Consider the following 57,671-nt stretch of genomic DNA (forward strand, 5'->3'; position numbering starts at 1 on the left):
AGTTACATGACCGGCCGCGAGGAAGCGTATTCGGCCCTGCGAACCAGGAAGTGAGCGAGTGAACACAGGAGTGGGCCGTACGAGGCGGGTGTGGAGGGTCTGGGTTGTAGCGGCCGTCCTGGTCCTGGTGGTGGCGGGGCTGCATGTCTATCGCAACACCAATGTGCTGACGGCCGATCGGCTGTGTGGGGGGCTGGTGTCCGCGGCGAAGGCGGACGCGGTTCTTCCGGGGTCCGGTCGTCTTGATGCCGAGGGGGACGGTGTCGCCGACGACCTGGGGGATACGGTGTGCAAGGTGGAGAGGTCGTCGGTCCTGCCCGGTTCCGGGAAGGGGATGTTGTCCGTCCGGGTTTGGGAGGTAGACGGTGACCTCCCCTTCGACGGAGTGTGGCCGGATCCGTCGGAGGCAACATTCTTCTCCGGACCGGTGACCGGCGCGGTCTACCAGTCCGAGGGGTGGGTCCTTCTGCCCGAGAGGTGCTGGACGACAAAGCCGGTGTTCGTCAGGGTCAGCCCCGGTGAATCGGCGTCAGGCACCAGGGGATTCGCCAGTTTGATCACCGACGTGGCACGTGCCATGGCGGCCCAGGCGGCGTGCGGCGACCTGCCCGAGGAGCCAGGGACGCTGGTGCCGCCTCGCGCTGATGCGGCACGCCCGGTTTCCGAAGGACGGGTGTGCGGCCTTGACGGTTTGTCCGTCGGCGGCCAGGTGCCGGCTGGCGCCGAGGTGCTCGAATCGGGCCAGAAGGCTCCGGCCGATCTGTGGTCGTGCACGTTGTTCCTGGACGACGACTCACGTGACGTCGTCCGCAAGGACGGCTTCATGACGTACACGGCGTCCCGGGACCCGCTGCTGGTAGCCGCGGTGAAGAAGGCACCGGGCACAAGCAAGGGTGAGGCGCCCGACGGCCGGGCAGCCGATGTCATCGGGAGCACAGGGATCGTCCTGCCCTGCGCCCAAGGCCCTCTCTATCTGGCGACTGTGCCGAAGGGGCAGTACTTCGAGGCACGGAAGCGTCACTCGGATCTTCCGGCGCAGGAAACGTACTTCGAGTCCTTCGTGAAGTCCGCGACCGCGACCTTCGACTGCGGCACAGCCGCGAGGTCCTGACGATCTGGACTGAGCCGACCCGGGTCCAGTACACACGGCACCCGGGCCGGGCAGGAGTGCTCGACGGCAGCGGTCGGCACCGACTCACCCCGCGCGCGCCTGCCCCTGCTCGGGCGCCGGTGCCCACCGCGCGCGGCGACTCGCCGGCGCACGCGGGCGGTCAGCTCTTCTGCGTCTCCGGCGTCTCGCGCGTCTCCTGCGTTTCCGGCGCCGCCTCGTGCGTCTCCTGCGCCTCCAGTGTCTCCTTCTCGCGCAGTGCCTGTTCCACGGCCGCCCGTACCCGGGCGTCCTCGCGCTGCTTGCGCCGGGCGCGGCTGCGGCGCGAGCGGACGACCGCCGCGGCGGTGACCGCGATCAGGAGGACGAGGATCAGCAGCAGCGTCCACGGGACGGCCCAGCCGTGCACGGTGGCCTGGACCGGCTCGAGCGAGGTGGTGGAGCCCGACGCGTCGGTGAGCAGCGGGGTGAGGGTGGCGGTCGCGGTCAGGCCGACTCCGGGCGTCACGCCGTGCACGGGCACCCTCACCTTCCAGCTCTCACCAGGCAGCAGCTCCGGCGGCGCGGCGATCTCGCCCGCTTCGGTCCGCAGCCACCCGAACGGGCCCGAGACCGCCACCGTCTGCCCGGCCGACAGCATGGCGTTGCCGGTGTTGTGGATCGTGTACGTGACGGTGGCGTCGCCCTTGGCGAACGGGTTGGCCGAGCCGGTGTAGTCCACGTGGAGGTCCTCGATCGCGAGGCTCGGCTCGAGCTCGCCGCTGACCCGCAGCTTGACCCGGATGCCCAGGCGCCGGTCCACGTTGATGCCCTCGGCGTCGTCGGACTGCTTCAGGGAGGTGAGGATGCCGCCCACGTAGTCGCCGGGAGTGGCGTTGTCCGGGACGGTGACCGTGAAGGGGACCGTGACGGACTTGCCGGGCCGGAGCACGACGCTCTCGCGGTCGGCGTGGATCCAGGCGCCGATCCCGACGGACTTCTTGTCCTTGGTGAGCAGGTCGAGTTGGCCCGTGTCGGTGGTGAAGCCGTCGGCGGCGTAGACGGCGAGGGTGAGGGGGGACTTGCCGCGGTTGGCGACGACCATGGCGTCCTTGGCCTGTCCACCGGGGTTCACGCTGTAGCTGAAGCTGGACCGGTCGGCGCCGTAGCCGTTCGGGGCCGTCCTGACCGTCCAGGTGACGTCGCCGCCGTCCGCCACGGCGGTACCGGCCCGCAGCCCGGTGAGCGCGAAAGCCATGAGCAGGACCAGGGCGGCGGTTCGCAGGAGAGCGGTGACGGGAAACTTCCGACGGGTTGCGGGCACGTGCATCTCGGGATCCTCGGGCGTTCAAAGGGCACTCGCGGGGGAGAAACCGCGGTGGACGGGATAGCAGGATGTGGGTGCACCACCCACCACCACTCGGAGGACGATCGCCTTGCGCCCCCCGTTTCGGGCCGTCGCCACGCTGGCCACGGTCGCCGCGCTGGCCACGGTCGCCGCGCTGGCCACGGTCGCCGCGCTGGTCACCGGTTGCAGCTCCGGCGACGACTGGTCACGGCCGCGCGCCGAGCCCACCGCCGTCGGCGCGCTCGACGCGGGGTTCGTCGACCCCTCCGCTCCGCCCACCCCGGAGGCGACCATCACGCCGCGGCCCGGCTCCTGGAACGGGGTGCGCCCGCCGAAGGGCTACCGCGTGGTGCTGCTCACCGCGGGTGACGACCACCCGACCAAGGCCCTGGTGAGAGCTGTGGAGGAGTGGGCCGCGAGCGAACACGTCGACCTCAGGACAGTGGTCGCCGACGGCCCGCCCGATCTCGTCCCCAGCATCACCAGAGCCCTCGACATGGGCCCGGACCTCATCGTCAGCGCGGGCAACGACCTCGTCGACCCCCTCGCGGTGGTCACGGCGAGCCACCTGTCGCAGCGGTTCCTCGTCGTCGGCGCCGAGCTGGCCGAACCCACCCACAACGTGACGGCGGTCGACTGGTCCGGCGCCTCGTTCCGTGGCGAAGGGCTCGGTATGTCCTCCACGTACGACCCCGCCTCGTTCACCACCGGGCGTTGCGCGGCCGCCATCAGGGCGGGCGCCGCGGCCGTGCTCCACGACCTGACGGGAATCGTGATCTGGCTCGACGATCTCTAGACCCGACGATCTTCGGCCGGCGGAGTGCCCCACAACGCAACAGGCGGCGGTCCACACGGGTGGACCGCCGCCTGCCTGACAGGGCTTGGTGCGTAAGAAGAATCCGAGACCGGGGTGCGGGCTATCTCGTCGGCTTCCTGCCGGTGATGCCCAGGTACACCAACAGCGCCAGGTTCGGCCTGAGTTCGGGCTGCTTCACGCCCCAGGAGGAGAAGCCCTTCTGGTGCGAGGCGACCGCCGCGAGCATGGTGACCAGCGAACCGGCGATCGCGGCCGGGTTCACGTCCTTGTCGACCCTGCCTTTGGACTGGAGTTCGGCTACGGAGTCCGCCAGGGAGTTGTTCACGGAGTTCAGGATCTTCATACGGATCTTGTAAAAACGTTTGTCCCCCTCGGCGGCCCCGAGATCGACCACGCGCAGAATCGCGTCGTGCTTGCGCCAGAACTCCAGAAATCCGTCGACGAGTTCCTGCGCCGTCTGCCAGCCGGCCTTGCCCACCCAGGAGCGGCCCTCGAGCAGTCCGGCCAATCCGGCGCCTTCGGCCGCCATTTCTTCGGCGATTTCCAGGACGGCGCCCTCGACGTCCGGAAAATACTGATAGAAAGTCGCGGGAGAGGTCCCCGCCTTCCGGGCGACATCGATGACTTTGACGTCCCGGTACGGTGACGAGTTGAGCATCTCGCTGAGGCAGTCGAGCAGCTTCTGCCGGGTCTCCTGCCCACGTCGACCGGCCACGCGGCCGTCGACGGTACGCACTTGTCCTGTCATGTCGTCAGCTTACCGACGGGTGATCGGAGCGCGATTTGGCCGACTGCAAATGGGGTGCAGGGGGCCGGAGCGGCTGGTGTGCCTGGTGGGCGGGGTGCACGCGGCCCGGAGTAATTTGGCGGCATGGCCGAAAACAGGGCATCCGCGTATACAGAGGGCGTCCCCTGCTGGGTGGACGCGCAACTTCCCGATCTTGAGGCGGGCAAGCGTTTCTACGGCGAGCTCTTCGGTTGGAGTTTCGACGAGGGGGCGCACGACAGGTTCGTACCGGCCCGGCTGGAGGGGGAGCCCGTCGCCGCGCTCGCGCCGAAGACGGACGGCCGTATGCCCACCGTGTGGACCGTGTATTTCGCCACCCCCGACGCCCCGGCGCTGGCCGCGCGGATCAGGTCCGGGGGCGGGCAGATCGTCACGCCTCCCGCCCGGGTCGACGACCTGGGCACGGCCGCCCTCGCCGCCGATCCCGAGGGTGCCGTCTTCGGGCTGTGGCAGCCGGGCAGCCACCCCGGCTTCGGCCGGCGCCACGAGGCGGGCACCTTCGTCTGGGCCCAGTTGTACGCCCGCGACACCGAGGTCGCCAACGCCTTCTACGGCGGACTCTTCCACGACGCCCTCTTCGGCCCGGACGCCGAGCCCGACTTCGGCCGCGCCGCCGTCTCCGAGGTCTTCCCGGCCGAGATGCCGCCGCACTTCCTCGTCCACTTCCGTGTGGAGGACGTCGGGGCCGCCCTCGGCGCGGTCGGCCGGCTCGGCGGACGGGTGCAGGTGCCGCCCTTCGGGACGTCGTACGGAAACGTGGCCGTCGTCGTCGACAATCAGGGGGCGTCCTTCGCCGTACTGCAGAGGTGAAATCCACCTCCTGATAGGAAAGAGGAGGGTTTTCGCCGAGGCATCCCGTTTCGTCGCCGGGTTCGCAACCTGTGCGCCGGGCAGGAAGAATCGGGGTGTGTGCCGCCGCGGCGGTGCGGTGGTGAGACGCTGCACTTCGGTCGCGTACATATGTGGGTGGCGCGGCTCGTACGGGGAGGTGGCAGGCAAGTGGTGGATCAGCTGACGCAGCACGATCCGCGGCGGATCGGGCCGTTCGAGGTGCTGGGACGGCTGGGCGCCGGCGGCATGGGGCTGGTCTATCTCGCGCGCTCGGCGTCCGGCCGGCGCGTGGCGATCAAGACGGTCCGGACCGAGCTGGCCGAGGACCAGCTGTTCCGGGTCCGTTTCACGCGCGAGGTGGAGGCGGCCCGGGCGGTCTCCGGCTTCTACACGGCCGCGGTCGTCGACGCCGATCCGCGCGCCGCCGTGCCGTGGCTGGCCACCGCCTACGTTCCCGCGCCCTCCCTCGAGGAGATAGTGACCGAGTGCGGTCCGCTCCCGGCCCAGGCGGTGCGCTGGCTCGCGGCGGGCGTCGCCGAGGCGCTGCAGTCCATCCACGGCGCCGGGCTGGTCCACCGCGATCTGAAGCCGTCCAACGTGCTCGTCGTCGAGGACGGGCCGCGGGTGATCGACTTCGGTATCGCCTCCGGTGTTTCGAACACCCGTCTGACCATGACGAACGTCGCCGTCGGCACCCCCGCCTACATGTCCCCGGAGCAGGCCAAGGACTCCCGCAGCGTGACCGGCGCCAGCGACGTGTTCTCGCTGGGCTCCATGCTGGTCTTCGCCGCCACCGGGCACCCGCCCTTCCACGGCGCCAACCCCGTCGAGACCGTCTTCATGCTGCTGCGCGAGGGCCCCGACCTGGAAGGACTCCCGGACGAGCTGCGTCCGCTGATCGAGTCCTGCATGCAGATGGACGCCACCGCCCGGCCCAACCCCGCCGACCTGCAGGCCCAGCTCGCCCCTCATCTGTTCGGCTCCGGCTCCGACGACAGCGGTACGGCCTCCGCCTGGCTGCCCGAGCCGGCCGTCGGCCTCATCGAGTCCCGCCGCGGCGGCCGCCCGGCCGCCCAGCCCGTCGCGCCCGGCCCCCGCAGCGGCGGCCTGGCCCCTGCACTGCCCCCGCCCCCGCCCCTGCCCTCGCACGATCCCGCGTTCCCGGCGCCGCCCCTGCCCGCCCCGGTCGGCGCCCCCGACTCCGGTCCCGTGCGCCTGGCCGGCGCCCAGGTGCCGATCGGCCCCGGGCCGCTCGTCGCCGACGCCCGCGCCGCCGCCGTCAAGGCACCCCCGCCGGAGGCGGGCCTGGCCGCCGCCTGGTCCAGGCCGCGCCCCGGCGTCAACGGCGCCGACCCCGCCGTACCGGCCGCGCCGCCCGCGCACCCGGAGACCGCGAACGGCTGGCGCCCCTGGCGCTTCCGCATGTCCAACGACGTCTGGGGGACCCCGTCCGTCGCCGACGACCTCGTCTACGTCACCTCCTTCGAGGTGCACGCCCTCGACGTGGCCACCGGCCGGCGCCGTTTCAAGACCCGGGACGTGGCCTGGTCGATGGCGGTCGCCGACGGCCGTGTCCACGCCTCCGACGGGCCCACCCTGTTCGCCCTGGACGCCCGTGAGGGCGCCGACCTGTGGCGGCTGCAGACCGACGCCTGGGTGTACTCCCTCAAGGCCGACCGCGGCACGGTCGTCACCGGCACCCGCGGCGGCGGCGTCCAGGCCTGGGAGGCCGCCGGCGGCCAGAAGTTGTGGGAGATCACCGGCTGCCAGACCGACTTCGAGTCCCCCGAGTCCGGCCCCGCCGTCCACGACGGCACGGTGTACGTCTGGCAGGACGCCCGCCTGCGCGCCCTGGAGGCCCGCACCGGCGAGGAGCGCTGGTCCTACCCCATCGGCGACGCGGCCTCCTGCGGCGGCGTGCCGCTCCGTATCACCCCGGCGCCCGACGGTTGCGTCTACGTCTCGGCCGGCACCCGCGTCATCGCCGTCGACGTCGCCGGCGGCCATGTCCGCTGGCACTTCGAGGCCCCGGCGGTCTTCCTCTCCCCGCCGGCCTTCGCACCGGGTCCCGCGGTGACCGGCGGCGGGGTGTACCTGGCCGACTACCTCGGCACCGTCTACGCCCTGGACGCCACCGACGGCCGCGACCGCTGGCGCATCGCCACCGAGTCCCGCTCCGGGATCGACCCCGTGCTGGTCGCCGCCGGGCACGTCCACGTCGGCAGCGGCAACGGCCTCTACACCCTGGACGCGGTCACCGGCACGCCCAAGTGGCGCTTCCAGGCGGGCGGCGAGATCGTCGGCTCCCCGGCGGTCGCCGAGGGCCGTATCCACTTCGGCTCCACCGACCACCTCCTCTACACCCTCAAGGCCGACGACGGCCGGCTCCGCTGGAAGCTCGCCACCGGCGGCGAGATCACCGGCTCGCCGGTGGTCAGGGACGGGGTCGTGTACGCGTGCAGCAAGGACCGGTGCGTGTACGCGCTGGACGCGGAGAAGGGGACGGGGACGGCGCGGACCGCCTGACCGGCGGCAGGGCGCTCTCGGGGCAGTCTGGTGACGGCCGTCGTACCGGATACACGGAAGGGGCCTCGGACGGCGGCCGTCGGTCCAGGTGAGCGGCACCCTTGTCACCGCTCGCACGCAAGACGCTACGACGTGTACGTGATGGCCGCCATTCAGTGGCATGACCGTGGCAGGCGAGTCACCGGGGTCACGGCATGCAATCACGGGGACGCACACTCAGGTTCGCGACGGTGTCGGCGGCGGTGGTCCTCTGCCTGACGGGGTTCACCACCGGGCGGGGTCACGGGCACGGCCACCACGGTGGCGGCGGAGGCTGCGGCAGCTCCGGTCAGGACCACGACAGTTCGTCGTCCTCGTCCGGGGGCGGTGCGTACAAGGACGACGACCAGGACGACTCGTACGGCGGCTCCGGTTCGTACCGGAACCGGTACGACGACACCGACGACGGCCACGGCAGCGACGGCAGCGGCAGCGGTTCCGGCACGAGTGAGCCGGACCTGGAGAACGCGACGGTGGGACTGCTGAGCTGCGCGACCGGGAAGACGCCGTACGCGACGGTCGGGATCACGAACCCGAACAACCGCGAAGCCGGGTTTCAGGCCCGGGTCACCTCCTACGACGACTCGGGGACCCTCCTCCCGAAGGACTCCGCCGCGGAGACCTCCGTGCCCGCGAACGGCAAGGCGGCCGCCCGAGTGTCCCTCGGCAGGCGCTGCTTGTTCACGGTCGACCACTGCCGGGCGGACCGGCAGGCCGGCGCCGGGCCCTGACGGAGGCGGTGTCCGCCGACGCGGTCCGCGCCGAGCATGAGCCGGCCGCGGCGGCTCCCCCTCGGTGCCGCCGCGGCCGATCCCCCGCGGGAGACGGCTCTAGCTGGGCTCGGACGTCACGTGGGTGTTGTCCGGGGTGGTCTCGCCGCCCTCGTCGACGTCGGTGACGTGCGTGTTCAGCGGCTTGATCGGGCTGCTGGTCACGTGCGTGTTCAGCGGCTTGACGTCGTCGCCCGCCGGCGCGTCGGTGACGTGGGTGTTGTCCGGCTTGACGATCGGGTCCTTCTCGGTGTTGCTCATGGCGCTTCCTCCCCTTGGCGGATCCGTGGAACTGCGAGAGCCCACCCGGTCACTCCCCCGTGGGTGGCCGGGTGGGCCACTCGGGCCGCCCACCCTAAACCGTGGGTGTGACGGCTCTCACCGGCGGTCCGTCTGCCCCCCGACGCGACGGATCGACAACAAGAAGGATGCCGTGACGCGATAAACGAACGATGAACGCCCCGGCCGCCCTTCAGGCTGCCGCGATCGGGGTGAGGAGCCGGCTCACTTCGGTGGCCTCCGGCGAGCCCAGCTTCTCGTAGATCTCCAGGGCTTCCCGCCAGCAGACCTGCGCCCTGCCGGAATGACCGATGCCGTTGAGAGCCTTGCCCAGCACGGTGAGCACGTGACCGCGGCGCCATTCGCCCCCGATACCGCGCAGCACCGTGAGTGCCATCTCGGCGTTGCTCGCCGCCCGTGCGGGCTTGCGCGCCTCAAGATCCACCTCGGCGAGGCGGCAGAGCGTCATCCCCTCCCACAGCCGCTGACGGCTGTCGCGGAAGACCCGCAGCGCCTCCTCGAGCTGTGCGGTGGCGTCGTCGTGCTGCCCGGTCTTGCCGAGCGCCATGCCGAGGGCGTAGCGCCCGTTCGCTCCCCGCAGGGTGTGTCCCAACCTCTGATAGATGTCCGTGCCCTGACGGGCGAGGACGACGGCGGTGTCCGCTCGCCCTGTGGCGAGGTGCAGGCGCGACAGGTTGCACAGTGGGCTCGCCGATCCCGCGAGGTCACCGCAACCACGGAACTTCTCGATGGCCTGGCTGAAGTTGTCCTCGGCGTCCGCGTGGCGGTTCTGGTAGAACGCGATGCTTCCGAGAATGTTCGCTGCCCAGCAGGAGGGCAGCGGGTCGTCGGCCGCAGCGGCGAGTCGGCAGGCATTGCGGGCCTCGCGGTACGCCCGGTCGAACACTCCCGAGAACAGGCGCGCGTTGCTCAGCACCACGAAGGCCCGTCCTTCGGCGCGCACGTCACCGGCGGCCTGGGCCGCGTCTCGCAGCGCTGTGGCGACCGCCTCGTACTCCTTGGAGTTGGCGCCGGACTCCGCCAAGTCCACGGACGCCCACAGGAGGTCGATCGCGCGCCGCAGTGTTCCTTCCCCGGTCGACTGCCGTGCGCAGGCCAGGAGCGGTACGGCCTCGGAGTAGAGCCAGTCCCACGCATCCTGCCGGTTCGCGAACGTCAGGCCAGGCGTTCTCGTCGGCTCGAGATGATCCACCAGCCGATCCCCCGGCCGCTCGATCGCGTAAACCCCCGCCGCCGTCGCCAGATAGAAGTCCAGCAACCGCGACATCGCCGCCTTCCGCTCTGTCGGCGGGTGTTCGTCCCTCTCCGCGCACGCACGCGCGTAGAGACGGACCAGGTCGTGGAAGCGGTAGCGGCCGGGGGCCGCGGATTCCAGGAGGGAGGTGTCGACCAGGGACTCCAGCAGGTCCTCCGTGTCGTCCACCGGGAGGTCCAGTACGGCCGCTGCCGCCGCCAGGGAGATGTCCGGGCCGTCGGCCAGGCCCAGCAGGCGGAAGGCGCGGGCCTGGGCCGGCTCCAGTTGGCCGTAGCCCAGTTCGAAGGTGGCCTTGACCGCCAGGTCGCCCGCCTGGAGTTCGTCCAACCGCCTTCGCTCGTCCGCGAGTTTCGCCGCCAGGACCGAGACCGTCCACGTGCGGCGGGCGGCCAGCCGGGACGCCGCGATGCGGATGGCCAGGGGGAGGAAGCCGCAGGCCGCCACCACGTCGAGCGCCGCCTCGCGCTCGCTCGCCACCCGCTCCTCGCCCACGATCCTCGTGAAGAGCTGCAGGGCCTCCTCCGGGCTCATCACGTCCAGGTCCACCAGGTGCGCACCGGCCAGGTCCACCATCCGCACCCGGGACGTCACCAGCGCCGCGCAGCCTTCCGTGCCCGGCAGCAACGGCCTCACCTGGGCCGCGTCCCGCGCGTTGTCCAGCAGGACCAGGACCCGGCGGCCGTCCAGGACCGAGCGGTACAGCGCCGCCCGCTCCTCCAGCGAGTCGGGGACGGACGCGTCCGCCGTGCCCAGGGCGCGGAGGAAGGAACCGAGGACCGTCTCGGGCTCGGCCGCCCTCGGTCCGGTGCCCTGCAGGTCGACGTACAGCTGGCCGTCCGGGAAGGCGGCCCGCGCCCGGTGGGCCACGTGGACGGCCAGCGTCGTCTTGCCCACGCCGCCGATTCCGGCCACCGCCGATACGGCCATCACCCGGCCCTCGGCGGAGGACAGCACCTCGCCCAGCTCGGTCACGAAGGACGCCCGTCCCGTGAAGTCGGGTACGGTCGCCGGGAGTTGGGCAGGACGGACGGGCGTCGCCGCCGGTTCGGCCACCGGGGAGGACGGTTCGGCGAGGGCCGGGTCGGCCTGGAGGATGCGCTGTTGCAGTTCACGCAGCTCGGGGCGGGGATCCACACCCAGTTCGTCCGCCAGCAGGCGCCTGGTGTCGGCGTACACCGCCAGCGCCTCGGCCTGCCGGCCGCTGCGGTACAGCGCCAGCATCAGCAGTTCGCGCAGACGCTCCCGCAGCGGGTGCGCCGCCGTCAGCGCCGTCAGTTCCGAGACCGCCTCCGCGTGGCAGCCCTGTTCGAGGTCCATGTCCAGCCGGGACTCGAGGAGTTGGAGCCGCCACTCCTCCAGGCGGACGCGCTGCGCCTCCGCGTACGGGCCCGGCACCCCGGCCAGTGCCTCCCCGTCCCACAGGGCGAGCGCCCGCCCCAGCACCTCACGAGCCTGGCACAGGTCCCCGGCCGACCGGGCCTTTTCGGCCCGAGCCGCCGACTCCTGTGCCACCGCCAGGTCCAGCGCGCCCTCGCCCAGCCCCCGTACGGCGTACCCGCCCGACTCGCTGACCAGCACCCCGGTGCCCAGGACCTTCCGCAGCCGGGAGGCGTACGTCCGTACCGCCGCCAGCGCCCGCGACGGCGGCTCCTCGCCCCACAGGGCGTCGATCAGCTCGGCCGCGGTCGCGGTACGGCCCTCGCGCAGCAACAGCGCGGCCAGCAGGGCACGTTGCTGCGGGGAGCCGGTGGCCAGCGACTCCTCCCCGCGCCAGGCGCGCACCGGTCCGAGTACGCCGAAGCGCAGCGTCGCCGATTGCTCGGGACCCCGCTGCTCCGGTACTCGCGGTACACCGTCCATCGCTGCCCCCTGGCCCCTGCCGAACCGTTCACAACCGAGAGGCCAGTTTGCCTTGTTCATGGCAGATGCGTCAGCTCCCGGAGGCGGCGATCACAGGCCCGCGCATCCCGCGTCACAAGGTCCACACATCCTCTCCGCACGCTCTCTGCGGGCACGGTAGGGCACCCGAGGCGATCGCCGGGTCCCTGCGCGCCACCGGGTGGGCCTGCCTCAGCGTTGCTTCAGGGCCACCCGTACCGTCAGCAGATCCGTCCCCAACGCCCGTACCGCGGCACTGTTCAGCCGGGGCAGGTCACGCAGGCGGGCGACGGGGTCGTCGTCGGGGAGGAGATGCGCGGTCCCCTCGTACCAACGGCCACGGATGCGCACCCGGACCTCGGGGTCGGCACGGATGTTGCGGACGTACTGGGAACGTTCGCCGAACTCCGAGACCAGCCAGAAGGAGTCGCCGACGCGGCGGCCGCCCACCGGGGTACGGCGGGGCAGGCCGGAGGTGCGGCCCGTGGTCTCCAGGACCGTCTGGAGCGGCAGTCGGCGCAGGACGGGGTTGGCGACGCGCCGCTGGAACGTCGTGACGGCCCGGTGCTTGAGGTCGGCACAGCGGGACATACCGGCAAGTATGTCACTCGTGTCCCAGGAAGATCGGGTTGGTGAACGCCGCCATCACCCCCGGCAGGGGGCCCACCGCCGTCTCGTGGCGCACCTCGGCCCGTACGTAGGACGCGTGGGCCGGTGTCGTACGCCACTCGACGACTCCCGAGCCGGCGACCGGCAGGGGATCGCCGGCCAGCAGTACGCCCTGGTCGGTCACGAAGCGGACCGTGCAGCGGGGGACGCCGGAGGCCTCCAGGCGGACGGTCACGGGGGTGTCCCGGTCCACGTGCAGCCGCTCGCCGATGCCCGCCCGCACGCCCCGGCCGCCGGTGGCGGTGAAGGTGAGCGAGACGTGGCCGGCCTCGGCCACGTAGGAGCGGCCCGCGCGGATGCCCGCCAGGACGGCCTCGCGGGTCAGGTCGTCGGCCAGGACGACCGTCTGGGGCGTGCCCACCGCGTCCGGCGGCCGGTGGGCGTCGCTGTTGCCCATCGCCGGCAGCCACCTGCCGTGGCCTTCCCGCACCGATGTCACCAGCGTGTTGTCCCACTCGGCCAGCGCCACCTCGTCGTCCGGCGTGAAGGGGCCGTTCCAGACCTCCACGGCGTCCGCCTCGCCGAAGCCGAACTTCCATCCGCAGCCGACGCAGGTGGCGTGCGGATGGGCCGGTACGACAAGTCCGCCGGCCCGGCGGATGTCCCGGGCGAACCCGGCCCAGCGGTCGTCGCGCGCCCGGTAGCGCCAGTCGACGAAGGTGCCGGGCTCGGTCCCCAGGGCCAGGACATGGCCGTTCCTGGTCGTGACCTCCTCGCCCAGCATGATCAGCAGGTCGTCGCCGGCCAGGTCCGCCCAGTGCGGGTGCGAGGCGTGGGTGTTGTGCTCGGAGCTGTTGATGAAGTCCAGCCCGGCCGCCCTGGCCTGCGCCGCGATCCCGGCGGGGGTGCGGCGGCCGTCGGAGTGCCAGGAGTGGATGTGGCAGTCCCCCCGGTACCAGTCCCGCCCGCGCCCCTTCGCCCGCCGCGGCGGGTACACCGGCGGTACGACCGTCCCCGGCGCCCCGTACGTCAGCGTGACCGTGAGCTCGTACGACAGACCCTGCGGGGCCACCGTGTACGGGCCGAGCGCGATGTGCCAGACACCGGGGCCGACCGGCCCCGGAACGTACCCCGGCGTGGCGTCGTCCGCACGGACGAAGAACTCCGACCGCGCCCCACCCGACCAGCCCCTGAAACCCCGCCCGCCCAACTCGGTGCCGCGCTCGTCGAAGACGCCGATGTCCAGCGCGTTGCCGGGGACGCCGACCGGGACGGACGGCCTGTCGTAGGCGTACGCGACCCTGATCTCCCGTACGCCGGAGGGGACTTCGACGGGGACGTACACGTAGTCCGGCGAGCCGACGGGCAGGGTGCCGCGGATCGTCCGGGTCTCCCGGTCGCCGTCCGCGGCCCCGGCGCCGCTCGCGAAGGTCACGCCTGCCAACGTAAGCGCCATGTCGGCGCCCGTCATGGCGAGAGCGCGCCTCGGCCGCCGCACCATGCTCCTGTTTGCCCAGATCACCGCGCCCGTATCCTCGGAGGATGACGACTTCCGCGGCCTCCGGAACCGGCCCCACCGAGAACTCCCTGCGTCGTGCCCTGAAGCGTGCCCGGGACGGCGTCGCCCTGGATGTGGCCGAGGCGGCGGTGCTGCTGCAGGCCCGGGGCGAGCACCTCGACGACCTCGCCGCGTCCGCGGCCCGGGTGCGGGACGCGGGGCTTCAGGCGGCCGGGCGGCCCGGTGTCATCACCTACTCCAAGAGCGTGTTCATTCCGCTGACCCGGCTGTGCCGGGACCGGTGCCACTACTGCACGTTCGCCACCGTGCCCGGCAGGCTGCGCCGCGCCGGGCACGGGATGTTCCTGTCGCCCGACGAGGTCCTCGACATCGCCCGCAAGGGCGCCGCGCTGGGCTGCAAGGAAGCGCTGATCACCCTGGGCGACAAGCCGGAGGAGCGCTGGCCGCAGGCGCGCGAGTGGCTGGACGCGCACGGCTACGACGACACCATCGCCTACGTCCGCGCCATCTCCATCCGGATCCTGGAGGAGACCGGCCTGCTGCCGCACCTCAACCCGGGCGTGTTGACCTGGACCGACTTCCAGCGCCTGAAGCCGGTGGCGCCGTCCATGGGCATGATGCTGGAGACCACCGCCGAGCGGCTGTGGTCGGAGCCGGGCGGTCCGCACCACGGCTCCCCGGACAAGGAGCCGGCCGTGCGGCTGCGGGTGCTGCAGGACGCCGGCCGCTCCTCGGTGCCCTTCACCTCCGGCATCCTGATCGGCATCGGCGAGACGTACGAGGAGCGCGCCCAGTCGCTGTTCGCGCTGCGGAAGATCTCCCGCGCCTACCACGGCGTCCAGGAGCTGATCATCCAGAACTTCCGCGCCAAGCCGGACACGGCCATGCGCTCCATGCCGGACGCCGAGCTGGACGAGCTGGTGGCCACGGTGGCCGTGGCCCGGCACGTCATGGGCCCGTCCGCCTGCCTGCAGGCCCCGCCGAACCTGGTCGAGGACGAGTACGCACGGCTCATCGGCGCCGGCATCGACGACTGGGGCGGCGTCTCCCCGCTGACCATCGACCACGTCAACCCCGAGCGGCCCTGGCCGCAGCTGGAGGAACTGGCCGAGAAGTCGGCGGCGGCCGGCTTCGAGCTGCGCGAACGGCTCTGCGTCTACCCGGAGTTCGTGCGCCGCGGCGAGCCCTGGCTGGACCCCCGGCTGCTGCCGCACGTGAGCGCCCTGGCCGACCCGGCCACCGGCCTGGCCCGCGCGGACGCCACCGTTCAGGGCCGGCCCTGGCAGGAGCCGGACGAGGCGTTCGCCGCCACCGGCCGCACCGACCTGCACGCCACCATCGACACCGCCGGCCGCACCGCCGACCGCCGCGACGACTTCGACGCCGTCTACGGCGACTGGGAAGCGCTGCGCGAGGCGGCCGCCCCCGGCATGGCACCCGAGCGCCTCGACACCGACGTCCGCGCCGCCCTCGCCACGGCCGCCGACGACCCCACGCGCCTGACCGACGCCGAGGCCCTGGCGCTGCTGCACGCCGACGGCCCCGCGCTGGACGCGCTGTGCCGCGTCGCGGACGACGTGCGCACCTCGGCCGTCGGCGACGACGTCACCTACATCGTGACGAGGAACATCAACTTCACCAACGTCTGCTACACCGGCTGCCGCTTCTGCGCCTTCGCCCAGCGCCGCACCGACGCCGACGCCTACACCCTGTCCCTGCAGCAGGTGGCCGACCGCGCGGCGCAGGCCTGGCAGGTGGGCGCGGTGGAGGTGTGCATGCAGGGCGGCATCCACCCGGACCTGCCCGGCACCGCCTACTTCGACATCGCCCGGGCGGTGAAGGAGCGCGTCCCGGGCCTGCACGTGCACGCCTTCTCCCCGATGGAGGTGGTCAACGGCGCCACCCGCACCGGCCTGTCCATCCGCGACTGGCTGACGGCCGCGAAGGAGGCCGGCCTGGACACCATCCCCGGCACCGCCGCCGAGATCCTCGACGACGAGGTCCGCTGGATCCTGACCAAGGGCAAGCTGCCCGCGGCCACCTGGATCGAGGTGGTCACCACCGCGCACGAGCTGGGCATCCGCTCCTCCTCGACGATGATGTACGGCCACGTCGACCAGCCCCGCCACTGGCTCGGCCACCTGCGCACCCTGGCCCGCATCCAGCAGCAGACCGGCGGCTTCACCGAGTTCGTCACCCTGCCCTTCATCCACACCAACGCCCCGGTCTACCTGGCCGGCATCGCCCGCCCCGGCCCCACCCCGCGCGACAACCGGGCGGTCACCGCGATGGCCCGCCTGCTGCTGCACCCGCACATCCCCAACATCCAGACCAGCTGGGTCAAGCTGGGCACCGAGGGCGCCGCCGAGATGCTCCGCTCCGGCGCCAACGACGTCGGCGGCACCCTCATGGAGGAGACCATCTCCCGCATGGCCGGCTCCTCCTACGGCTCGTACAGGTCGGTCAAGGAGCTGATCGCGGTGGCGGAGGCGGCCGGCCGCCCGGCCAGGCCCCGCACCACCGTCTACGGCGAGGTCCCGGAGGAACGGCAGCGGGCGGCGGCGGCCTCGGACGGCCACCTGCCCGAACTGCTGCCAGTACTGGACTGAACCGTACGGGCGGTCACCCACACCGCCCGCAGTACGATGATCCAACCCCCGCCCGAGGGGCCGAGTAGCAGCCGAGGAGATGCGTGCCCATGCCTGCCCGAATACCCTCGTGGGCCTGGGTCAGCGGACTGACCGCCGGAGCGGTCGCGGCGGTCGTCGTGCTCGCCGTACAGGCCGACCAGGGCCCGCACCCCACGGCCTCGGCCGCCCACCACCGGCCCGCGCCCTCGGCGAGCGCCCAGCCCTCCGCCGCCCCGAAGCCCCCGGCCCCGCCGGCGGTCCCGGCCGACTCGGGGGCGGGCCGCCGGATCGTCTACGCCCTCGCCCAGAAGCGGGTGTGGCTGGTCGACGCGAGCGACAAGCCCACCCATACCTTCCCGGTGTGGCCGGGCACGGTGAGCCCGGACCCGGACTCCTACGCGATCTCCCGGCGCGTCCCCGCGACGACCGGCTCGGACGGCGTACAGATCGAGCACATCATGTACTTCGCGGGCAAGTCGGGCGTCTTCATCGCCTTCAGTAACGCCGTCGACGGCTCCTCGCCCCCGCCCCCCGCCTCCGGCGCCAAGACGGGCGGCATCCGTACGGGCAAGGACGACGGGGCCGCCCTGTGGACGTTCGGCGCGAAAGGGACGCGGGTCGTGGTCGTCGAGTAGCGTCACCGGCCGCTCCCTTCCGGCCGCTTCCCGAACAGACCGTTCCCGTTCGATTACAGTGGCGAGCTGTCGTACGTACGGACGGTGCCGTGGGGAGGTCTGGGTGGGTACGACGTCCGGTGCCGTCTGGGGGCGTGCCGAGCAGCAGGACTTCCGTAGCCGGGTGCGGGGGACGTTGCTCGGGGTGGCCGTGGGGGATGCGCTCGGGGCGCCGGTGGACAGGCTCGATCTCGGGGGGATACGGGAGGCCCACGGGGGCGAGGGGATCGTGGATCTCGCGCCCGCTCACGGGCGGCGCGGGGCCGTCACCCACTTCACGCAGCTCACGCTCTTCTCCGTCGACGGACTGATCCGGGCGCAGGTGCGGCGCGACACCGGGGTCTGGCATCCGCCCACCGATCTGCACCGGGCGTACCTGCGGTGGGCCGCCACCCAGCGGGACTGGGGGCCCGACGAGCGGCGCAAGGACGACGGGTGGCTGGCGCGGGAGGAGTGGCTGTACGCCCGCCGGGACCCTGCCCGCGCGCTGCTCATCGGGTTCGGGGACGACACCATGGGCACCCTCGACACGCCGAAGAACCCCGCCGAGGCCGGCCCCGAGGCAGCCGTCCGGTCGGCTCCCTTCGGGCTCCTCGTCGGGTGGGAGCCGCAGCTCGTCGCACAGCTCGCCGTCGAGTGCGCCGCGCAGACCCACGGGCACCCCACCGCCTGTCTCGCCGCCGGCGCGTACGCCGTGATCGTGCACGCCCTCGCCCGCGGTGAGGGTCTCGACGGGGCCGTGCAGAAGGCACTGGCGCTGCTCGCCGCGCGGCCCGGGCACCAGCCCGTGTCCGACGCCCTGCAGCACGCGCTCGGCGCGGTGCGGCAGGGTATGCCCGGCCCGGCGCGGGTGGAGGAGCTGGCGGGGGAGGGGACGGCGGAGGGGGTGCTCGCCGCGTCCGTGTACTGCGCGCTCGTCGGCGAGGACGTACGGCACGGGCTGTGCCTGGCCGTGAACCAGAGCGGGCCCTCGGGCGCGGCCGGTGCGCTCACCGGCGGGCTGCTCGGGGCCCTGTACGGCGAGACGGCCCTCCCGCCGGCCTGGCTGGCCGAGCTGGAGGGCCGTCCCACTCTGCTGGTCCTGGCGGACGACTTCGCGATGGAGATGACCCAGGGGCCCGCACTGCACGGGCCCACCAGGTCGTCCCCGGGGTGGCTGGCCAGGTATCCCCGCGGGGTCTAGCTGTATCCGGGCGCCGCTACGAGGGGTGTGACCCAGATACGCGTCAAAGGGGCAATGAGATGATCTTGAAGCCCTGAAGGGCCTGACCCGTCACCCGTTCGGCTCAGTGTCGTTGATGGTGATGTTGTTGTCGTCTTGGGCCGAGGTGGGTTGTGACCTCGATCGAGCGGACCGCGTACCCGCGGTTCAAACGGCTGATCACCGCGCATGAGCTGCATCTGTTCTTCTCGCCAACTCGCGATGAGTTGGAGTGGGCGGCCGAGGCGACGGACGGTGACGAGCATCTGCTGGCCCTGCTGCTGATGTTGAAGTCGTACCAGCGCATGGGGTGCTTCCCTGCGCTGGAAGACGTACCGGAGCAGGTGGTGGAGTTCGTCCGGCGTCACGTGGAACTGCCGGAGGGCACCTTGCCGGTGTACCGGGCGGAGAGGACCGCCAAGCACCACCGCGGGCTGGTCCGCAAGCGGGTCGGCGTGAAGTACGACCAGGCGGAGGCCCGGCGGATCGCGGAGCGGTCGATCCGCGAGGAGGCCGCGGCGAAGAACCGGCCGGCGGACCTGATCAACATCGCACTGGAGAAGGTGGTGGAGGCCGGGCTGGAACTGCCCGGCTTCTCCACCTTCGACAAGATGGCCTCGAAGATCCGTACCGAGGTGAACGCCTCGATCTGCGCGGGCATCCACGACCGGATGAGCGCCGTTCAGCGGGCGGGGCTGCTGCGGCTGCTGGAGGAACGCGACAGTGATGGCACGACGCTGTTCTACCGGCTGAAGAAGCCCGCCAAGGGGCCGAGCTGGTCGCACTTCAAGAGTCTGACCAAGCGCCTGGAGTGGGTGGACGAGCTCGGCGACACCGCGGTCTGGGTGGACGGCGTCACCTCGGGGAAGATCACCGACTTCGCCGGGGAGGCGGACGCGGGGGACGCCCCGGCGCTGCGGGACTACGCGCCTGTCAAGCGCATCGCGCTGATCGCGTGCCTGGTGCACAAGGCGAGGATGCGGGTCCGCGACGACCTGGCGACGATGTTCTGCAAGCGGGTGGCGACGAAGATCAAGAAGGCCAAGGCCGAGCTGGAGGAGATCCGCCTGCGCCAGCAGGAGATGGTCGAGGCCCTCATCGGGAACTACCGCACCGTGCTGAAGCACATCGACGAAGGCGGCCCCGCCCAGGGGGCCCTGGCGAAGGCCGCGGCCATGACCGCCGAGGCAGTGAAGGCCCTGGACGGGCTGGACGAGGAAGCGTCGGCCGAGGAGGTCGCCAAGCGGCTGGACGGCAAGGTCTCCCCGGCGGTGCTCGCCATGGCGAAGGCCTTGGTGGTGCAGGCCGGTGGGCTCGGAGCGGTCACCAGGGCCGTGGAGGGCTTCGGCGGGTTCGCGAAGCAGTACGAGCAGATCGAGAAGGTCTCCGCCCACCACGGGAACTTCTGGGAGGTGCTGCTGTACGGGCAGATCGGCCGGGACCACGCGGTGATGTTCGACCTGGCCGAGAAGCCGGAGTTCACCGCGACATCCGAGGACGGGCGGGTGCTGGACGCGCTCGCACACACCCAACGGCACCAGAGCGCCCGCGGCGAGTACATCACCGCCCTCGACGAGGAGGGCAAGGAGGTGGACATCTCCTTCGCCACGCAGAACTGGCGCAGGGCCGTGGCGGACAAGACCCGGTCCGGGCAGTTCGTCCGCAAGCATTTCGAGGCGATGGTGTTCACCGCCCTCGCGGAGGAACTGCGCACCGGCGACGTCGCGGTGGTCGGCTCGGAGGAGTACGCGGACTGGTCCGAGCAGCTGCTCGCGTGGGAGGTCGTCCAGGAGAAGCTGGCGGTCTACCTGGTGGAGGTCGGCCTCGCCGAGGAGGGCGAGACCGCCGAGTTCGACGCCCGGTTCTTCCGCCGGCAGCTGGAGGACAAGCTCCGCAGCGCCGCCGCGGCGGCGGACGCCGGATACCCGGACAACGAGGGCCTGGTCATCGACCCGGAGACCGGTATCCCGGCGCTGAAGCCGCACCGCTCGGAGGGGCAGCGGCCGTCGGCGAAGCGGCTGGAGCAGGAGATCAAGGCCCGGATGCCGGAACGCTCGCTGATGGGGATCGTGGCCCGCACCGCGTACTGGGTGGAATGGTGGCGCCGCTTCGGCCCTGCGTCCGGCAACGAGCCGAAGCTGGAGGACCCGTTCGGCCGGTACGTCATCACCACCTTCGTCAAGGGCACCAACATGGGCCCGTACGAGGCCGCTCGTCACATCCCCGGAGTCTCGGGGCACGAGCTGTCGTACGTGGCGAACCGACACTTCTCGATCGTGCTGCTGAACGAGGCGATCGCCGACCTGGTCAACGCGCACGCCCGCCTGGACATCCCGCAGGCGTGGGGCGACGGCACGGCCGTGGCCGCCGACGGCACCCACATGGACATCTACCTCGACAACCTGCTGGCCGAGACGAGCGTCCGGTACGGCAAGCCGGGCGGGATCGCCTACCACCACATCTCCGACACCTACGTCGCGCTGTTCACGCACTTCATCCCGTGCGGGGTGTGGGAGGCCGTCTACATCATCGAGGGCCTGCTGAAGAACACCTCCGAGGTGCAGCCGACCACGGTGCACGCCGATACGCAGGGCCATGTCGCAGCCGGTGTTCGCCCTCGCCCACCTGCTGGGCTTCGACCTGATGCCCCGCATCCGGAACTGGAAGGACTGCACGTTCTACCGACCGTCCAGGCAGAGCGAGTACGTGAACATCGACGCCCTGTTCGGGGAGCCGGGCAAGCATGTCATCGACTTCGACCTGATCGAATCCCAGTTCCGGCACCTGATGCGGGTGGCCGTCTCCGTACGGGAGGGGGCGATCTCCTCCTCCACGCTGCTGAAGCGCCTGCGCTCGGGCTCGCGGAAGAACGCCACCTACACCGCCTTCCGCGAGGTCGGCCGCGTGATCCGCACCGCGCAGCTGCTGCGCTACCTCTCGGACGCCCCGCTGCGCCGACGGGTGACGGCGGCGACGAACAAGGTGGAGTCGTTCAACCGGTTCTGCCAGTGGATCGGGTTCGGCAACCGCGGGGTCATCGCGGACAACGACCCGGTCGAGCAGGAGAAGGCGATGAAATTCAATGCTCTGCTCACGAACGACCTGTCATCTTCCACAACGCCCTGGACATCGCGGAGATCGTGCGGCAGCTGCTGGAGGAGGGTTGGCAGATCGAGCCAAAGGACCTGGCCCAGATCTCGCCGTACCTGACCGAACACATCAACCGGTTCGGCGAGTACCCCACCCACGAGCTCGGCATCCAACCCGAGGCGTACGACCCGCGCCTGGACGTCGACTTCACGGTACTCAGAGGCGATGCCCCGACGAGCGAGAGCTACTCACCGGCCGCCTGAACCGAAAATCCACCGTCCAGGAAAGCGCCCTGGTCACGGCTACTGCTTTGCGCGGCCGGCTGAGGCCAGTTGGGTGTCCGCGCCGGAGCTGACGTGCCGTTGGGTCTCCTGGGGGCCGTGCCAGTCCAGGCACATCACGGTGGCATCGTCCTCCAGCTGGCCGTCGGCGGCGTCCCGTACCGCGGACGTCAGCATCAGCGCGGCCTCCCGCGGGTGCAGGTCCCGGGTGCGCTCCAGCAGGGCGGGCAGGTCGACTTTCTCCCCATGACGTTCGAGCATGCCGTCGGTGAACATGAGCAGACGGTCACCGGGGCGCAGATCGAGGTCCTGAACGCGGTAGGGGTGGGGCGCGAGCTCGGACAGCCCGAAGGGATGGTCCACCTCGCAGGTGATCGCCTCCGCGGCCCCCTCACGTATGCGCAGTGGCCAGGGATGGCCGGCGTTGACGAGCTGGGCCTGCCCGGTGTGGAGGTTGATGCGCAGCAGCTGCCCGGTGGCGTGGCCGTGGCCGTGGTCGATCAGTGCCTGGTCGGCCCGGTGGGCCTGCTCGGCCAGGTCGGCTCCTGCGCGGCGGGCGCCGCGCAGGGCGCTCACCAGGACCGTGGCGGCCAAGGCAGAGTCGATGTCGTGGCCCATGGGGTCGGTCACCGAGACATGCAGGGTGTCGCGGTCCAGGGTGTAGTCGAAGGTGTCACCGCTGAGGTTCTCGGAGGGCTCCAGGCTCCCGCACAGGCTGAACTGTGCAGCCTCGCACGACAGTGACGAGGGCAGTAGCTGGTACTGGATCTCTGCTGCCAAGGTGGGGGGCCGGGAGCGTTTGCCCCAGATGTAGAGGTCGGTGAAGCGCCCGTTGGCGATCACGATATAGGCCAGGACGTGGGCGGCTTCCCTGACCGCATCGAGGACGTCCTCGCCGGGGGCGGCCGGAAGGAGCAGTTCCAGCAGTCCGATGGCATCCCCCCGGTTGGTGACCGGCACGATCACCCGCTGTCCCCGGCCGGCCTCCTCCTGGTACAGCCGCTGGGTACGGATCACCTGCTCATAGACACTGCCGAGCATGGGGATCCGCTCCGCTTCCCGCCCACCCTCCGCAGCATCAGTGGTGGACAGCCGCGCCACTGCCTTCCCTGTCAGGTCCACGATAAGGAAGGAGACATTCGTGGCCTCGAGACGCCGCCGCAGGTCCTCGGCGACCACGTCGACTGCCTCCACCGGCGCGGCCGTCTCCGCTGCCGTCAGCAGCCGGGGAAGTTCACTCTGCCCACCACTCACGACCACGATCCCTTTCGCCGGCCCCTCATACCAGCCTGGGAACCACAACGGTGAGCGTCAATTTGTGACCAGTCACAGTAAGTGAAGGTGGTCACGTTGTGCGTTCGCAGAAATGAGTAGTTCTGAGAGACCGCGGACCTCCACCGGACCGTGTCCGGTTTGTCCCTGATCTTCGTTCTCACAACCTCTCGCAGAACAGCTTTCGCACAATGCCCCGCGCGATAGGTTCTGCGACGTGCCAGAGCTCGCCGGACCGGCCGCCGCCGTCGAACAGTTCGACTGCCCCACCTGTGAGGTGCCCGCCGGAAGCACCTGCCGCACCCGCGGCGGCAAGGGCGCCCCGAAGTACCACACCCCGCGCTTCATGCTCGTCCCCCAGCTCCGCGCCGAGCTCGAAGTCCGCACCCCCGCCGACCGCGGCCCCGGCCGCCCCTGGGAGCTGGGCCCGGCCATCGACGCCGCCGTGCCGGAGGCCGCGACGAAGCCCACGAGGGTGGGCTACGCCCGTTGCAGTACCGCCCAGCAGGAGCTCCAGAGCCAGCTCGACGCGCTTCAGGAGGCCGGGTGTGACCCGGTCTTCTCGGAGAAGATCAGCACCCGGGTCAAGGTCCGGCCGGAGTTCGTCAAGGCGATGGACTTCGCCCGCACCATCAAGAAGGCCGTCCCTCACCAGCGGGTGATCTTCACCGTTCACGAGATGAAGCGCCTGGGCCGCGGCGCCGCCGAGCTGCTGACCATCGCCGAGGACCTGCGCCACCACGACATCCAGCTCGAACTCCTCACCGGCCCCCTCCAAGGGGTCTACGACCCGTCCGGGCACGGCGCCGCCCTGTTCGCGTTCTTCGCCGGCATGGCCGAGTCCGAGCGCGAGTACATCCGGGAGAAGTCCCTCGAAGGCCAGGCATCCGCCCGCGAGCGCGGCCGGCACGGCGGCAGGCCCAAGGTCGTCGACGACGACATGGCCGTCTACGCGCGATCTCTGCGGGCCAACGGGGTCCCCGTTCCCGAGATCGCCCGCAAGTTGGTCATCACCTCAGGCAAGAACCAGGGCAAGCGGCCCTCGGTCGCCACCGTTTATCGCATCCTCGCCGAGGACGCCGAGAGCGCCGAGTGAGCCCGGACGCCGTCAGGGCTTCAAGATCAACTCATTGCCCCTTTGACGCGTATCTGGGTCACACCCCTACGACGACTGCGTCCATACCACGTTGTTGCCTGTGCTCGCCAGGGCCGGGACCGCTGCGGCCACTGCGGAGTCGCCGCTTCCGCCCCACCCGTGTTGACCTGCTCGATGATCGCGAGCCGTCACCGGCGCCATGTCCCAGGTGAAGACGGCGGCGATGGAGTTCGCGTCAGAGGAGCACCTGACGGGCGCTGCGCGTGGCCATGTAGCGCTGGGCCTGTGCGAGCATGCCGTCGGCCCGACGTACTCGAAGAGCTTGTCGACTTCTTCCCCCTTCTGAAGGAGGGGGTCCTACAGCTTGCGCCGTGGGGTTTCCTGCTTCATCGCCGACTGCCTGCCCGGAGTTCTTCGTTGAGGTCTTACACCGGCTCCACAGGCCGACACCGCCGGCCCGGCGGCCAGAAGGTTGTGCGCCGCGTTCACGTCGCGGTCGTGGGTGGTGCCGCAGCCGTCGCACGTCCAGGTGCGGACGTTGAGCGGCATCCTGTCCTGCAGGGTTCCGCAGTGCGAGCACAGCTTGGAGGAGGGGAACCAGCGGTCGACCGCGATCACGTCGCGCCCGTACCAGCGGGCCTTGTACTCCAGCAGGTCGCGGAACTGCGACCGTGCCGCGTCGCTGATGGCGCGGGCGAGCGTGCCGTTCTTGAGCAGGTTCCGGACGGTGAGGTCCTCGATCACGATCGTTTGGTTCTCACGAACGAGCCGAGTGGTGAGCTTGTGCAGGGTGTCGCGTCGCCTGTCGGCGATGCGTGCATGGATTCGCGCCACCTTGCGGCGGGCCTTGGCCCGGTTCGCCCCGTCGCCCGGCGCTTTGCGGGACAGTTCCCGTTGGGCCTTGGCCAGGCATGCGCGGTCGTGCCGCTCGTGCCGGGGATTGGTGATCTTCTCTCCGGTCGGCAGGGCCAGTAGGTGGTCCAGGCCGGCGTCCACGCCCACCGCCTTCCTGTTGCCGGGGAGCGGCGTGATGCCGGGGTCTTCCACCAGCGGGGAGACGAACCAGCGGCCGGCCGCGTCCTGGGAGACGGTCACCGTGGACGGCTGCGCACCCTCGGGGAGGGGACGCGACCAGACGATGTCCAGCGGCTCCGCCATCTTGGCCAGGGTCAGCCGGCCGCCAGTGAACCGGAACGCGCTGGTGGTGTACTCGGCACTCTTGCGGGACTTCTTCTTCGACTTGAACCGCGGGTACTTCGCCCGCTTGCCGAAGAAGTTCGTGAACGCCGCCTGCAGGTGGCGCAGGGCCTGCTGGAGCGGGACGGAGGAGACGTCGTTGAGGTAGGCGAGCTCCTCGGTCTTCTTTCACGCCGTGAGCATCGCCGAGATGGCGTTGTAGTTGACCCGTTCGGCCCGCAGCGTCCACGCCTCGGTACGGGCCGCCAGCGTCAGGTTGTAGACCTTGCGCACGCAGCCGAACGTGCGCGACAGCTCCGCTGCCTGCGCATCGGTCGGACAGAAGCGGTACTTGAACGCCCGCTTCACCTGCACGCTCCCCACAGCTCATCCTCTACTACCTCAACTTGTTTTCAAGGATCGCCCATTGAGAGCGAGTGCCGGTCCGCTCTGACGGCGAACCGGCTTTCCCCCTCCCTGCTCTGCTGTTGGGAGGCACACTTCACCGGAGGGGGTCAGGCCCTGGGCACAAGCGGAGCCCCCTCGGCAAGGACGGCGGGCTGGTCGAGGGGGCTCTCGGGAGGGTGCTTGTCTCGGCTGCCGACCTCGGGCCTCGGTCCCTAGGCCTTGATCGACGCCACGAAGGTGTTCCACGCGTCGGCGGGGAAGCCCAGCACCGGGCCCTCGGGAACCTTGGAGTCCCGGACCGCCATGGCCGCGACCACCGGTGACTTGACCTCGACGCATGCGCCGTTGCCCGTGGAGTACGAGGACTTGGTCCACGTCTGGACGACGCCCTGACGAATTGCCATTTTTGCTCCGGATTGCCAGTGGAGTGGTTTGCGCCAACGCTCTTGCTCGATGGCGTGATCGACGCTACTCGCCACTCTCGGCATCCGACGCGGCTATTCACCCTTACGGATGGCATATTCCGGTGGGGCTTCTGCCTTGATGCGGTGAAGTGTAGGCTGCAGCAGCTTCCCGCCGAAGACGTTCAGCGCTCGTAGTCCTTCGCGATCTCGGCGATGAACTGCCGCGACTGCTCCACGTTCAGCGCCTGCGCCCGCAAGTGCTCGTACATCACGCTGTACTTCTGCACGTCGTTCGCCTTCTCCAGGTACAGGTCACTGGTGACGCCCTCGATGTAGACCACGCTGGAGTCGGCCGTGTCCGGGAACTCCAGGATGGCGTACTGGCCGTTGAGGCCCGGGTGGGCGCCCATGTCGAAGGGGATGACCTGCACGGTCACGTGCGGCAGCCGGGACTGCTCGACCAGGTGCTCCAACTGGTCCCGCATCAGGGACCGGTTGCCGACCGCCCGGCGCAACGCGGCCTCGTCCAGGACCGTCCACAGGCGCAACGGGTTCTCGGCGGCGGAGATTCGTTCCTGCCGGCGCATCCGGACCTGGACGCGCTTCTCGACGTCGGCGGGCGCGGTTTCCGGCAGGGCACCGGCGATCAGCGCCTCCGCGTACTGGCGGGTCTGCAACAGACCGGGGACGACCTGAGGGTCGTAGATCCTCAGGCTCGCCGCGTCCGTCTCCAGACCGATGTAGACGCTGTAGGGGATGTCGCCGAAGGAGTGCCACCAGCCTTGCTGACGCGAGTCCTTGGCCATCTGCATCAGCGACTCGACGACCCGGTGGTCCTCCACCTCGTAGACCCCGCACAGATCGCGCACGTCGCGCTGGCTGATGCTGCGCCGGCCGTTCTCCAGGCGGCTGATCTTCGACTGCGACACCAGCAGTCTCTCGGCCACCTCTTCGGCCGTCATGCCCTTGAGTTCGCGAAGTCTGCGCAGCTCCTGGCCCAACCGACGCCGCCTGACAGTGGGATTGACATTGGACGCCACGGGACGTGCACCTCCGGCCGCATGCCTCTACTTTGCGTATCTGCTGTTGAGCAGACTGCCACCAAGGTGCTTTCTACCGCTGGAAAACTCCGGATATGCGGGTTGACGGCCGCGGGTTGGACGGCTTGTTCGCCTGCGGTGCGCTTTCAGCCGGTGTCGGGGCGGCAGGGGGACCCCTGCCGCCCCGACACCGGCGCGCCCCTACGGCTCTCTCGCGGCCGGCGCGTCGGGCAGGGCGTCGTGGGTGGGCCCTTGCCCCTCGCCGTGACCACGCCGTGGAGCCGTGGGGCTGGGCTCAGTGCACTACCGCACGGCCGGCCATGGAGTCGCGTCGTGGCTGCATCGGTACGCCACGGGCCGGCTCCGCGGCGGACTTGGCTCGCGCACCGGTCTGACGGCCTGCCGATCCCGGACCGCGGCGCGGCTGGGCGGCCACGCCGTTCTGGACGTCCATCACGGCGTGCGCCACGAGTCCGCCCATGGGGTCGTGCCGGATCAGGTCCCTGAGCCGGGACCGTGAGGACCGTCCCTCGTTGCCCGGATACAGGTGCTTGCCCAGACCGACCGCGTGCGCCAGCGCGGCGAGCGCCGCCGTCCGCGGGTCCGGCGGCACGCCGGTGCGGATCGCGGAGTCCAGCCGGGCCCTGATCTCCCGGCTGATGGCGGTGTCCGTCGCCTGGTAACGAGTCGTCGGCAGCACCCCGCACATCTGGCCGGGCACGGCGGCGACCATGCCGCACCGCTCCAGATGCGAGAGGTAGGTCTGACGAAGCCCGAGGCGGGGTCCGCCGATCCAGTGGACGGCCCGTACCGGAGCGCCGCGCCTTCGCAGCAACTCCAACGCGCAGTCCAGAGTTGGATCTCCTGTCGGCCGTGGCACCACCACGGCGATACGATCCCCGTCTGGGGCTATCCGTCCGGCCAGCGCCAGCTCCACTAGCTGTGCTCCGGCCAGACCGAGGTCGAGCGACTGCGGCTGCGCAGTGGTACCCGTGGCCGGGTCCAGTGCCAGCAGCAGAAGCTCCTCCGGAAGTGTTCTGCGGCTCCTGCCCATCCATGCCTCCCCGCGTGGATGAATGACAGGGTGACCCCTCTCACATTGGTCTGTCGAGGGTGCGTGACCGGTTCGTGAGGGAACCGGCAGGTATGTCGTTCTCGTCTTCCGCTTGGGTTTGGCCCGCACACAGGACACTGGTACATGGTTCGGACAGCGGTACGGCCGCGTGGGACGGCTGCTTCGTCCGGGTGGCGGTTCAGGTCGTGGTTCACGGTTCGGTAGCCGCGCGCGGGGCGTGCGGCGCATGGAGGAGGCATCGGTGGCGGGCGAGTCCCCCGACAGGTCGAAGCAGCGCGAGTCGTCGGCACAACCGACGTCGGGGAGCGCGGATCCGGTTCCCGAGGCCAGGAGTGAGGTCCGCGACCCGCGGCTTTCGCTGACGGGTGATTCGGGGGCGCCGGGCGCGTCCGAGGACTCCGGTGCCTCCGAGAGGTGCGGGGGCGTCGATACGGCCACGCGGGTGCTTTCGGTGCGGGACTTGGCGGCGGACGGCGGGGGTGTCGGGGGCGGCAGGGGTGCCCAGGCGTCCGAGAAGGGCCAGGGAGGCCGGGACGCCGGGACGGCGGGGAAGCCGGGAAGGGCCGCCCAGCCGGAGAGGACTGACGGCGCGAAGGACGACGCGGAGGCCGCCGACGGCCGGCCTGAGGACGCCGGCGAGGCGGAGAAGGCCGGCGAGGCGGAGGCGGCGGCCAAGAGCGGCAGGGCTGAGGCCGGCAACCGCAAGGCCGGTGAGGCCGAAGAGGGCGCCGCGGCCGGGAAGGCCGGGGAAGTGTCGCGGGACTCGGACTCGGACTCCGACGACGAGGACGACGCCCCGGGTGAAGTACGCCTGCGCGAGGCGGACCCCGAGGACACCGAGGACGCCGAGGACGCCGAGGAGAGCCCGGCAGGTCCGAAGGCCGACGGCGCCGACGGGACGAAGGACGCCGAGGACGTGGCGGAGGCCGACGACGCCGAGCGTGACGGGACCGCCCGGGACACCGCCCCGGCGGCTGCCGACGCCGATGCTGAGGACGCCGACGCCGAAGCAGCCGACGACGCACCGAAGTCCGGCCCCGCCACGGAGCCGAGGTCGAAGACCCCCCGTGGCGACGGCGACCCGCAGGGGCCGGCCGACGACCGGAAGCCCGACGGCAAGCCGCCCGTGGACCAGCCCACCACCATGCTCAAGGTCGGCGGTGCGGCCAAGCCCCGGGTCGACCAGCCCACCACCATGCTCAAGCTGGGCGGCGACAGAAAGCAGGACAAGGGGAACAAGGGGAACGAGGGGAACAAGGAGGGCAAGGAGAAGCAAGACGCGCACGTCCCCGAGTCCGACGCCGAGCGCACCAGCAAGTTCGTCGCGCTCAGGCCGCTCGACGTCCCGGAGACCCGTAAGCCGAAGCCCGCGAAGCCGGCCGCGCCCGCGGGCGAGACCACCGCGCTGCCCAAGGCCCCCGCGGACGCCACGACCGCCGTCCCGCAGGTCGGCCCCGAGCGGACCACCCAGCAGCCGCTGCCGCCCAAGCCGCCGCTGGACCTGCTGGCCGAACTGACGAACACCCCGCCGCCCCCGGAGACCCCGCTGCGCACCGCGGTGCGCCGGGTCAAGATCTGGACCCCGCTGGTCGTACTCCTCGTGATCGTCTTTGCGGTCGTGCAGGCCGTACGCCCGCTGCCGGCCCCCACCCTCGCACTCACCGTGAAGGACACCCACACCTTCGACGGCGACCAGGTGAAGCTGCCCTGGCCGAGCGAGGGCCAGGGCTGGATGGACGTGGACGGCATCGGCACGATGGACCACTTCGGAGAGCAGAAGCCGGTCGCCATCGGCTCGGTCGCCAAGACCATGACCGCGTACATCATCCTGCGCGACCACCCGCTGAAGCCGGGTCAGGAAGGTCCGAAGATCGAGGTCGACCCGACGGCGGAGAAGGAGGGCGGTTACGACCAGCAGAACGAGTCCACGCTCAACACCGTGAAGGCCGGCGACTTCCTCACCGAGAAGCAGGCCCTGTCCGCGGTCATGATCCCCTCAGCGAACAACATCGCGCGCCTGCTGGCCCGTTGGGACGCGGGCTCCGAGGAGTCGTTCGTCAAGAAGATGAACGCCACCGCCAAGGAGCTTGGCATGGCCAACACAACGTACACCGACCCCTCCGGTCTGAAGGAGACCACCGTCTCCACCGCCGAGGACCAGGTGAAACTCGGCAACGCGGCCATGAGGATCCCGGCCATGGTGGCCATCACCAGCGCGGCCAGCTGGCAGGACCCCTCGGGCCGCACCTGGAGCAACTACAACGAACTGCCGTACACCATCGGCGCGATCGGCATCAAGACCGGCTCCACCACCAAGGCCGGCGGCAACCTGCTCTTCGCCGCCCGCAAGAAGGTCGGCGACCAGACGGTGACCATCGTCGGCGCGATCCTCGGCCAGCACAAGCCGTCGATCCTCGACACGGTCAACGCGGTCAGCAGGACCGCGCTGCTCGCCGCGCGGGACGTGCCGACCTCGGCGAAGATCCTGAAGAAGGGCGACGTCGTCGGGTACGTCGACGACCAGCTCGGCGGCCACACCCCGATCGTCGTCACCAAGGACGTCACCGCGGTCGGCTGGGCCGGCCTGAAGGTGAGGCTGTCCGTCGTCGCCAAGGACGTACCGTCCATCGGGAAGGCCGGCGACGAGGTGGGCACGCTCACCGTCGGTGACGGCGCGGACGGTGCCGTACAGGTACCCGTCGCCCTGCAGAAGGACCTCGCCGAGCCGGGCCTCACGGACAAGCTGACACGCATCGGCTGACCCGCGCGTCACCCGGCGCCGTCGCCGCAACCCGCGCAGCCCGTCCGGGCAGCCCCACCCGGGGGCTGCCCGGACGGGCTGCGTGCTAGCGTCACGAATCGGGCACGTCGCCGGTCGCGGGACGCGGCCGGCGAACAAGAGGACGGGACACGGGGAGTGCCTTCAGGTGGCCACAGCGGAGCCGACACACGCCGACGACGCCGATCGGGGCCCGGGCGACGGCCCGCGAATAGGCGTGTCCACGACTGACACGGAGAGCGACCGCGCGAACGGTCACCGCTCCCGCACCCGGGCCGCCGTCATGGCCGTCCGGGAGCGGATGCTGCGGCACCCCGCCCTGTCCGTCACCGCCCTGGCCGGCCTGCTCCACATCGCCTGGTTCTTCACTTTCGCGAACAGTGGCGGCGACCTCGCGGCGCAGGACGCCTGGGCCGAGTTCGTCGGCCGGCACCCGGACTCGGCGTACAACCTCGCCTGGTACGGCGGCATGCACCCGGTGTCGTACAGCGTGGTCTCGCCGTATCTGATGTCGGTCCTCGGCGTCCGTACGACGATGATGATCGCCGGCACGGTCTCCGCGGGCCTGCTGACGATGGTCCTCATCCGCAGCCGCGCGGTCAAAAACCCCCTCTGGGCCGCGCTGGCCGGCGTCTTCGGGCTGCTGTGCAACGCGCTGTCGGGCCGGGTGACGTTCGGCCTGGGCACGATGTTCGCGCTGGGCGCGGTCGCGGCCGTGTTCTGCTGGCCGCACCGCTGGCGCTACAAACGCTGGGCGAAGGCGCTGGTCGCGGCCCCGCTGGCCGCGCTCGCCACCATGTCCTCGCCCGTGGCGGGCCTGTTCGTCGGCCTGATCGCGGTCGCGCTGTTCCTGCAGAAGCGCCACCCGGGCGCCTGGGCGCTGGGCCTCGGCCCGACCGCGGTGGTGGCCGTCTCGGCCTGGATGTTCCCCTTCTCCGGCACCCAGCCGATGGCGTTCGCCTCGGTGGTCCTGCCCCTGCTCTACGCGGTCCTCGCCGCCGTCCTCGTCCCCCGCGAGTGGAAGACGGTCCGGATCACGTCGGCGGTCTACGGCCTGGGGGTCGTACTGGTGTGGCTGATCAGCTCCCAGATCGGCTCCAACATCACCCGGCTGGCGATGCTGTTCGCCGGGGTGACGCTGGTGGCGGCGCTGCCGTACGCGGTCCCGCGCTCGCGCAAGTGGTACGCGACCGTGCTGGCCCTCCTCGGCTTCGTCGGCTGGATCGGCTTCAAGTCGGTCGACGACATCGTCCACACCACCCCCGCCGCCTCCTGGGCGCGCGAACTGGCCCCCCTCGTCAACCAGCTGCAGCAGGTCGGCGCGGAGAAGGGCCGCGTCGAGGTGGTGCCGGCCCGCTCCCACCGCGAGGCCTCCGCGCTGGCGCCGTACGTCAACCTCGCCCGCGGCTGGAACCGCCAGGCCGACATGCAGCGCAACCCGCTCTTCTACGACGACACGCTCAACTCGGCGAACTACCACGAGTGGCTCCAGCGCTGGGCCGTGCACTACGTGGTCCTGCCCAAGGACGACCCGGACGGCGACGGCGGCGAAAAGGAACGCGCCCTCGTGCAGCAGGGCATGCCGTACCTGAAGCAGATCTGGGGCGACGCCAACTGGCAGCTGTTCAAGGTCACCGACCCCACGCCGCTCGCCGAGCCCGACGCGGTCGTGATCCGCGCCGAGCAGGGCGAGATGGCCCTCCAGGTGCACAAGCCGGGCCGCATCCTCGTCCGCGTCCCCTACTCGCCCTGGCTCAGCCTCGTCGACGACAACGGCAAGAGCCTCAAGCCGCCCCAGGAGACGAACGCCTCCAAGCACCGCGCCAAGGGCGAGCCGAAGACGTACGACAACGTCAACGGCTGCCTGATGGAGACGGAACAGGACGCCAAGGGCGACAAGTGGACGATGCTGCTCGCACCGGAGGCGGGCACGTACCGACTGGCGTCGCCGTACCAGCTGCCGCGGGGCACACCGTGCCCGGACGAGCTGAAGTGACCGTCCGCCGTCGTGGGCGCCGGCCTCAGGCGAGCTGCGCCTCGACGGCCGCGACCAGCTCGGCGGCCTCCGGCTCGGTCTGCGGCGAGAACCGGGCGACGACCGTCCCTTCCCGCCCGACCAGGAACTTCTCGAAGTTCCAGCGGATGTCCCCGCTGTGCCCCTCGGCATCGGCGAAGCCGACCAGACGCTCGTAGAGCGCATGCCGCCCTTCCCCGTTGACCTCGACCTTCTCGGTCATCGGAAAGGTGACGCCGTACGTCGCCGAGCAGAACTCGGCGATCTCCTCGGCACTGCCCGGCTCCTGGCCCATGAACTGGTTGCACGGCACCCCGAGCACGGTGAAGCCCTGTCCCGCGTACCGCTCGTGCAGCTTTTCGAGGCCGGCGTACTGCGGGGTGAGCCCGCACTTGGACGCCACGTTCACGATGAGTACGGCCCGCCCGGCGTACTGCCCGAGCTCCGCGGAACCGCCCTGGAGGGCACCGATCTCCACGTCGAGCGGAGAGGCGCCGTTGTTGTCTGCAGTGGTCATGCCCGGATGCTAGCCGTGCCGGGTGACGGAACCATCCCGGCACCGGCCCCTGAGGCCGCCTCGACGAGGGCCTGCCCCGCCCCCGACCGCGAGTACAGCACCGACCCGCCCGGCCTGCCGCCCACACCCGCCGGCCGTGTTCCTCCAGACCGGGCTCTCGGTGGCCACGTCGACGTCCCGGCCGGGCCAATCCACCACCCGTGCGCCCGCACCGCGTGCCCACTGGCGAGTGCTAGGCCGTACGGCGCTTCCACACGCACCTGGTCACAGCTGACGGGGTCTTCGCCACCCCCGATCCCCACCGCACCCGGGCCCTGTTCCCAGGGCTGCAAGCGGAACCGTGACCCTGCCGGTGAGCACGAGTGCGACCGCTTCACTCACCCTGTGGTTCACATGCCGGGCGCGCGGAAGGTCGCCTGCCGGCGGGTGGCCTCGTCGATCTCGTCGAGGGTGAGGAGGGGGGTGGCCCGGGTGCGGAGGGCGCCGCTGGCCTTGACGGTGAGACTGACGGCGGCCATGGAGACCGGGTCGGGGAAGTCGACGATGAGCACGATGTCGTCCTCGCCGAAGGCGAAGTACATGGCCTCGACCTTCCCGCCGAGACCGGTGACGACCTGCTCGACGGCGGCGCGGCGGCCACTCGCGCCTTCCTTGAGCAGGCCCTTCGTGCCTTCGGGCGTGTAGGTGGCCTGGATGAGGAACTTCGGCATGGGGACGCTCCCTGCCCATCGCTTGTCGGTACGCAGAATGGCCTTCCCGCTGTCACGCCGGCCGCCAGTCACCGAACGACTGGATTCACTCGTTCGAAGCTGAAATCAGCTTTCCGCTGATCACAGCGGTACAAGGAGACGCGGTGGTGGCTCTGCCGTTCGGCCGGGCGTCGTGGGACGGGCGGCCGAACGGCGTGCCGGAGGGATCCTCACCTCCGGCACGGACCGCAACTCGGCACCGGCCTGCGCCCCCTGGAACTCGCCCGCCTCACCCTCGGCGACACCGGCATCCAGCTGCGCCACGGTCCCGACGGCCGCTGGTACCCGTACGCCCAGGAGGACGGCGACTGGTGGCCGTGCGCTCCCGCCGACCCGGACCCGGTCACCGCGCCGACCGGCGCCTGGGAGCGGCGCCGGGTGGCACCTACCTGACACAACAGCAACACGCACTCGCGCTAGTGTGCGAGTGTGAGCCTTCATGTCGTTGTGGGTTTTGGACCCGTCGGGGCGGCCACTGCCCGGCTGCTGGCCGAGCAGGGGCATTCGGTACGGGTCGTCACCAGGTCGGGCCGGAGCCCGGAGCCCGGGATCGAGCACGTCGCACTGGACGCGGCGGACAGCGAGCGGCTGATCGACGCCGCGCGGGGCGCGGCCGCGATCCACAGCTGTGCCGCGCCGCCCTACCACCGCTGGGTGAGTGAATGGCCGCCGCTGGCCTCGTCGGTCTGCGCGGCGGCCGAGGCGACCGGGGCCGTTCTGGTCATGCTGGGCAACCTCTACGGCTACGGTCCGGTGGACGGCCCCATGACGGAGCAGCTTCCGCTCGCGGCGACCGGCCCCAAGGGGCGGGCGCGCGCCGCCGTCTGGGAGCAGGCGCGGAAACTGCACGAGCAGGGTCGTGTCAGGGCGGTCGAGGTACGGGCCTCGGACTTCTTCGGGCCCGGCGTGACCGACGGCGGGCACCTGGCCGCGCGGGTCGTGCCGCGACTGCTGCGCGGCAAGCCGGTCTCCACGCTCGGGGATCCGGACACCCCGCACAGCTGGAGCTATGTCCCCGACGTGGCCAGGGCCCTGGTCGAGGTCGCGGGCGAGGAGCGGGCCTGGGGACGGCCCTGGCACATCCCGACGGAGCCCGCGCTGTCCACCCGCAAGATGGTGGACCGCCTTGCCGCCGAGGCGAGAACGGGGCCGGTGGCGGTGCGCAGGCTGCCGCCCGCCGTACTGGGTGTCGCGTCGGTCTTCTCCCCGCTGATCCGCGAACTGAAGGAAGTCCGTTATCAGTTCGACCGCCCGTTTGTCGTCGACTCCAGCGCTTACGAGGCCGAGTTCGCGGTACGAGCCACGTCCCTCGACGAGCAGATCAAGGCGACCGTGGACTGGTGGCGTGAGCGGTTGGCCACCACCGGGTGACATCCGTGGCGGGGAAGGATTCCACAGCGGGTTCAGCGGGTTCAGCGGGTGCGCGGCGTGACGACGTCGTGATCGTGGGGGTGGCCTGCCGGGACTCCTGGCTCGCCCCGGGCCCGCTCCACCGACGCCGTTGGCACTGCGGTCGATGCAGGGGCGCAGGTCCCGCCATCCGTCCCGGATTTCGACGCCCCGCCGGTGGATGCGGTGGTCGAGGGCGAACCCCGGCCACACCAGTGGCCGGGGATGTCAGTCCTCGCGGATGCTCAGCAGGTCGCCGGGCCGGCAGTTCAGTTCGCGGCAGATCGCGGTGAGGGTGGAGAAGCGGATCGCCTTCGCCCGGCCGTTCTTCAGGACGGAGAGGTTGACGACCGTCACCCCGACCCTGGCCGCCAGTTCGGACAGGGTCATGCCGCGGTCGGCCAGCAGCCGGTCCAGGTGGACCTGAACGCGGTGTCCCTCCTCCGGCGGCATCAGACCAGCCCCTCGGTGTCGGCGCGTAGCTTCGTACCGCGCCGGAAGACCTCACCCAGGGCCAGGACGAGGAAGGCGAGCAGGACGTACTCGCCGGTGAAGGTGGCCGAGAAGGGGATCCGGTCGGCCATGGGGGTGCCGCTCACCAGCGCCTGCGTGGTGCTCGACAGCAGCATCGGGGAGAGGACGCCCTGCACCAGCACCGTGAGCCCTATGACGCTCAGGCGCCGGGCGTTCTCCGGTACGAAGACGTCGCCGCCGCGCAGGGTCCTGGCCATCCGCAGGAGGAGGACCAGGATGAGGAGCAGGAACAGGCTGCCGATGAACTCCGGCAGGGCGAGCAACAGGCGCTGGTCCAGGTCGGGGTCGGCGAAGACGAGGTCGGCCTGGTGAGTACCGGTGAGAGCCATGCCGTGGCCCGCCACCGCGTCGGTCACGGTGCCCGGTACCCGGGTCGCGGTCTCGGCCTCGACCTCACGGGTGTCCACCGGGTCGACGAGGCCGACCACCCCGAGGACCGGGAGCAGCATCCCGAAGACACCGACCAGCAGAGTGGCCAGGCCCAGAGCTGCCTCCAGCAGCCGACTGTCGGTCCGGCTCCACCAGGACTTCGCACCCATGACTCCCCTTGCTGTTCGCAGCACGCTTATCGTTTTTCGATAGTATCGGAAAACGATAAGCGGGAGTCAAGAAGGCGGTTGCAGGCCGCCGTTCGTCTCGAAGCGGGCCGGCGGCCGGCCGACCGCGATGAAGCAGGAAGCCGCGGGAGGCCGGAATCCCCGGGCTTCGGCCCGAGGAGCAGGTCAAGGTGCTGCTGTGATCCAATGTCTACCGTGATCCATGGCCCGGCCGCCCTTGGCCGGATTCGATCCGCGGCGGACGGAAGAAGGGTGTCTCATGGCAAACCCGGTGGTCGTGGGAGTGGACGGCTCGCCTTCGAGCCTGGACGCGGTGGAGATCGCGGCGCACGAGGCCGCGCTGCGCGGAGTCGGACTGCGGCTGGTGCACGCCTTCGGACGGCCGTCGCTGCATGTCCCACCCGGTATGCCCCCGTGGAACCCGAACGCGGCGGGAGTGCGCGAACTGGTGGACGGCACACTGGCCGAGGCCGAGCAGCGGGCGCGTGCCGCCGCGCCGGGCGTGGAGATCACGCGCGAGGTCACCGTCGGCGAGCCGTTGATGGTGCTGGAGATCGAGTCGCGCACCGCCTCGCTCGCCGTGGTCGGCAGCCGTGGACTGGGCGCGTTCGGCAGCCTGCTGCTCGGTTCCACCGCGGTGCACCTCGCCGCCCACGGCCGCTGCCCGGTGCTGGTGGTGCGCGGCAGGCCGGACCCGACCGGTCCCGTACTGCTCGCGGTGGACGGTTCACCGGCGGGCGAGGCGGCCGTCGAATTCGCCTTCGCCGAGGCGTCGTTGCGCGGTGCGGACCTGGTGGCGCTCCACGTGTGGAACACGTGGAGCGAGGGGGCCTACGAGGCTCCTGGCGACCCCCTGAACATGGTGGTCGACATCGAGCGGCTCCGGGAGGAGGAGCAGCGGCTGCTGGACGAGACGGTGGCTCCCTGGCAGGCGCGCTATCCCGGGGTCACCGTGGAGCGGCGCCTGGTGCGTTCCCGGGTCCGTCCGGCCCTGATCGAGGCCGGCCGGGACGCACAGCTGCTGGTGACCGGTGCCCGCGGCCGCGGCGGCTTCACGGGCCTCCTGCTCGGCTCCGTCAGCCAGGCCCTGCTGCACCACGCGCACTGTCCCGTCGCCGTGGTCCGCGGCAAGGGGTGACCCGGGCCGTACGGCCGGGGGTGACCCGGGCCGTACGGCCGCCGTGGACGCCCGAAGGGACTTCGACGACCAGCGCCCCCGCGGCGCCCGGTGGCGCTCGGTCCGGTGCGCCTGCGGTGCGCGCCCTCGTCGTCCACTGCTCGGCGGCACCTACCGCTTCTGCGCCCTGTAACGTTTCAGCAGTGCGATGATCGCCCGTGCTCCTGCCGGCCGACGCGCCCGTCCACGATGCCCTGCCGCTCCTGACCGCGCCTGACGGTGCGGTGCCCCTGTGCGAGGGTTTGAACTGCTGTCGTTTGACAGTGGTTGGGTTGGAGCATCGTCCCCCGACCCACCCTGTGTGTCGGGGGACGGACCTGGGGAACACGGGCTCGTCGTCCCCGCTCTCGCTGCGCCGGTGCTCGGCGGGGCCGACGGTGGTGCGGCACCGAGCGGTATGGCCGACTGGTGCGTGGATGCAGAACAGGCCGGCGGAGCAGTCGTCCTGTCCTTGGACCACCTACCCGAGGCACTCGACTGGCCTGCCCTGCTGTCCTCGGGCGTCGCCCGCGGCGGCTTCATGCCCGCCCTGGCCTGACCTCGGCAGGCGCCGGACCGGCTCAGCCGGCATCACGCCTGCCGGCTCGGCGAGCCTTGAGCCCCCGGCCTCTTCGTCCCGAAGCAACTCGGCTGGGCGCTCGGTCTCGGGTCCGAGTACCTCTCACCTGGTGTGATGGTCCGCAGGTGTGCGCCGCGGCCCCGCGTACACCCACGACGCCGGGAACGCCGGCCCGATTACGGCGGGCCGGGATCCTTCCTGTGCTCCGGGCGGCGCTGTCACCACTCGTCGTGGTCGCCGAGCACCCGGAAGCTGCCCACGACGCCATCGTCACCGAACAGGCTTCCGTGGACGGTACGGGTCACAACGCCATTGGTGGCGCCGTGGGGACCCACGGTGGCGACCGGAGCGCCGTTGTCACAGGTGAAGCCACGGAAGACCTCGACGGTCTTCCGGCTGTCATTGAAAACATTGAAGCTGCTGGAGCCCAGTCCGCTGGCCGCAGTGACGCAGCCCTCGGCGGAGGCGGAGTACACACGTTCGTTGAAGTAGATCCTCCCCTCTTCCTTATGGCCGTAGCCGCGTCCGCCGCCCTCGCGGTCGCGGCCCTCACCCTTCTCTCCGCCTGCGCTGTCGCGGCCCGAGGGAGCTGCGGCAGGGGCGGCTTGTCGGACGGGCTGGGCCGCCCGTTGGACGGGCTGGGCCGCCCGTTGGACAGATGCGGCCGGCTGGTGAACAGACGGGGACGCCGGGGCGGATCCGGAGGTCGAGGCGTAGGTGATACCGGTGGCTGCAAGGACCGCCGCGCCTACGCCGGCAGCGGCCACAGCAAATGTGCGCGTGGGCATGTCACTTCTCTCTGTCTCACGGACGTCGGCCGGGCGACCGACCTGCGATGAACGTAACGACAGCCCTGGTAACTGTCATTTCGGACATGTCCAAGGCGTGACATCATGAGTCCAGCCAGGGGAAAACGCGGCACTCACCGCATACCGACGAAACATCTGCACCTCGCCAGGTGCACAGCGTCACGTCGTCCGGGGCGGTCGAGTGCGGGTCGGGAACCGCTCCGCCGTCGCACCGGGGGTTGGCGCAGGCCGTCGGGCGCTCTTTTGCGGGGTGGTCGTCCTTGACGGCCCCTCCCAGGTTCGTTCTGCCCTTGGGTGTCAGGACGGCGGTACCGGCTCACGGACACCAGCCGACGACGACAACTGTTGCCCGTGCTGGTCAAGGAAGATGCCAAACGCCCCGGACCATGATCGGTCCGGGGTGTTTCCACTGGTGCCCCCGGCAGGATTCGAACCTGCGACATCCGCTTCAGGAGTGGGATCGAATCCTTGCCGGGTGGTGTTCGTTCATGTCGGGTACTGCTGTCCGTGCAGGTCAGAGGTGCCCGGCATGATTCTTGATCCGGCTTGTGACGGCTGCTGCCCGGGCATCCGCGCACGCATCGCCCACGCATGGCGTGCCCGGCCAAGGCGCACCGATGCAACCCTGCGCCGCTTCCGCCCACGAGCACGGTGAGTGCCGGACGGGTGCGGTAAGCGGCGACCGAGCCCTGCGGGCCCCACTCCGGATGGAAGGCGTCGTGCCGTCGCACGTGCCGCAGTCCGCGAAAGCCCCAGTGCGGTCCCTGTCGCCGGACGGATAGCATCAGGGCTCCGGCATGGCCCCCAGCAGAGGCGACGATCATCGATCCGGCCGCGGTACCTCCGCCCACAGCGAGCATCAGCCTGCGCGAGTTGCTGATGGCCCTGGGTGATTCGCTGGTGGAGGTGCAGGCCGCTCCCGCCGGCTTGGACGTCGAGATCCGCGGCGTCGCCCTGCTCGATCCCGAGGACCCCCCGACCACTCAGCCGGGCGAGCTGGTTCTCGTCATCGGTGCCCGTGGCCGAGCTGCTTATCCCGCGCTGCGGGCCGCCGGGCGCGACGGAGCCGTCGGCGTCGTGGTCAAACTGGATGGCCCCGGCCAGGCCGCGGCCCTCAGCGAGACCGCCGTCGAGGCCGGGGTCGCCCTGCTCTCGTTGCGCGGCGAAGCACGCTGGGAACAGGTGAACGCGTTGGCCCGCGCCGCCCTCGACGACGCGCTGCCGGGCCACCCCGGCGAAGGGGCCGAGGAGGGCGACCTGTTCTCGCTCGCCCAGACCACCGCCATCCTCACCAGCGGCATCGTCAGCATCGAGGACGCTGCCAACCGGGTGCTGGCGTACTCACGCTCCACCGATTCCGACGAGATCGACGACCTGCGGCGGCGCTCCATCCTCGGCTGGCAGGGACCGGAGGCGTATCTGGCGACGCTGCGTGAGTGGGGCGTGTTCCAGCACCTGCACTCCAGCGACGAGGTGATCAGTATCGACAGCCACCCCGAGCTGGGGATCCGCCGCCGGCTCGCGGTGGCCATCCGGTCCGGGGACCGGCAACTGGGGACCATCTGGGTGCAGGAGGGCTCGACGCCGCTGTCCGAACGCTCGGACCAGGCACTGCTGGGTGCCGCCCGGGTCGCCGCGCTCCACCTGGTGCGCCGCCGCCGGGAACTCTCGGAGGGCCTGACGCTCACCCGGACCCTGCTGGCCGGGCTTCTGGAGGGGAACACCGGGCCACAGCCGCTCGCCACCCACCTGGGATTCGACGCGACCCGCCCGGCCGCCGTCCTGGGCTTCTCGTACGGAACCACGGAGGTCGTCGCCGCACCGGAGCTGACCCATACCGAAGCCACCAACCTGGTCTCCGTGCACATCGCGGCCCGGCACCGCAGCGCACTGGTCACGCAGGTCGACCCCCGCATTTACGTGCTCCTGCCCCAGTTGCCGCGCAGCATCGACATGGACACGCTGCGCGGCTGGGGTCAGGAGATCACCGACGCCGCACGCCGCCACCTGGGCCTGCCACTGCGTGGCTCGGTCGGTTGCGTGGTGTCCGGGCTCCGGGACGTCCCCAAGTCACGCCGGGAGGCCGACCGCATCCTCGACGCCATGCTGGGGGCCGATGTACCCACCGAGGTCGCCGCGCTGCCGGACATCCAGGCGGAAGTACTGATCAGCGAAGTGCTGACGCTGCTTTCCACCCACCCCGAGATACGGGACCCACGACTGACCGCCCTCGTCGCGCACGACAGCCGGCACCAGGGCCGGTTGGCCGAGACCGTTCTGACCTACCTGAACTCCTTGGGTGACGTACGGGCCGCCGCCGCCCAGCTGCATGTGCACCCCAACACGCTGCGCTACCGCATTCGCCGGGCCGAGGAGCTGACCGGTCTCGAGTTGAGCCGTCCTGACCAGCGTCTGCTCGCCATGCTCCAGCTGCGGCTGCCGCCCGCCGACTGAACCGGTTCCGCACCGGCTGTTTCCGCATTGGCCGTTTCCGCATTGGCCAGTCGTACAGCCATCGAGGGCGAGTTTGTTCATCCTTCACAAACACGTAGCCCCAAGATCGCCCCTACGCTTGCGCAAATCCACTTCCGCAAGTGATGCGGCCCACCTCCCACGAGGAGACGGAGCGGAACGCGGACGTGCGGTGACGAACCACATCACCAGTACGGCATCCGCATACCGCGAACCGCACCGTGAACGCTTTCGGGAACCGTCAGCGCCCTGACCGCCCCTTCTGAGCATGCCCGGGAGCCCGCTCGTCCCCCCACTCGTCCCCCCACCGAGGCGATCCGGCGAACCGGGCAGCCACTCCCCGCACGGCACCCCCAACGACTCAATGGATGTCGACATGACTACACGTCCCCCTGATTCGCTGCCCACTGCCACCACTCCGCCCACCAGTGGTCATCTCACGGAGCAGGCAGGCCTGAAGGCCGGCCTCAAGAACCGCCATCTGTCCATGATCGCCATCGGTGGTGTGATCGGCGCCGGCCTCTTCGTGGGCTCCGCCTCCGGTATCGCCGCCGTCGGCCCCGGCATCCTGCTGTCGTACGCCTTGGTCGGAGCCCTGGTTGTCTTCGTGATGCGGATGCTCGGCGAGATGGCCGCGGCCAACCCGACCTCCGGCTCCTTCTCCGCCTACGCGGACCGGGCGCTGGGCCGCTGGGCCGGATTCTCGATCGGCTGGCTGTACTGGTTCTTCTGGGTCGTCGTGCTCGCCGTGGAGGCGACCGCGGGCGCCGTGATCCTGGAAGGGTGGGTGCCGTCCGTACCGCAGTGGGCCTGGGCACTGATCGTCATGGTGGTCCTCACCGCCACGAACCTGGTCTCCGTCGGTTCCTTCGGCGAGTTCGAGTTCTGGTTCGCCGGCATCAAGGTCGTCGCCATCTCGGGCTTCATACTCCTCGGCGGCCTGGCGATCTTCGGTGTGCTGCCCGGCTCCGACAACGCCGCGACAGGTTTCGCCAACCTCACCGAGCACGGCGGCTTCCTGCCGAACGGGCCCGGCGCGATCCTCACCGGCATCCTGCTGGTCGTCTTCTCCTTCATGGGCAGCGAGATCGTCACCCTCGCCGCCGGTGAGTCCCCGGACGCGCGGCGGGCGGTCGCCAAGGCCACCCGAAGCGTGATCTGGCGGGTGGGCGTCTTCTACGTCGGCTCGATCCTCGTCGTGGTCTCCCTGCTGCCGTGGAACGACTCCGCGATCGCCGAGAAGGGTTCATACGTCGCGGCCCTCGACTCGATCGGCATCCCGCACGCGGGCGAGATCATGAACTTCATCGTGCTGACCGCCGTGCTGTCCTGTCTCAACTCCGGCCTCTACACCGCCTCCCGGATGGCCTTCTCCCTGGGAGAACGCGGCGACGCCCCGCAGGCTTTCGTACGGACGAACGCGCGAGGTGTCCCGCAGGCCGCGATCCTGGCTTCCGTGGCCTTCGGCTTCGTGGCGGTCGCCTTCAACTACCTGTGGCCGGACACGGTGTTCCAGTTCCTGCTGAACTCCTCGGGCGCGGTCGCGCTCTTCGTGTGGCTGGTCATCTGCTTCTCGCAACTGCGGATGCGGGGCATCATCCTGCGCGAGAACCCGGAGAAGCTCGTCGTCCGGATGTGGCTGTTCCCGTATCTGACGTGGGTGACGATCGCGATGATCACGTTCGTACTCCTCTACATGCTCACCGACGGCAAGGAGGGCGGCGGGCGGAGCCAGGTGCTGCTCTCCGTGCTCGTGGCCGCGCTGGTGATCGCGGTCTCGTTGATCCGGGAGCGGGTGCGCCCGAAAAGCACCGAGGACGCGGTCGCGCCCCAGTAGCCGCCGCGGACCGCCACACGGCGTTCCGGGCTCCCCGCCGTCCTCGGCGGGGAGCCGTCACCGTCCCGGGTGTGGGGCTGCGCGCGGGCGCCGATGAGCGGAGCCGCGCGCAGCGGCGAAGGGCGGCACGCCTTCCTCCTGCGACCCGGTACGAAGCGGCCCGCCCTGCACGGAGAGAAGACCTGCACCCGCACCGGCCCGCGCGCGCGGGCACCGCAAGCGGGAGCAGCGCGCGACCACCGACCCGGACCGCATCCGCGCCGCCTGGTCGCGGGCGCCGTTCAACGTCGGTATCACCACCGGCCCGCCGGGGCTCGTGGTGGTCGACCTGGACGTGCCGAAGGACAAGGGCAGTTCGGACGCGCCTTGCGGCGTGGCGGCCTTCGCGGCGCTCTGCGAGCGCGCCGGGCACGCCGTCCCCACCACCTGCGGACCCGGACCGCGAGCGGCGGACAGCACCTGCACTTCACCGCCCCCGACGGCGTCCGGCTCGCCAACACGGCGGGCACCGTGGCCGATTCGGTCGACACCCGCGCGTGGGGCGGCTACGTCGCCGCCGGCAGCGTCGCCCCGCCGGACCGTACGAAGCGCTGAGCACCCCTGAGACGGCCGCACTGCCCGCATGGCTGCAAAACCATCCTGCAACCGGCCCCCAAGTCGTCCCGGGCCCCCTCGATCGCGAGGCATTCGCGCGCACGGGCATCGCCTGATCCGAGACCGGCTACGTCTTCGCCACGCGGAACGGCCGGCCGGTCGAGCCGCGGAACGTCCACCGGTCCTTCACGCGGGTCGCGGCCGATACAGGGCTGAGAGTGGTCCGGCTGCACGACGCGCGGCACGGCTGCGCCACGCTGCTGACGGCGGCCGGCGTCGCGCCGCGGGTCATCATGGAAATTCCGGGGCACAGCCAGATCAGCATCACGATGGACGTGTACACGCACGCCGTGCACGACACCCGGCGGGAGGCGATCAGCCCATGGACCGGCTGCTCAAGCACCGTCTGCCCGCCGCCTGAGAGGCGACTGCCGTCAATTGCTGCCGTCACAACGGCCCGGACCATGATCGGCCCGGGCCGTTGTGCCTGGTGCCCCCGGCAGGATTCGAACCTGCGACACCCGCTTGCGGATCCGGAGGGGAACGAATTCCGCGTGGTGCAGCGGACCGGGTCCGCTCGGTGGGGCATGACGCACTCGCGGCGCCTGCCGTGCGACGGCCACGAAGGTGAACGGCGGATCGCCGGATCCGCCATGCCTTCGGGAGCTGCGCGAGCGCGGACGTCCCCGTCGGTCCCGCTACCCTTGCGGGCACGCCGCCCTGTCGATCATGGCGGCTGGCTTCGCAAGCGACACCGGTGCCCGCTCGACATACCTGAGTACGTGAGTCCCGGGGCCGGTTGGGAGGGGGTCCCGTGACAGAGAAAACACCTGTGCCCGCCGAACCGCCTGAGCGGTCCCGGCAGTCAGGGCGAATACCCGAGGGAGGGGCTGCGGACACGGGAGGGGCGCAGCGGGTGGGAGCGGGCAGGTCGCACGCGACGACGGGCATGCGGCCCGGCGAAGTCTTCAGCCCCGTGTACGCGGGCGCCTACACCCATGAACTCTGGTTCACCGACCTGCGCCGCGAGCCGCCCTCCATCGTGGGCACCGCCGTCCTCTGGGCGGCGCTCGCCACCGGCGTGCTCAGCATGGCGCTGCTCAACGACGGTGTGGGCGTCAATCTGTTCCTCGTCGCCCTGCCGGCCGCGCTCACGGCGTACCTCGCCGCGCGCCAGGCAGGCCGGGTACAAGCCCGCCCCTGGACGCTCGCCTGGGGCATCGGAGGACTCGCCCTCCTGCTGGTTCCGGCGGTCCGCGCCGCCCAGTGGCCTTCCCTCCTCGCCGTGGTCACCGCCATCGGTCTCGCATCGCTCGCCCTCCACGGCTCGCGGACCTGGGCCGGCGTCGTCCTCAGCCCCTTTGGGCTGGTCGACTCGTTGTTCAAGGGCGCCGTGTGGGGCTGGCGAGGAGTGCGCACCCGTGCCGGCAACGCCTCCGGCAAGGTGGGTTCCGCGCTGCGAGCCCTTGTCGTGACGGCCGTGCTCCTCATCGTCTTCGGCGCACTGTTCGCCGGGGCCGACGCGGCCTTCGCCGACCTGCTGAGCAGGCTGGTCCCGGACACGTCCGTCGGCGACGGCCCCTGGCGCCTGGTGCTGTTCGCCCTCGGGCTTTTCGGCGCCCTCGCGGCGGCGCACACCGCCGGCGCCCCTCTGCGGTGGGACAGCTTCAAGGCCGGCCCGGGCCGCGCCCGCGGCCGGGGCGAGTGGGCGCTTCCCCTGCTCGTGCTGTGCGTGCTGTTCGCCGTCTTCAACGCCATCCAGCTCGCCGTCCTCTTCGGCGGATACAAGGCCGTCCTGGACAAGACCGGCCAGACCTATTCCGAGTACGCGCGGCAGGGCTTCTGGCAACTCCTCCTCGCAACGCTCCTCACCCTCCTGGTCATCGTCTTCGCGCTGCGCTGGGCACCGCGCGGCGGGCCCGGTGACCGGAACCTGGTGCGGGGAGTCCTCGGCACCCTTTGCGCACTCACCCTGGTCGTGGTCGCTTCGGCGGTACGGCGCATGGACATGTACGTCGAGGCGTACGGGCTGACGCGGCTGCGGATCTCCGTCGTGACCGTGGAGCTGTGGCTCGGCCTGGTCATCCTGCTGATCATGGCCGCCGGAGTCCGGGGCGCACGCTGGCTGCCCCGCGCCGTCGCCGCGTCGGCCGCTGCCGGGGCCCTCGTCTTCGGTCTGGCCTCTCCCGACGGGCTGATCGCCGAGAACAACGTGCGGCGGTACGAGAAGACCCACAAGTTCGACCTGGATTACGCGCGTGGCCTCTCGGCGGACGCGGTCCCGGCTCTGGACAGACTGAGAGAGCCCATGCGGTCCTGTGTCCTCGGCCCCCTGGCGGAGGGGCTCGGTCCGGCAACGGCGTCCTGGTACGAGACCAGTTGGGGAGAGGTTCGCGCCCGGCGGATCCTCAAGGAACGGCCGCCGGCGACGACCGACCCGGGAACCTGCGACAGCAGCGGGGAGAGCATCGAGCACTACCGCTGACCGGGACGCCCCGTTCCGCCGGGGCGGGCGGGCGGCCGACCGGCCCCGGTGTCCGGGACCGCAGCGGCAGCAGATGCCACAGGATCACCCGCTCTGCCCCTGCGGGGGACTGCCCTGCCTCCCCGCCAGGACGGGACGGGCGCAGGACGCACCGTCGTCGTCACTCGTGTCGGACGCTCAGAGCGGCCGGCCGCTGGAAGAGCGCTCCCGGTCTGCGAGGCGGCAGGTCCACGATCCGCACGAGGGTGAAGCCGACGGACTTTTGCTGAGTTCGTGGGCGTGATGTCGTCGGGGCCGACGGCTGGCGATGGCCGTGGTATGTCCGAAGCATGAGATATCCGCAAGGTGGTGGTCCGACCGCCGAGCGCCGCGCCTTCCGTGAGGGGCTCCGGCTGGAAGCGGCGGGAATGTTCGCGGCCGGGCAGGACACCGCACTGGTGGCGCAGCAGCCGCGGGTCGGTGTGCGGTCGGTGCAGCGCCGGCGCCGCGCTTGACGGGGGCGACGGACGTCTCCAGCAGCTCGGCGGTCTCGGCCGCCGACCAGGACAGCACCTCACGCAGGATCAGGACCGCGCGCTGACGGGGGGGCGGGCGCTTGCCCGGTCAGGGGCAGGCGTAGTCGAATCCGGCGGCGGCCTGGGCGGTGCCCGGCGCGGTGACCTTCAGCGTGGCCGTGCCGTGCAGCGAGCCGTGGCCCTGCACGGTCCAGCGCGGCGGCAGCTGCGCCTGGCGGACCCCGGCGCCGACGTCCTGGGTGAGCGGGCCGCTGTCGGTGCCATCGCTGCGCACCCAGTGGTAGCGCAGGGTGCCGGGGTGGCCGTTGGTGCGGACGGTGACGGTCAGCGTCTCGGTGGCGTCGCGGCCGAGCACGGCGGGTGTGCTGCTGACGGAGACGGAGGTCACGACGAGGGGGGGACGAGCCGCTGCCACAGCAGGTATCCGAGGACGGCGAGCAGGACGGCCAGCGTGAGCAGGTAGTGCCAGGAACGCCGCTGCCTCCCCGGCCCGAACCCGGCCGCCTCCCGCGGGCCGGGGGCCTCGCCCCGCCAGACGGCGATGATTCGGGCGGTCCTGGGGGCGGGCACGCCGGGGCCGAACCTGATCAGCACGCCGCCGCCCGCGGCGGGCGTGGGGGCGGCCGGTGCGGACGCTTCGGGAGGGGGCCCCGCCGGGCGGGACGGCCTCGTCGGCGGCTGGGGCAGTGTGAAGCCGCCGAGCCGGGGATCGGGCAGGGTTCCGGCCCCGGGCCGCGCCGAAGACGGCTGCGAGCCCGGCACCCGGAGGACGGCTGTCGGCTGCGGGACCTTCGGCGTCACAGCCGCACTCGGCCGCAGCCGCAGCGTCCCGTCGGGGTCCCCGCAGGGCGCGCCGCCCTGAGCCGCGCCGCCCTGCGGGGACCCCGGCGTCCGCCCCGTGCCCGCGGTCCGCGCCGCCCCCGGCGCCGCGTCCTGCGGGGGCGCGTCCCGCGGGGGCGTGCCCTGCGGCGCGACATCGGACGGGGCGTCTTGGGGCGAGCGCCGCAGGTGCGCGGTCCCGCCGTCCGCCGGCGGCGGGGTGTCCTGGGGTTCCTCGCGAGAGGTCATCGGTGCGCAACCCTTCCTGGCTCGCCGCGCGGGGCGCCGACGTACGACTGACCGGGGAACGACTGACCGGGGGCTAACGGACGCGGGGGCCGGAGTCGCCGGGGCCGGAGTCGACGGGGTCGGCGCAGCTCGCGGTGAGCTCGATCGGCGTGTCGGCCTTCAGATACTGACCGGTGTAGGTCGGACTCTGCTGGTCCACCGTGCCGTAGCCCTGCGAACAGGCCTGACTGAGGCTGACTTTGGTGAAGCCGGCGTCGGTGAGCGCCTGCCTTGCCGCGGCAGCGTTGGTGCCGAACACGTTCGCGTACTGGAGGCAGTCGTCGCCCCTGGCGTGCAGCGTGATCGTGGTCGACGGCAGCGCCTTGGTGTTCGCGCTCGGGTCCTGGGCGTAGACGCCTGGGTCGTTCTGGTCGCAGGTAGGGTCGACGGCGATGTTGCCGCTGCTGAAACCGGCTTTGGTCAGGACGTTCTGTGCCTGCGGGACGGTGTCCCCGATCACGGAGGGCACGGCGATCTCCGTGGAAGGCGGCGGTGAGGTCGTCGTCGACGGAACGGTCGGCGGCGAGGTCGGGGCCGACCGGCCCGTCGGCGACCGGTCGGCCGTCTGCCTCGCCGACGTGCTCGGGGACACCGACGCCGAGGCGGTCCCGCTCGCCGCGGGCGTCGCCGGGGACGACGTGACCCCGCGCGGCGTCGCCGGGGACGACGTGACCCCGCGCGGCGTCGCCGACGGGCGGGCGCTGCTGTGGCCGCCCGAACCGAGCACGCCGGATGCCACCCCGCCGATCATCCCCACCAGCACCGCCCCGGCGACGCCGCCCCACACGATCCGCCGCTTGCGGATCCGCCGCCGGAGCACCGGCACGGGGTCGGGCGCGGGCGGCCCCAGCACCGTCGCCGCCAGCGCCGTCGGGGAGCCCGGGACATCGCGCGCCGACGGGAACAGCAGGGGCAGCAGCGCCGCCAGCGCGGCGAGCTCGCGCTGCCCGCGCTCCTCCCAGTCCGACCCGTACGCCGCCCCCGCGACGGCCTCCAACTCCGCGACGAACGCCGCCGCGCTCTGCGGCCGCTCCCGCGCGTCCTTCGCGAGCCCGCGCCGGATCAGCGGGCGCACGGACTCCGGCGCGAGCGCGTCCGGGATCGACGCGGTGGTGTGCTGCACCACCAGCTCGGCGACGTTCGTGCCGGGGTAGGGGCGGCTGCCGGTCAGGCACTCGAAGAAGGTGGCCGTGGCGGCGTAGACGTCCGCCGCCGGGGAGGCCGCCTCGCCGGCCCACTGCTCAGGTGCCATGTACGGCGGGGTGCCGGCGATCCTGCCGTCCTCGCCGGTGCGCACCGCGATGCCGAAGTCCACCAGCTTCGACGAGCCGTCGGTCGCAACCAGCACGTTCTCCGGCTTGTAGTCCCGGTGCACGACGCCGAGGGCGTGCGCCGCCGCCAGCCCGAGCAGCGAGCCCTTGAGTACCACCAGCGCCGCCTCCGGCCCGGTCGCGCCCGCCTGCCGCAGCAGCGCGCGCAGCGCGATGCCGTCGACCAGCTCCATCACGATCGCCGCGCCCTCGGGGCCCTCGACGTACTCGTAGAGCCGCACGACGTACGGCGAGGCGAGGTCGCCCAGCAGCCGGGCCTCCGTGCGGAACTCCGCCAGGAAGTCGGGATCGGCGCGCAGTTCGTCGCCGAGATATTTGATCGCGACCGGCGTGTCGGTCGCCTCGTGCAGCGCGAGCACGACGCGCCCACTGGCCCCAGAACCCAGTTCTCGGGTGTGCCGGTAACCGAGGACAGTCCACTCCATCTTTCTCCCCCCGCCTGCCGCTCCCCCCAAAAAGCTAGCGCGCGGACCGCTACAGGACGGTACCCGTAACGTCACAGTTCCATCCGAACTGGATGGATCGCCTCCGAAGCGCATGTTTCAGGTGATTTGACCGATTGGCGCAGTCCCCGCGCGCGTTCCGGTGGACTGCGACGGGGTGAGGCGCGTGGGCAGAAGTGGAGCGACGCCAACTTGGGCGCCGGGCTCGTCATCGTTGCCAAGCAGCTCGTCGCGGACGGCTGGAAGGTGTACGAGGACGGCCCCACTTCAGGTATGTCATGGCCTGTGCGGTGCGGCCTGGCTTTCTCGGAGAAGCCGGCTCTGTCGCATGGGCGTGCGTGAGGTGCCGTCGTTCGTCCATGTTGGTGTCAGGCGTGGATGCCAAAGGCCCCAGGACCAGGGCATCCATGTGGCACCGATCATGAAACAGGCCCCTCGTTCGAACAGAACGAGGGGCTGTCAACCCTCTGACCTGCGGCGTAGGTGGTGCCCCCGGCAGGATTCGAACCTGCGACACCCGCTTCAGGGCCCCGCGAACCCGTGGCAACGAGCGCGGGGGAGTCGGCCGAAGTCAGCTGCAGTCGTCGAAGCGGTGAGCACCGCAGACCCCTTGGGGACGACAAGGGCCCCGCCCTCCCATCGGAGGGCGGGGCCCTCGGACAGCCTGTGCGAGCCGTACTGGCCGGTGTGTACAGGCTGATCCGCCGGAGCAGGGCGTCTCACCGAAGGCTGACGGAGAGGGTCGTCGCCGGGCGATACAGGGCTGGACGGGTGACGATGGAGGTGCATCAGATTCGGCCACGTCGTTCCCGAAAGGAGGAGACGCCGTGACACATCCCTCCGATTCCTCGAGTGCCGGCTCTCCCCGCGGCACGGAGCCACGAGACACCTCTGGGACGGAAAAGTCTGGGACGGAAAAGCTGAGCGCTTCGACGAACCTGGGTTGGCAGATCCTTCTCACCATGGGCCTGGCCACCATCGCCCTGGGGGTCGTGATTTTTGCCTGGCCGAAAGAGACGCTGCGGGTCGTCGGCGTGCTCTTCGGCATCTACCTGCTGGTCACCGGGGTCTTCCAACTGGCCGCCGCCTTCGGCACTCACGTTCCCGGTCATCTTCGGGCACTGCATTTCTTCACAGGGGCGATCTCCGTCCTGCTCGGGCTGATCTGCTTCCGGGGCACCCTGCAGTCGATCCTGCTGCTTGCCCTGTGGATCGGCTTCAGCTGGCTGCTGCGCGGCGTCATGATGACGGCCACGGCTTCCTCCGCCCCGGCCATGCCGGCGCGTGGCTGGATGCTGTTCTTCGGGATCATGAGCATGCTGGCGGGCGTCGTGCTGATCGTCTCGCCGTTCGCCTCGATTGCCGCGCTCACCCTGGCGGTGGGCATCATGGCCATAGTTCTTGGGGTGATTGAGGTATTCCACGCCATCAAGACGCGGGTCGAAGTCGGCCGCCTCGCTCCAGGCACTGCTGCCGAGCGGCGTCCTCTGTTCCACTCCGCGCCACATCCCCAACGCTGATCGCGGCAAAGGCTCCGGCACCCCGCCTGTACGGCACCCGCCGTACAGGGTGTCTGCGGTACGCAAAGCTCAGCGGCGCCTCCACCGCTGGCCAAACCCTCGGCCGGCTGCCACCGCTCCCAGCGAGGACGTGCCCGTGCCATCAGACCACCAGCTCTTCCGTCCGGCGCCGGCACAGCTATCGACCCGGCCGAAGAACCAGCCCCGATCCGGCGGCATGCCCAGAACAGGGAAAACGCGCCGAGCGGTCGTTCCCGGCCGGCGAAGAGGGCGCGGGATCCGCCAGCCTGGTCCTACGGCTTCAACCGGTCGGCCGAAGGCCGGCCTCAGCGGCGAAAGCGGGTGCGGCGATGGTCGGCGCTCGGACGCGTGCCCGGGTAGTGATCGTGATGAATCCACGCTCGGGCGGTGGTAAACCTGCTCGTTACGGCCTGGTCCAGCGGGCCGAGGACGTGGGAGCCCAGGTTTGGATGACCAGTGCGGATGAGGACGCGGCAGCGCTCGCGAAGCACGCCGTCCAGGAGGGGGCACAGGCGCTGGGAGTCGCGGGCGGCGACGGCACTGTATCGGCGGTCGCCGCGGTGGCCGCCGACGCGGGCCGGCCGCTGGTGGTGGTTCCGGCGGGCACCCGCAACCACTTCGCTCGGGACCTGGGCCTCGACGTCCGCGATCCGGCGCAGGCGCTGGGCGCCCTGGTCGACGGTGAGCCTGCACGGGTGGACCTGGGGGTGCTCGGCCCGCGCGTCTTCGTCAACAACGTCTCTTTCGGCATGTACGCCGACGCCCTGCTGGAGCCCGGGTACCGGGAGGACAAGACGCGCGCTTTCGCTGCGGTGGCACCCGATTACCTCAAGGGCAAGCAGTGGGTCGAGGCCTGCGTGGACACCCCATGGGGGGCCGTCGAGTTCCCGCAGGTGGTGCTGATCTCCAACAACCCCTACCACCTGGCCACACCGCGCTGGCTGGGGCGTCGCTTTTCGCTCACCACGGGACTGCTTGGCGGCATCGTCCTCAAACGCCCGGCGGAGACGCCCCCGGACCTCCTCGGGCATCTGCGCAGCGAACTGCGACGACACAAGCGCGGTCCTGGCCCGGCAGGTGAAGGGGTCGTCGTCTGGTCGGCTTCCGGCATCACGCTGCACGGTGACGTGCAGCACCTGGACGCGGGGATCGACGGCGAAGCGGTGACGCTCCCTCTCCCCGTCGTATGCGGAATTCGGCCGGGTGCCCTGCGTGTGCTGCTGCCGAAGGACCGGCCGGGGATCCCGCCGGAGCGCGTGCCCGGGCGCCCGGGAGCAGCGCGAGCAGGGGGCAACGGTTGACGGTTGAACAGCCGGTCGGCCCGACATGGGGCCCCTGAGCTTGTTCTTTGAGAAGCTGTTGCCTTTCCGGACTTGAGTGGCTGACGCTGTTCCGATCTTGAGGGGTGCTTGTCGAATGTGAGTTCTGATCGGGTGGCGGTGGCAACAGCTGCGCATGAAGGCAGACACCTCACGACAGCTCGAAGGGTGTCTGCCCCAACAAGCCGTCCATGAAGCCCATCGCCATGCACGGCAGTTGCTGCAGTCACCCGATCGAGGCTCGCGTTCGACCGACAACCCTCAAGTGCCGTGCGTGGCAGGAGCAGGTCGTTATCGCAGTTGGGCGAAGGCCTGGTCGGCGTCGGTGACAGCCTCGGGGTGTACATCGCGGGCGGTTCGCCCGTCGGCGATCTTCTGCCAGTTGGTGCGGGCGAGCACCCGTTGGACCGCGAGTACCTGGGCCGCTCTCAGTCGTGCCTGGATGTCCGGGCCTGGGTCGAGGGCTTCTGCCAGCGCCTGCTCGTCCTCGAGCATGTACTGCGTGAGCCGTCCCGTCAGGCTCGGCGTGGTGAACACCAGGCGATGGAACTCCACCACTGCGGGATGGTCGCTGAGGCCGGTGACGGGCTCATACCGATCGAGGCCGGCCCGAAAGTGCCGGTGCAGTGCCGCCATGGGTGAGACGCCGGGCTGGCGGTTACGCACGACGCGCGCGGCCTCACCGTGGTGGTCCGCGAATCGGTGCAGTACCAGGTCCTCTTTGGTGGGGAAGTACCGAAAGAGGGTCGGCTTGGAGACCTCGGCCACCGCAGCGATGTCGCTGACCGAGACCTGGTCGAATCCGTGCGCCAGGAACAGTGAGATCGCCGCGTCGGCGATGGCGTCACGGGTCCGCGCCTTCTTGCGGGCGCGCAGCCCCGTCGGCTCGATCACCCGAACAGCATAACATTATTAACTAGGTTGCTTTTTTAACCTGGTAACGGTTTGATGCGGGAGTGACTCAGACAGACATTCCCGAGGCGGGCATCGGCCCGACGCTCGCGGCTGATCTTGCCCGGCACAGTGCCGCGGTGCGCATCATCGATCGGTCGCAGGGTCTCCGGGACGGCTTCCGCAGCCAGGAACCGAGCCCACCGCGTTCACGACGACCAGCGATGACCCCGATCCACTCCCGAGAGGACGGCATGGTGCACTCCGCGCGCCTGCCCATGACACCGTGGAGGCACTCATGACACGAACCCACATGCCGCCGGTGCTCGTCACCGGCGCCACCGGCCGGATCGGGCGCGGAGTCGTCGACCAACTCGTCAGCGCGGGCGTGCCGGTCCGCGCCCTCACGCGTCGCGCCGAAGCGGCAGCGACGCTGCCGGCCGACGTCGAAGTCGTCACCGGTGACCTCACCGTGCCCACATCTCTCGACGGGGCGTTGCGAGGCACCAGCGCCGTCTTCCTCCTCTGGACCGCGCCGCCGACGACCGCTGCGGCAGTTGTCGAGCGTCTGGCAACCCATGCGCGGCGCGTCGTCTTCCTCTCGTCACCGCACCGGACACCGCACCCCTTCTTCCAGCAGCCGAATCCCATGGCGGTGCTCCACGCCGAGATCGAGCGACTCATCGCGGCCACCGGACTCGAGTCGACGATCATCCGGCCGGGGATGTTCGCATCGAACTCGTTGGCCTGGTGGGCACCCGCCATCCGCGCCGGCGATGTCGTCCGGTGGCCTTACGGCGCCGCCGAGACCGCACCCGTCGACGACCGTGACGTCGCAGCCGTCGCGGCGCGGACCCTGTACCGGGACGGACATGCCGGCCGTGACTACGTCCTCACAGGCCCCGAGTCGCTGAGCCAGGCAGCACAGGTGGACCTGATCGGGAACGTCCTGGGACGCCCGACCAGGTTCAAGGAGCTGTCGCCGGACGAGTTCCGCAGCGAGACGGAGGGAAAGGCGCCGCGCCCGGTCGTCGACATGCTGCTCACCGCATGGGGCGCAACGATTGGAAGGCCCGCGTTCATCACCTCGGCGGTGTCCGACATCCTCGGAGTGCCGCCGAGATCATTTCCCCAGTGGGTCGCCGACCACGCCAGCGCGTTCGGACAAGGCCCAATCCCATCAACCTGATCTTCGCCTGAGTCGCTGTCGTTCCGATCTTGAGGGTCGTCGGTCGAACAGGAGTCTCGATCGGATGACTGCAGTAGCTGCCGTGCAGGAGAGCAGGGCCTCTTGGTAGCTCAAAGCGTGTCTACGTCAACGAGCTGTCCAGGAGGCCCTGTTGCCGCAGTTCTACGGCATCGCGGAGGCGGAGCCCACTTCGGCCGCTCCTCCGTGTGACTGCCTGGCTCACCGGTTCGGGAACGCCGGCGACTACGGAGTGCGCGAGCGCCGCTGTCCCACGGACACGCAGACGCTGTTGCTGCTGGCGGCGGCGTTGGGTGATATTCAGGAGATCAACTCCCCGTCCGCTCACGCACCACTCACGCACCGCTCACGCAAACAGCCCCGGACGAGGAGTCCGAGGCCGACCAGAGCGACTCCCTGGGGGAGAAACCCCCAGGTCAGAGCGGTAATGCGTTGTGCCCCCGGCAGGATTCGAACCTGCGACACCCGCTTTAGGAGTTTTCCCTGGGCTAGGCTGTGACCTGCGGAAACGTCAGTCACAGGGTGTCTGGCTTGGGAAAACACTCCTCCGTGGTTCTCGCGTGTTCACGGGGTTTCCCGGCCTCATGTGTGCTGAATCCGTTCTGGATGAAAGTCATCCGAGGAGCAGCTGGCGGCCCGCGCCCTGCACGCGACGTCTTCGCCGTCCTGCTGCGGGAGGCCCATGACGATTCGTGGAGCTGGAGCGGCACCTCACTCTGAGTCATGGGTGCGGATCGCCGGCGCACTTGCCCCGGTGCGCCGTGGCGCAGAGCCGAATGATGAGGGCCGGATGGCCGTTTCCCCTCGACAGGCGCTCGTCGACCCCGGTGTCGCGGTGGCCGATGTTCAGCGCGACGAGGGCCGCGACCTTGAGGTCGCGGCCCTCGTCGCCGCTGCGCGCATGACAATGCTTCCCCGAGCGATCAAGGTCCGCCGCAGACGTCCTGCTGATCCGCCTCGGTCAGAACCCGTGTCACCGCCGCGAAGTCGTCGGCACGGTTCCCGGGGCTCACACGTAGTCGCCCCTGGCCGCCGAGTAGTGCACCACGGCGGCCGGTGTGCCGTTGGTGAGGATGCCGGTGATCCGGAAGTACGACGTCTCGCCGAGCGGCAGGCGCACGAGGGCGCGGTAGATGCGGTCCGGGGCCGCGGCGACGGAGGTGACCGGTTCGTACGTCCTGGTGGCCACGTTCCAGCGCTCCACGCGGTACTCGGTGATGCCGGCGCAGGCCGTCTTGTCGGAGCAGGCCCACTCCAAGCGGCCGGTTCTGGTCACGTCGTCGGGGTTGAGGACGGTGAGCGCGCCGGAGTCCTCGCCGAGGGCGTCGTCGGGCCTGTTGTCGAGTTCGGTGGTGGTGACGGTGGTGGCCAGGTCGAGGCCGATGTGGTTGCCCCACTGGTCGATCGCTACGACGAGGAAGGTCACCGTCTCGCCGTCCGCCGGTCCGGCGCACAGCATTGCGTTCGGCAGGCCGGTGGACTTCCTGGGGTCGACGGCGTCGGAGCACCCGTCACTGTCGTAGCCGGTGCTGCCGTCCGGCCGCCGTACGACGCGGGTGGCGGCGTAGCGCAGGCCGCTCTCGGTGGGGGCGTCCCAGCTCAGCAGGACGCCGTCGGCGCGGGGCGTGGCGGTCAGGCCGGTGAGCGGGGCCGGGGGAACGCTGTCGGGGGTCACCGAATCCGGCGCGGACATCGGGGACGCGTTGCCGGCGGCGTCGGTCACCACGGCGGCGTAGGTGTAGGTGGTGCCGTCGAACGCCGGCAGTTCGTCAACGTACGCGTAGGCCGACGTCGGCGACGACTCCTTCGACGTTGTGCCGATGAGTTCGGGGCTGTCGCCGAGGGTGTCGCCGGTGGACCGGTAGATGCTGATGGTGCCGCCGATCCTCATCTCCTCCTCGGTCCGGTCGTCCCAGTTGATCTTCAGAGAGCTGGGGGTGTTCGCCATGTGGGACACGGCGATGACGGGTGCCGTCGGGGCGACGGTGTCGACCGGGGTGACCGTCAGGAAGGGTGTGCTCTCGGACAGGTTCCCGGCGCGGTCGGTGACGCGGATGTAGTAGCGGATGGGCTTGCCGTCGCGGGGCAGTTTGGTGTCGGTCCAGGCGGTCCTGTCGGTCAAGACCATGGGGGCCCAGTCACCCACCGCGGTCTGCCGGTAGACCCGGTAGTAGGCGAGGTCCATCTCCTTGTTGGGCGCCCAGGAGAAGGTGGCGGAGTCGGTGCCCTTGTCGTACACCACCTTCGCCCCGGTGGGTGTGAGAGGGGCGACACGGTCCACGGTGGCGCCGGTGCGGGGCGCGTAGACGAACTTGACGGCGGCGGCACCGGTCCAGTTGACGTAGTCGATGCGGAGGGTGTGGGTGCCGCGGGGGATGGTCAGGTTGACGGTCCGGGAGACGGTGCTGGACCCGTTCTTCCACAGGTCGATCTTGCGCGCGCCGTCGAGGTACACGCGGATGCCGTCCTGGCCGGAGGCGGTGAACGCGAAAGGACCTCCGGAGCCGAAGTCGCGGGTGATCTGCCAGCGGACGCCGAAGTTGTCCTTGCCGACGCCGGGGACCCCGGGCGATTTGGTGCCCCAGTTCTCGTTGATCGCGGTGTCACAGTCCGTGCGCTTCGGCGCGCCCGAGAAGCCGGTGTTCGCGAAGAACTGCCGGGTGTAGGTGTTCGTCGCGCAGGCCGCCGCCGACGCCGGAGAGGTGGCGACCGCGACAAGAGTGCCCGTCATC

Annotated in this window: 43 protein-coding genes and 5 pseudogenes (1 of these 48 running past the window's edge); 27 read left to right on the forward strand and 21 right to left on the reverse strand. The window is 70.8% G+C overall.

The annotated features are described in order from the left end of the window. On the forward strand, positions 1–54 hold the 3' end of the coding sequence (locus ACX25U_RS20255; RefSeq protein WP_454394075.1) for a hypothetical protein. Its footprint begins 156 nt before the window's first position; 54 of the gene's 210 nt are visible here — the last part of the coding sequence; its start codon lies off the left edge, out of view; it ends in the stop codon at positions 52–54. 64 nt (positions 55–118) lie between these two features. After that, on the forward strand, positions 119–1,111 hold the full coding sequence (locus ACX25U_RS20260) for a hypothetical protein (RefSeq protein WP_454394386.1): 993 nt from the start codon (positions 119–121) through the stop codon (positions 1,109–1,111). A gap of 160 nt (positions 1,112–1,271) precedes the next feature. Here the strand turns inward: ACX25U_RS20260 and ACX25U_RS20265 are convergent, their stop codons facing one another. Further along, positions 1,272–2,417, reverse strand: coding sequence for a WxL protein peptidoglycan domain-containing protein (locus tag ACX25U_RS20265; RefSeq protein ID WP_454394077.1), 1,146 nt, complete (start codon positions 2,415–2,417; stop codon positions 1,272–1,274). A gap of 106 nt (positions 2,418–2,523) precedes the next feature. Between ACX25U_RS20265 and ACX25U_RS20270 the strand changes: the two genes are divergently transcribed. Further along, complete coding sequence (locus tag ACX25U_RS20270) at positions 2,524–3,231, forward strand: hypothetical protein (protein WP_454394079.1); 708 nt, start codon at positions 2,524–2,526, stop codon at positions 3,229–3,231. 121 nt (positions 3,232–3,352) lie between these two features. On the opposite strand, the gene ACX25U_RS20275 is transcribed toward ACX25U_RS20270, so the two are convergent. Then, on the reverse strand, positions 3,353–3,988 hold the full coding sequence (locus ACX25U_RS20275; RefSeq protein ID WP_454394081.1) for a TetR family transcriptional regulator: 636 nt from the start codon (positions 3,986–3,988) through the stop codon (positions 3,353–3,355). Between the two features lie 135 nt (positions 3,989–4,123). On the opposite strand from ACX25U_RS20275, the gene ACX25U_RS20280 reads away from it, so the two are divergent. The 3 genes from ACX25U_RS20280 to ACX25U_RS20290 all read left to right on the forward strand — a co-directional run bounded on the left by ACX25U_RS20280 (position 4,124) and on the right by ACX25U_RS20290 (position 8,166). Then, positions 4,124–4,849 carry a VOC family protein gene (locus tag ACX25U_RS20280; RefSeq protein ID WP_454394083.1) on the forward strand — a complete coding sequence of 242 codons (726 nt, stop codon included), beginning with the start codon at positions 4,124–4,126 and terminating at the stop codon, positions 4,847–4,849. 189 nt (positions 4,850–5,038) lie between these two features. Then, positions 5,039–7,396: an outer membrane protein assembly factor BamB family protein gene (locus ACX25U_RS20285; RefSeq protein ID WP_454394085.1), complete on the forward strand. Its 2,358-nt coding sequence runs from the start codon at positions 5,039–5,041 to the stop codon at positions 7,394–7,396. A gap of 194 nt (positions 7,397–7,590) precedes the next feature. Further along, the gene (locus ACX25U_RS20290) at positions 7,591–8,166 is read left to right on the forward strand and encodes a hypothetical protein (RefSeq protein WP_454382119.1); all 576 of its coding nucleotides are present in this window, start codon (positions 7,591–7,593) and stop codon (positions 8,164–8,166) included. A gap of 99 nt (positions 8,167–8,265) precedes the next feature. On the opposite strand, the gene ACX25U_RS20295 is transcribed toward ACX25U_RS20290, so the two are convergent. The 4 genes from ACX25U_RS20295 to ACX25U_RS20310 all read right to left on the reverse strand — a co-directional run bounded on the left by ACX25U_RS20295 (position 8,266) and on the right by ACX25U_RS20310 (position 13,748). Beyond that, positions 8,266–8,466, reverse strand: a complete 201-nt coding sequence (locus tag ACX25U_RS20295) for a hypothetical protein (RefSeq protein WP_454382120.1) — start codon at positions 8,464–8,466, stop codon at positions 8,266–8,268. Positions 8,467–8,677: 211 nt separating this feature from the next. Then, positions 8,678–11,620, reverse strand: coding sequence for a BTAD domain-containing putative transcriptional regulator (locus ACX25U_RS20300; RefSeq protein ID WP_454382121.1), 2,943 nt, complete (start codon positions 11,618–11,620; stop codon positions 8,678–8,680). A gap of 210 nt (positions 11,621–11,830) precedes the next feature. Beyond that, entirely contained in the window at positions 11,831–12,229 is a 399-nt protein-coding gene (locus tag ACX25U_RS20305; protein WP_454382123.1) for a nitroreductase/quinone reductase family protein, read from the reverse strand. Positions 12,230–12,242: 13 nt separating this feature from the next. Beyond that, entirely contained in the window at positions 12,243–13,748 is a 1,506-nt protein-coding gene (locus ACX25U_RS20310; protein WP_454394387.1) for a CehA/McbA family metallohydrolase, read from the reverse strand. A gap of 41 nt (positions 13,749–13,789) precedes the next feature. On the opposite strand from ACX25U_RS20310, the gene ACX25U_RS20315 reads away from it, so the two are divergent. From ACX25U_RS20315 to ACX25U_RS20340, 6 genes and pseudogenes are all read left to right on the forward strand, one after another. Further along, positions 13,790–16,375 carry a bifunctional FO biosynthesis protein CofGH gene (locus tag ACX25U_RS20315; protein ID WP_454382125.1) on the forward strand — a complete coding sequence of 862 codons (2,586 nt, stop codon included), beginning with the start codon at positions 13,790–13,792 and terminating at the stop codon, positions 16,373–16,375. A gap of 89 nt (positions 16,376–16,464) precedes the next feature. After that, positions 16,465–17,031, forward strand: a complete 567-nt coding sequence (locus ACX25U_RS20320; protein WP_454382127.1) for a hypothetical protein — start codon at positions 16,465–16,467, stop codon at positions 17,029–17,031. A 103-nt stretch (positions 17,032–17,134) separates the two neighbouring features. After that, entirely contained in the window at positions 17,135–18,253 is a 1,119-nt protein-coding gene (locus ACX25U_RS20325) for an ADP-ribosylglycohydrolase family protein (RefSeq protein WP_454382128.1), read from the forward strand. Between the two features lie 152 nt (positions 18,254–18,405). Then, positions 18,406–20,850: pseudogene (locus ACX25U_RS20330) on the forward strand (Tn3 family transposase); the annotation flags it as partial. Positions 20,851–20,914: 64 nt separating this feature from the next. Then, on the forward strand, positions 20,915–21,481 hold the full coding sequence (locus ACX25U_RS20335; protein ID WP_454394389.1) for a Tn3 family transposase: 567 nt from the start codon (positions 20,915–20,917) through the stop codon (positions 21,479–21,481). Further along, positions 21,379–21,624 carry a Tn3 family transposase gene (locus ACX25U_RS20340; RefSeq protein WP_454394391.1) on the forward strand — a complete coding sequence of 82 codons (246 nt, stop codon included), beginning with the start codon at positions 21,379–21,381 and terminating at the stop codon, positions 21,622–21,624. The genes ACX25U_RS20335 and ACX25U_RS20340 overlap by 103 nt, the downstream gene beginning before the upstream one ends. Before the next feature lie 39 nt (positions 21,625–21,663). On the opposite strand, the gene ACX25U_RS20345 is transcribed toward ACX25U_RS20340, so the two are convergent. Further along, the gene (locus tag ACX25U_RS20345) at positions 21,664–22,896 is read right to left on the reverse strand and encodes a PP2C family protein-serine/threonine phosphatase (RefSeq protein ID WP_454382129.1); all 1,233 of its coding nucleotides are present in this window, start codon (positions 22,894–22,896) and stop codon (positions 21,664–21,666) included. A 235-nt stretch (positions 22,897–23,131) separates the two neighbouring features. Between ACX25U_RS20345 and ACX25U_RS20350 the strand changes: the two genes are divergently transcribed. Beyond that, entirely contained in the window at positions 23,132–24,010 is an 879-nt protein-coding gene (locus tag ACX25U_RS20350; protein WP_454382130.1) for a recombinase family protein, read from the forward strand. 357 nt (positions 24,011–24,367) lie between these two features. Here the strand turns inward: ACX25U_RS20350 and ACX25U_RS20355 are convergent. The 4 genes and pseudogenes from ACX25U_RS20355 to ACX25U_RS20370 form a co-directional block, all read right to left on the reverse strand. Beyond that, positions 24,368–25,570 (reverse strand): annotated as a pseudogene (locus tag ACX25U_RS20355) (RNA-guided endonuclease InsQ/TnpB family protein). 236 nt (positions 25,571–25,806) lie between these two features. Next, positions 25,807–25,998, reverse strand: a complete 192-nt coding sequence (locus ACX25U_RS20360; RefSeq protein ID WP_454382131.1) for a DUF397 domain-containing protein — start codon at positions 25,996–25,998, stop codon at positions 25,807–25,809. Between the two features lie 182 nt (positions 25,999–26,180). After that, positions 26,181–27,038, reverse strand: a complete 858-nt coding sequence (locus ACX25U_RS20365; RefSeq protein ID WP_454382133.1) for a helix-turn-helix domain-containing protein — start codon at positions 27,036–27,038, stop codon at positions 26,181–26,183. Positions 27,039–27,333: 295 nt separating this feature from the next. Then, positions 27,334–28,092, reverse strand: coding sequence for a GOLPH3/VPS74 family protein (locus ACX25U_RS20370; RefSeq protein WP_454382135.1), 759 nt, complete (start codon positions 28,090–28,092; stop codon positions 27,334–27,336). 247 nt (positions 28,093–28,339) lie between these two features. Here ACX25U_RS20370 and ACX25U_RS20375 point away from each other — a divergent pair, with 247 nt between their 5' ends. Both ACX25U_RS20375 and ACX25U_RS20380 read left to right on the forward strand, forming a co-directional pair. After that, the gene (locus ACX25U_RS20375) at positions 28,340–30,874 is read left to right on the forward strand and encodes a D-alanyl-D-alanine carboxypeptidase (protein ID WP_454382137.1); all 2,535 of its coding nucleotides are present in this window, start codon (positions 28,340–28,342) and stop codon (positions 30,872–30,874) included. 166 nt (positions 30,875–31,040) lie between these two features. After that, a complete protein-coding gene (locus ACX25U_RS20380; RefSeq protein ID WP_454382138.1) occupies positions 31,041–32,888 on the forward strand; it encodes an MFS transporter in 1,848 nt (615 codons plus the stop codon). A gap of 25 nt (positions 32,889–32,913) precedes the next feature. On the opposite strand, the gene ACX25U_RS20385 is transcribed toward ACX25U_RS20380, so the two are convergent. Continuing rightward, positions 32,914–33,423: a glutathione peroxidase gene (locus ACX25U_RS20385; RefSeq protein ID WP_454382139.1), complete on the reverse strand. Its 510-nt coding sequence runs from the start codon at positions 33,421–33,423 to the stop codon at positions 32,914–32,916. A gap of 389 nt (positions 33,424–33,812) precedes the next feature. Next, entirely contained in the window at positions 33,813–34,133 is a 321-nt protein-coding gene (locus ACX25U_RS20390; protein WP_454382140.1) for a GYD domain-containing protein, read from the reverse strand. A 468-nt stretch (positions 34,134–34,601) separates the two neighbouring features. Here ACX25U_RS20390 and ACX25U_RS20395 point away from each other — a divergent pair, with 468 nt between their 5' ends. Continuing rightward, on the forward strand, positions 34,602–35,543 hold the full coding sequence (locus ACX25U_RS20395; RefSeq protein ID WP_454382141.1) for an NAD-dependent epimerase/dehydratase family protein: 942 nt from the start codon (positions 34,602–34,604) through the stop codon (positions 35,541–35,543). 246 nt (positions 35,544–35,789) lie between these two features. Here the strand turns inward: ACX25U_RS20395 and ACX25U_RS20400 are convergent, their stop codons facing one another. Both ACX25U_RS20400 and ACX25U_RS20405 read right to left on the reverse strand, forming a co-directional pair. After that, complete coding sequence (locus tag ACX25U_RS20400) at positions 35,790–36,014, reverse strand: helix-turn-helix domain-containing protein (protein WP_454382142.1); 225 nt, start codon at positions 36,012–36,014, stop codon at positions 35,790–35,792. Continuing rightward, positions 36,014–36,634 (reverse strand): DUF2975 domain-containing protein, encoded by a 621-nt coding sequence (locus ACX25U_RS20405; RefSeq protein WP_454382143.1) that lies wholly within the window; start codon positions 36,632–36,634, stop codon positions 36,014–36,016. The genes ACX25U_RS20400 and ACX25U_RS20405 overlap by 1 nt, the downstream gene beginning before the upstream one ends. A gap of 277 nt (positions 36,635–36,911) precedes the next feature. Between ACX25U_RS20405 and ACX25U_RS20410 the strand changes: the two genes are divergently transcribed. Together ACX25U_RS20410 and ACX25U_RS20415 are read left to right on the forward strand one after the other, a co-directional pair. Then, positions 36,912–37,790: a universal stress protein gene (locus ACX25U_RS20410; RefSeq protein WP_454382144.1), complete on the forward strand. Its 879-nt coding sequence runs from the start codon at positions 36,912–36,914 to the stop codon at positions 37,788–37,790. 451 nt (positions 37,791–38,241) lie between these two features. Continuing rightward, positions 38,242–38,367 carry a hypothetical protein gene (locus tag ACX25U_RS20415; RefSeq protein WP_454382145.1) on the forward strand — a complete coding sequence of 42 codons (126 nt, stop codon included), beginning with the start codon at positions 38,242–38,244 and terminating at the stop codon, positions 38,365–38,367. 239 nt (positions 38,368–38,606) lie between these two features. Here ACX25U_RS20415 and ACX25U_RS20420 read toward each other — a convergent pair whose 3' ends face one another. After that, entirely contained in the window at positions 38,607–39,176 is a 570-nt protein-coding gene (locus ACX25U_RS20420) for a hypothetical protein (RefSeq protein WP_458633777.1), read from the reverse strand. A 900-nt stretch (positions 39,177–40,076) separates the two neighbouring features. On the opposite strand from ACX25U_RS20420, the gene ACX25U_RS20425 reads away from it, so the two are divergent. The 6 genes and pseudogenes from ACX25U_RS20425 to ACX25U_RS20450 all read left to right on the forward strand — a co-directional run. Further along, positions 40,077–41,651, forward strand: a complete 1,575-nt coding sequence (locus ACX25U_RS20425; RefSeq protein WP_454394393.1) for a PucR family transcriptional regulator — start codon at positions 40,077–40,079, stop codon at positions 41,649–41,651. A 394-nt stretch (positions 41,652–42,045) separates the two neighbouring features. Further along, positions 42,046–43,506 (forward strand): amino acid permease, encoded by a 1,461-nt coding sequence (locus ACX25U_RS20430; protein WP_454382147.1) that lies wholly within the window; start codon positions 42,046–42,048, stop codon positions 43,504–43,506. Between the two features lie 93 nt (positions 43,507–43,599). Next, a pseudogene (locus ACX25U_RS20435) lies at positions 43,600–44,178 on the forward strand (bifunctional DNA primase/polymerase); the annotation flags it as partial. A 41-nt stretch (positions 44,179–44,219) separates the two neighbouring features. Then, positions 44,220–44,521: pseudogene (locus ACX25U_RS20440) on the forward strand (tyrosine-type recombinase/integrase); the annotation flags it as partial. Between the two features lie 528 nt (positions 44,522–45,049). After that, positions 45,050–46,585 (forward strand): DUF4153 domain-containing protein, encoded by a 1,536-nt coding sequence (locus tag ACX25U_RS20445; protein WP_454382149.1) that lies wholly within the window; start codon positions 45,050–45,052, stop codon positions 46,583–46,585. A gap of 329 nt (positions 46,586–46,914) precedes the next feature. Next, positions 46,915–47,076: pseudogene (locus ACX25U_RS20450) on the forward strand (IS630 family transposase); the annotation flags it as partial. Between the two features lie 112 nt (positions 47,077–47,188). Here the strand turns inward: ACX25U_RS20450 and ACX25U_RS20455 are convergent. From ACX25U_RS20455 to ACX25U_RS20465, 3 genes are all read right to left on the reverse strand, one after another. Next, entirely contained in the window at positions 47,189–47,488 is a 300-nt protein-coding gene (locus ACX25U_RS20455) for a hypothetical protein (RefSeq protein WP_454382151.1), read from the reverse strand. Further along, positions 47,485–48,168, reverse strand: coding sequence for a hypothetical protein (locus ACX25U_RS20460; RefSeq protein WP_454382153.1), 684 nt, complete (start codon positions 48,166–48,168; stop codon positions 47,485–47,487). The genes ACX25U_RS20455 and ACX25U_RS20460 overlap by 4 nt, the downstream gene beginning before the upstream one ends. Positions 48,169–48,241: 73 nt before the next feature. After that, positions 48,242–49,963, reverse strand: coding sequence for a protein kinase domain-containing protein (locus tag ACX25U_RS20465; protein ID WP_454382155.1), 1,722 nt, complete (start codon positions 49,961–49,963; stop codon positions 48,242–48,244). 845 nt (positions 49,964–50,808) lie between these two features. Here ACX25U_RS20465 and ACX25U_RS20470 point away from each other — a divergent pair. Both ACX25U_RS20470 and ACX25U_RS20475 read left to right on the forward strand, forming a co-directional pair. Continuing rightward, positions 50,809–51,501, forward strand: a complete 693-nt coding sequence (locus tag ACX25U_RS20470) for an HdeD family acid-resistance protein (protein WP_454382157.1) — start codon at positions 50,809–50,811, stop codon at positions 51,499–51,501. 350 nt (positions 51,502–51,851) lie between these two features. Continuing rightward, positions 51,852–52,823, forward strand: coding sequence for a diacylglycerol/lipid kinase family protein (locus ACX25U_RS20475; protein ID WP_454382158.1), 972 nt, complete (start codon positions 51,852–51,854; stop codon positions 52,821–52,823). Between the two features lie 309 nt (positions 52,824–53,132). Here the strand turns inward: ACX25U_RS20475 and ACX25U_RS20480 are convergent, their stop codons facing one another. Continuing rightward, positions 53,133–53,735 (reverse strand): TetR/AcrR family transcriptional regulator, encoded by a 603-nt coding sequence (locus tag ACX25U_RS20480; protein WP_454382159.1) that lies wholly within the window; start codon positions 53,733–53,735, stop codon positions 53,133–53,135. A gap of 295 nt (positions 53,736–54,030) precedes the next feature. On the opposite strand from ACX25U_RS20480, the gene ACX25U_RS20485 reads away from it, so the two are divergent. Then, on the forward strand, positions 54,031–54,921 hold the full coding sequence (locus ACX25U_RS20485; RefSeq protein WP_454382160.1) for an NAD(P)H-binding protein: 891 nt from the start codon (positions 54,031–54,033) through the stop codon (positions 54,919–54,921). Positions 54,922–55,948: 1,027 nt separating this feature from the next. On the opposite strand, the gene ACX25U_RS20490 is transcribed toward ACX25U_RS20485, so the two are convergent. Continuing rightward, positions 55,949–57,670, reverse strand: coding sequence for a PA14 domain-containing protein (locus ACX25U_RS20490; protein WP_454382161.1), 1,722 nt, complete (start codon positions 57,668–57,670; stop codon positions 55,949–55,951). Position 57,671: the final 1 nt, after the last annotated feature.

This window comes from Streptomyces sp. JNUCC 63 (assembly GCF_054366325.1).

Bases quoted from the DNA above. Each gene is read 5' to 3' on its own strand.
- ACX25U_RS20265 (WP_454394077.1), bottom strand. From the start codon at position 2,417: ATGCACGTGCCCGCAACCCGTCGGAAGTTTCCCGTCACCGCTCTCCTG.
- ACX25U_RS20280 (WP_454394083.1), top strand. From the start codon at position 4,124: ATGGCCGAAAACAGGGCATCCGCGTATACAGAGGGCGTCCCCTGCTGG.
- ACX25U_RS20290 (WP_454382119.1), top strand. From the start codon at position 7,591: ATGCAATCACGGGGACGCACACTCAGGTTCGCGACGGTGTCGGCGGCG.
- ACX25U_RS20295 (WP_454382120.1), bottom strand. From the start codon at position 8,466: ATGAGCAACACCGAGAAGGACCCGATCGTCAAGCCGGACAACACCCAC.
- ACX25U_RS20300 (WP_454382121.1), bottom strand. From the start codon at position 11,620: ATGGACGGTGTACCGCGAGTACCGGAGCAGCGGGGTCCCGAGCAATCG.
- ACX25U_RS20305 (WP_454382123.1), bottom strand. From the start codon at position 12,229: ATGTCCCGCTGTGCCGACCTCAAGCACCGGGCCGTCACGACGTTCCAG.
- ACX25U_RS20310 (WP_454394387.1), bottom strand. From the start codon at position 13,748: ATGGTGCGGCGGCCGAGGCGCGCTCTCGCCATGACGGGCGCCGACATG.
- ACX25U_RS20315 (WP_454382125.1), top strand. From the start codon at position 13,790: ATGACGACTTCCGCGGCCTCCGGAACCGGCCCCACCGAGAACTCCCTG.
- ACX25U_RS20320 (WP_454382127.1), top strand. From the start codon at position 16,465: ATGCCTGCCCGAATACCCTCGTGGGCCTGGGTCAGCGGACTGACCGCC.
- ACX25U_RS20335 (WP_454394389.1), top strand. From the start codon at position 20,915: ATGCCCCGCATCCGGAACTGGAAGGACTGCACGTTCTACCGACCGTCC.
- ACX25U_RS20360 (WP_454382131.1), bottom strand. From the start codon at position 25,998: ATGGCAATTCGTCAGGGCGTCGTCCAGACGTGGACCAAGTCCTCGTAC.
- ACX25U_RS20370 (WP_454382135.1), bottom strand. From the start codon at position 28,092: ATGGGCAGGAGCCGCAGAACACTTCCGGAGGAGCTTCTGCTGCTGGCA.
- ACX25U_RS20375 (WP_454382137.1), top strand. From the start codon at position 28,340: ATGGAGGAGGCATCGGTGGCGGGCGAGTCCCCCGACAGGTCGAAGCAG.
- ACX25U_RS20385 (WP_454382139.1), bottom strand. From the start codon at position 33,423: ATGACCACTGCAGACAACAACGGCGCCTCTCCGCTCGACGTGGAGATC.
- ACX25U_RS20390 (WP_454382140.1), bottom strand. From the start codon at position 34,133: ATGCCGAAGTTCCTCATCCAGGCCACCTACACGCCCGAAGGCACGAAG.
- ACX25U_RS20400 (WP_454382142.1), bottom strand. From the start codon at position 36,014: ATGCCGCCGGAGGAGGGACACCGCGTTCAGGTCCACCTGGACCGGCTG.
- ACX25U_RS20405 (WP_454382143.1), bottom strand. From the start codon at position 36,634: ATGGGTGCGAAGTCCTGGTGGAGCCGGACCGACAGTCGGCTGCTGGAG.
- ACX25U_RS20410 (WP_454382144.1), top strand. From the start codon at position 36,912: ATGGCAAACCCGGTGGTCGTGGGAGTGGACGGCTCGCCTTCGAGCCTG.
- ACX25U_RS20420 (WP_458633777.1), bottom strand. From the start codon at position 39,176: ATGCCCACGCGCACATTTGCTGTGGCCGCTGCCGGCGTAGGCGCGGCG.
- ACX25U_RS20425 (WP_454394393.1), top strand. From the start codon at position 40,077: ATGGCCCTGGGTGATTCGCTGGTGGAGGTGCAGGCCGCTCCCGCCGGC.
- ACX25U_RS20430 (WP_454382147.1), top strand. From the start codon at position 42,046: ATGACTACACGTCCCCCTGATTCGCTGCCCACTGCCACCACTCCGCCC.
- ACX25U_RS20445 (WP_454382149.1), top strand. From the start codon at position 45,050: ATGCGGCCCGGCGAAGTCTTCAGCCCCGTGTACGCGGGCGCCTACACC.
- ACX25U_RS20460 (WP_454382153.1), bottom strand. From the start codon at position 48,168: ATGACCTCTCGCGAGGAACCCCAGGACACCCCGCCGCCGGCGGACGGC.
- ACX25U_RS20465 (WP_454382155.1), bottom strand. From the start codon at position 49,963: ATGGAGTGGACTGTCCTCGGTTACCGGCACACCCGAGAACTGGGTTCT.
- ACX25U_RS20475 (WP_454382158.1), top strand. From the start codon at position 51,852: ATGGTCGGCGCTCGGACGCGTGCCCGGGTAGTGATCGTGATGAATCCA.
- ACX25U_RS20485 (WP_454382160.1), top strand. From the start codon at position 54,031: ATGACACGAACCCACATGCCGCCGGTGCTCGTCACCGGCGCCACCGGC.
- ACX25U_RS20490 (WP_454382161.1), bottom strand. From the start codon at position 57,670: ATGACGGGCACTCTTGTCGCGGTCGCCACCTCTCCGGCGTCGGCGGCG.